The organism is Arthrobacter arabinosi, assembly GCF_054511115.1.
Genome location: NZ_JBTNDF010000002.1, coordinates 700422 through 756859, shown reverse-complemented (window position 1 = coordinate 756859; position 56438 = coordinate 700422). Strand labels below are relative to the sequence as shown.

General features: G+C 71.0%; 53 protein-coding genes, 1 tRNA gene and 1 riboswitch (2 of these 55 cut by a window edge). Of the genes, 30 read left to right on the top strand and 24 right to left on the bottom strand.

Translation table 11 applies throughout. The features are described 5' to 3' along the window. A protein-coding gene (gene groL / locus ACX80P_RS07650) for a chaperonin GroEL (protein WP_459277461.1) crosses the window boundary here: on the top strand, positions 1-68 show its 3' end. It extends 1567 nt beyond the left edge of the window; only the last 68 of its 1635 coding nucleotides appear in the window; its start codon lies off the left edge, out of view; the stop codon is at positions 66-68. 207 nt (positions 69-275) lie between these two features. Here the strand turns inward: groL and ACX80P_RS07645 are convergent, their stop codons facing one another. The 6 genes from ACX80P_RS07645 to ACX80P_RS07620 form a co-directional block, all read right to left on the bottom strand. Next, positions 276-566, bottom strand: a complete 291-nt coding sequence (locus ACX80P_RS07645) for a WXG100 family type VII secretion target (protein ID WP_459277460.1) — start codon at positions 564-566, stop codon at positions 276-278. Between the two features lie 61 nt (positions 567-627). Next, the gene (locus ACX80P_RS07640) at positions 628-2208 is read right to left on the bottom strand and encodes a sensor histidine kinase (protein ID WP_459277459.1); all 1581 of its coding nucleotides are present in this window, start codon (positions 2206-2208) and stop codon (positions 628-630) included. A gap of 10 nt (positions 2209-2218) precedes the next feature. Further along, entirely contained in the window at positions 2219-2929 is a 711-nt protein-coding gene (locus ACX80P_RS07635; protein ID WP_459277458.1) for a response regulator transcription factor, read from the bottom strand. Positions 2930-2988: 59 nt separating this feature from the next. Next, a complete protein-coding gene (locus tag ACX80P_RS07630) occupies positions 2989-4644 on the bottom strand; it encodes a DNA repair helicase XPB (RefSeq protein WP_459277457.1) in 1656 nt (551 codons plus the stop codon). Then, positions 4637-7102: a helicase-associated domain-containing protein gene (locus ACX80P_RS07625; protein ID WP_459277456.1), complete on the bottom strand. Its 2466-nt coding sequence runs from the start codon at positions 7100-7102 to the stop codon at positions 4637-4639. The genes ACX80P_RS07630 and ACX80P_RS07625 overlap by 8 nt, the downstream gene beginning before the upstream one ends. A gap of 88 nt (positions 7103-7190) precedes the next feature. Next, a complete protein-coding gene (locus tag ACX80P_RS07620) occupies positions 7191-7481 on the bottom strand; it encodes a hypothetical protein (RefSeq protein ID WP_459277455.1) in 291 nt (96 codons plus the stop codon). A gap of 170 nt (positions 7482-7651) precedes the next feature. Here ACX80P_RS07620 and ACX80P_RS07615 point away from each other — a divergent pair, with 170 nt between their 5' ends. The 3 genes from ACX80P_RS07615 to ACX80P_RS07605 are packed head-to-tail and all read left to right on the top strand — an operon-like array spanning position 7652 to position 10001. Next, entirely contained in the window at positions 7652-8035 is a 384-nt protein-coding gene (locus ACX80P_RS07615) for a cold-shock protein (protein ID WP_459277454.1), read from the top strand. 9 nt (positions 8036-8044) lie between these two features. Further along, on the top strand, positions 8045-8689 hold the full coding sequence (locus tag ACX80P_RS07610) for a DUF3027 domain-containing protein (protein ID WP_459277453.1): 645 nt from the start codon (positions 8045-8047) through the stop codon (positions 8687-8689). A gap of 34 nt (positions 8690-8723) precedes the next feature. Next, a complete protein-coding gene (locus ACX80P_RS07605) occupies positions 8724-10001 on the top strand; it encodes an MFS transporter (protein ID WP_459277452.1) in 1278 nt (425 codons plus the stop codon). Positions 10002-10030: 29 nt separating this feature from the next. Here the strand turns inward: ACX80P_RS07605 and serC are convergent, their stop codons facing one another. Then, entirely contained in the window at positions 10031-11155 is a 1125-nt protein-coding gene (gene serC, locus ACX80P_RS07600) for a phosphoserine transaminase (protein ID WP_459277451.1), read from the bottom strand. Between the two features lie 247 nt (positions 11156-11402). Here serC and ACX80P_RS07595 point away from each other — a divergent pair, with 247 nt between their 5' ends. The 8 genes from ACX80P_RS07595 (at position 11403) to fdhD (ending at position 18187) form a co-directional block, all read left to right on the top strand. Continuing rightward, the gene (locus tag ACX80P_RS07595; protein ID WP_459277450.1) at positions 11403-12101 is read left to right on the top strand and encodes an iron-dependent transcriptional repressor DtxR; all 699 of its coding nucleotides are present in this window, start codon (positions 11403-11405) and stop codon (positions 12099-12101) included. A 131-nt stretch (positions 12102-12232) separates the two neighbouring features. Next, a riboswitch (cyclic di-AMP (ydaO/yuaA leader) is annotated at positions 12233-12400 on the top strand. 5 nt (positions 12401-12405) lie between these two features. Beyond that, a complete protein-coding gene (locus ACX80P_RS07590; RefSeq protein WP_459277449.1) occupies positions 12406-13392 on the top strand; it encodes a hypothetical protein in 987 nt (328 codons plus the stop codon). Positions 13393-13428: 36 nt separating this feature from the next. Continuing rightward, positions 13429-14367 carry an NlpC/P60 family protein gene (locus tag ACX80P_RS07585; protein ID WP_459277448.1) on the top strand — a complete coding sequence of 313 codons (939 nt, stop codon included), beginning with the start codon at positions 13429-13431 and terminating at the stop codon, positions 14365-14367. Positions 14368-14585: 218 nt separating this feature from the next. Continuing rightward, positions 14586-15083 (top strand): HNH endonuclease, encoded by a 498-nt coding sequence (locus ACX80P_RS07580; protein ID WP_459277447.1) that lies wholly within the window; start codon positions 14586-14588, stop codon positions 15081-15083. Then, positions 15080-15688, top strand: coding sequence for a molybdenum cofactor guanylyltransferase (gene mobA / locus ACX80P_RS07575; RefSeq protein WP_459277446.1), 609 nt, complete (start codon positions 15080-15082; stop codon positions 15686-15688). Before ACX80P_RS07580 ends, mobA begins: the two co-directional genes overlap by 4 nt. Positions 15689-15705: 17 nt before the next feature. Beyond that, a complete protein-coding gene (locus tag ACX80P_RS07570) occupies positions 15706-15990 on the top strand; it encodes a DUF6457 domain-containing protein (RefSeq protein ID WP_459277445.1) in 285 nt (94 codons plus the stop codon). Beyond that, positions 15987-17246, top strand: coding sequence for a molybdopterin molybdotransferase MoeA (locus tag ACX80P_RS07565; protein ID WP_459277444.1), 1260 nt, complete (start codon positions 15987-15989; stop codon positions 17244-17246). The genes ACX80P_RS07570 and ACX80P_RS07565 overlap by 4 nt, the downstream gene beginning before the upstream one ends. Before the next feature lie 113 nt (positions 17247-17359). Continuing rightward, positions 17360-18187, top strand: coding sequence for a formate dehydrogenase accessory sulfurtransferase FdhD (gene fdhD / locus ACX80P_RS07560; RefSeq protein WP_459277443.1), 828 nt, complete (start codon positions 17360-17362; stop codon positions 18185-18187). Between the two features lie 87 nt (positions 18188-18274). Here fdhD and ACX80P_RS07555 read toward each other — a convergent pair whose 3' ends face one another. From ACX80P_RS07555 to ACX80P_RS07545, 3 genes are all read right to left on the bottom strand, one after another. Beyond that, complete coding sequence (locus ACX80P_RS07555; RefSeq protein ID WP_459277442.1) at positions 18275-19066, bottom strand: amino acid ABC transporter ATP-binding protein; 792 nt, start codon at positions 19064-19066, stop codon at positions 18275-18277. Then, positions 19053-19712: an amino acid ABC transporter permease gene (locus ACX80P_RS07550; protein ID WP_459277441.1), complete on the bottom strand. Its 660-nt coding sequence runs from the start codon at positions 19710-19712 to the stop codon at positions 19053-19055. The genes ACX80P_RS07555 and ACX80P_RS07550 overlap by 14 nt, the downstream gene beginning before the upstream one ends. A 67-nt stretch (positions 19713-19779) precedes the next feature. Then, positions 19780-20598 (bottom strand): amino acid ABC transporter substrate-binding protein, encoded by an 819-nt coding sequence (locus ACX80P_RS07545; RefSeq protein WP_459277440.1) that lies wholly within the window; start codon positions 20596-20598, stop codon positions 19780-19782. 224 nt (positions 20599-20822) lie between these two features. Here ACX80P_RS07545 and ACX80P_RS07540 point away from each other — a divergent pair, with 224 nt between their 5' ends. After that, positions 20823-22730 (top strand): ABC transporter ATP-binding protein, encoded by a 1908-nt coding sequence (locus ACX80P_RS07540; RefSeq protein ID WP_459277439.1) that lies wholly within the window; start codon positions 20823-20825, stop codon positions 22728-22730. Between the two features lie 87 nt (positions 22731-22817). On the opposite strand, the gene ACX80P_RS07535 is transcribed toward ACX80P_RS07540, so the two are convergent. From ACX80P_RS07535 to ACX80P_RS07525, 3 genes are all read right to left on the bottom strand, one after another. After that, on the bottom strand, positions 22818-23306 hold the full coding sequence (locus tag ACX80P_RS07535) for an NUDIX hydrolase (RefSeq protein ID WP_459277438.1): 489 nt from the start codon (positions 23304-23306) through the stop codon (positions 22818-22820). 72 nt (positions 23307-23378) lie between these two features. Next, positions 23379-23455 (bottom strand) — tRNA-Arg (locus ACX80P_RS07530). Between the two features lie 37 nt (positions 23456-23492). Further along, positions 23493-24119, bottom strand: a complete 627-nt coding sequence (locus tag ACX80P_RS07525) for a hypothetical protein (RefSeq protein WP_459277437.1) — start codon at positions 24117-24119, stop codon at positions 23493-23495. Positions 24120-24276: 157 nt separating this feature from the next. Here ACX80P_RS07525 and ACX80P_RS07520 point away from each other — a divergent pair, with 157 nt between their 5' ends. The 6 genes from ACX80P_RS07520 (at position 24277) to ACX80P_RS07495 (ending at position 32700) form a co-directional block, all read left to right on the top strand. After that, complete coding sequence (locus ACX80P_RS07520) at positions 24277-25818, top strand: alanine/glycine:cation symporter family protein (protein ID WP_459277436.1); 1542 nt, start codon at positions 24277-24279, stop codon at positions 25816-25818. A gap of 138 nt (positions 25819-25956) precedes the next feature. Continuing rightward, positions 25957-28422 carry a DNA helicase PcrA gene (pcrA, locus tag ACX80P_RS07515; RefSeq protein ID WP_459277435.1) on the top strand — a complete coding sequence of 822 codons (2466 nt, stop codon included), beginning with the start codon at positions 25957-25959 and terminating at the stop codon, positions 28420-28422. Positions 28423-28599: 177 nt separating this feature from the next. Beyond that, entirely contained in the window at positions 28600-29766 is a 1167-nt protein-coding gene (gene sucC / locus ACX80P_RS07510) for an ADP-forming succinate--CoA ligase subunit beta (RefSeq protein ID WP_459277434.1), read from the top strand. Positions 29767-29778: 12 nt separating this feature from the next. Further along, a complete protein-coding gene (gene sucD, locus ACX80P_RS07505; RefSeq protein WP_459277433.1) occupies positions 29779-30681 on the top strand; it encodes a succinate--CoA ligase subunit alpha in 903 nt (300 codons plus the stop codon). A gap of 391 nt (positions 30682-31072) precedes the next feature. Beyond that, complete coding sequence (locus ACX80P_RS07500) at positions 31073-32128, top strand: zinc-dependent alcohol dehydrogenase family protein (RefSeq protein ID WP_459277432.1); 1056 nt, start codon at positions 31073-31075, stop codon at positions 32126-32128. A 101-nt stretch (positions 32129-32229) separates the two neighbouring features. Then, the gene (locus ACX80P_RS07495; protein ID WP_459277431.1) at positions 32230-32700 is read left to right on the top strand and encodes an SRPBCC family protein; all 471 of its coding nucleotides are present in this window, start codon (positions 32230-32232) and stop codon (positions 32698-32700) included. A 33-nt stretch (positions 32701-32733) separates the two neighbouring features. On the opposite strand, the gene ACX80P_RS07490 is transcribed toward ACX80P_RS07495, so the two are convergent. After that, on the bottom strand, positions 32734-33657 hold the full coding sequence (locus ACX80P_RS07490) for a S1C family serine protease (protein WP_459277430.1): 924 nt from the start codon (positions 33655-33657) through the stop codon (positions 32734-32736). Positions 33658-33756: 99 nt separating this feature from the next. Further along, positions 33757-34878, bottom strand: coding sequence for a VIT1/CCC1 transporter family protein (locus ACX80P_RS07485; RefSeq protein ID WP_459277429.1), 1122 nt, complete (start codon positions 34876-34878; stop codon positions 33757-33759). Positions 34879-35189: 311 nt separating this feature from the next. Between ACX80P_RS07485 and ACX80P_RS07480 the strand changes: the two genes are divergently transcribed. Both ACX80P_RS07480 and ACX80P_RS07475 read left to right on the top strand, forming a co-directional pair. Then, positions 35190-36920: a long-chain-fatty-acid--CoA ligase gene (locus ACX80P_RS07480; protein WP_459277428.1), complete on the top strand. Its 1731-nt coding sequence runs from the start codon at positions 35190-35192 to the stop codon at positions 36918-36920. Next, positions 36917-38287, top strand: coding sequence for an AI-2E family transporter (locus ACX80P_RS07475; RefSeq protein WP_459277427.1), 1371 nt, complete (start codon positions 36917-36919; stop codon positions 38285-38287). The genes ACX80P_RS07480 and ACX80P_RS07475 overlap by 4 nt, the downstream gene beginning before the upstream one ends. Before the next feature lie 80 nt (positions 38288-38367). Here ACX80P_RS07475 and ACX80P_RS07470 read toward each other — a convergent pair whose 3' ends face one another. Beyond that, the gene (locus ACX80P_RS07470; RefSeq protein ID WP_459277426.1) at positions 38368-39882 is read right to left on the bottom strand and encodes a sodium:solute symporter family protein; all 1515 of its coding nucleotides are present in this window, start codon (positions 39880-39882) and stop codon (positions 38368-38370) included. Positions 39883-40038: 156 nt separating this feature from the next. Between ACX80P_RS07470 and ACX80P_RS07465 the strand changes: the two genes are divergently transcribed. After that, positions 40039-40617 (top strand): helix-turn-helix domain-containing protein, encoded by a 579-nt coding sequence (locus ACX80P_RS07465; RefSeq protein WP_459277425.1) that lies wholly within the window; start codon positions 40039-40041, stop codon positions 40615-40617. A 12-nt stretch (positions 40618-40629) separates the two neighbouring features. Here the strand turns inward: ACX80P_RS07465 and ACX80P_RS07460 are convergent, their stop codons facing one another. Further along, entirely contained in the window at positions 40630-42438 is a 1809-nt protein-coding gene (locus ACX80P_RS07460; RefSeq protein WP_459277520.1) for an amino acid permease, read from the bottom strand. A gap of 324 nt (positions 42439-42762) precedes the next feature. Here ACX80P_RS07460 and speB point away from each other — a divergent pair, with 324 nt between their 5' ends. The 4 genes from speB (at position 42763) to ACX80P_RS07440 (ending at position 46887) form a co-directional block, all read left to right on the top strand. Next, positions 42763-43749: an agmatinase gene (gene speB / locus ACX80P_RS07455; RefSeq protein WP_459277519.1), complete on the top strand. Its 987-nt coding sequence runs from the start codon at positions 42763-42765 to the stop codon at positions 43747-43749. Continuing rightward, positions 43750-45441 carry a thiamine pyrophosphate-binding protein gene (locus tag ACX80P_RS07450; protein WP_459277424.1) on the top strand — a complete coding sequence of 564 codons (1692 nt, stop codon included), beginning with the start codon at positions 43750-43752 and terminating at the stop codon, positions 45439-45441. A gap of 143 nt (positions 45442-45584) precedes the next feature. After that, positions 45585-46565, top strand: coding sequence for a TIGR03885 family FMN-dependent LLM class oxidoreductase (locus ACX80P_RS07445; protein ID WP_459277423.1), 981 nt, complete (start codon positions 45585-45587; stop codon positions 46563-46565). Positions 46566-46683: 118 nt separating this feature from the next. Continuing rightward, positions 46684-46887: a hypervirulence associated TUDOR domain-containing protein gene (locus ACX80P_RS07440; RefSeq protein WP_459277422.1), complete on the top strand. Its 204-nt coding sequence runs from the start codon at positions 46684-46686 to the stop codon at positions 46885-46887. On the opposite strand, the gene ACX80P_RS07435 is transcribed toward ACX80P_RS07440, so the two are convergent. Continuing rightward, positions 46888-47232: a DUF3140 domain-containing protein gene (locus tag ACX80P_RS07435; protein WP_459277421.1), complete on the bottom strand. Its 345-nt coding sequence runs from the start codon at positions 47230-47232 to the stop codon at positions 46888-46890. 133 nt (positions 47233-47365) lie between these two features. On the opposite strand from ACX80P_RS07435, the gene ACX80P_RS07430 reads away from it, so the two are divergent. Next, positions 47366-47905 (top strand): hypothetical protein, encoded by a 540-nt coding sequence (locus ACX80P_RS07430; protein ID WP_459277420.1) that lies wholly within the window; start codon positions 47366-47368, stop codon positions 47903-47905. 95 nt (positions 47906-48000) lie between these two features. On the opposite strand, the gene ACX80P_RS07425 is transcribed toward ACX80P_RS07430, so the two are convergent. Genes ACX80P_RS07425 through ACX80P_RS07415 form a run of 3 tightly spaced genes read right to left on the bottom strand, consistent with a single transcriptional unit; the run spans position 48001 to position 51183 of the window. Further along, entirely contained in the window at positions 48001-49137 is a 1137-nt protein-coding gene (locus ACX80P_RS07425; protein WP_459277419.1) for an FAD-dependent oxidoreductase, read from the bottom strand. Then, entirely contained in the window at positions 49130-49855 is a 726-nt protein-coding gene (locus ACX80P_RS07420) for a class I SAM-dependent methyltransferase (RefSeq protein WP_459277418.1), read from the bottom strand. The genes ACX80P_RS07425 and ACX80P_RS07420 overlap by 8 nt, the downstream gene beginning before the upstream one ends. Then, positions 49852-51183: a type III polyketide synthase gene (locus ACX80P_RS07415; protein ID WP_459277518.1), complete on the bottom strand. Its 1332-nt coding sequence runs from the start codon at positions 51181-51183 to the stop codon at positions 49852-49854. The genes ACX80P_RS07420 and ACX80P_RS07415 overlap by 4 nt, the downstream gene beginning before the upstream one ends. Position 51184: 1 nt before the next feature. Between ACX80P_RS07415 and ACX80P_RS07410 the strand changes: the two genes are divergently transcribed. Then, positions 51185-52084: an SDR family oxidoreductase gene (locus tag ACX80P_RS07410; protein WP_459277417.1), complete on the top strand. Its 900-nt coding sequence runs from the start codon at positions 51185-51187 to the stop codon at positions 52082-52084. Between the two features lie 65 nt (positions 52085-52149). Continuing rightward, on the top strand, positions 52150-52893 hold the full coding sequence (locus tag ACX80P_RS07405; protein ID WP_459277416.1) for a hypothetical protein: 744 nt from the start codon (positions 52150-52152) through the stop codon (positions 52891-52893). A 117-nt stretch (positions 52894-53010) separates the two neighbouring features. Here the strand turns inward: ACX80P_RS07405 and ACX80P_RS07400 are convergent, their stop codons facing one another. Both ACX80P_RS07400 and fdhA read right to left on the bottom strand, forming a co-directional pair. Beyond that, complete coding sequence (locus ACX80P_RS07400; protein WP_459277415.1) at positions 53011-53724, bottom strand: transglycosylase family protein; 714 nt, start codon at positions 53722-53724, stop codon at positions 53011-53013. Positions 53725-54117: 393 nt separating this feature from the next. Then, a complete protein-coding gene (gene fdhA, locus ACX80P_RS07395; RefSeq protein WP_459277414.1) occupies positions 54118-55335 on the bottom strand; it encodes a formaldehyde dehydrogenase, glutathione-independent in 1218 nt (405 codons plus the stop codon). 200 nt (positions 55336-55535) lie between these two features. Here fdhA and ACX80P_RS07390 point away from each other — a divergent pair, with 200 nt between their 5' ends. Next, entirely contained in the window at positions 55536-56297 is a 762-nt protein-coding gene (locus ACX80P_RS07390) for an SDR family NAD(P)-dependent oxidoreductase (protein ID WP_459277413.1), read from the top strand. A 6-nt stretch (positions 56298-56303) separates the two neighbouring features. Here ACX80P_RS07390 and ACX80P_RS07385 read toward each other — a convergent pair whose 3' ends face one another. Further along, positions 56304-56438: the 3' portion of a hypothetical protein gene (locus ACX80P_RS07385; protein WP_459277412.1), read on the bottom strand. Its footprint extends 174 nt past the window's final position; 135 of the gene's 309 nt are visible here — the last part of the coding sequence; the start codon falls outside the window, past its right edge; it ends in the stop codon at positions 56304-56306.

The following is a 56438-nucleotide window of genomic DNA, read 5'->3' as shown; positions in this document are numbered from 1 at the left end:
CGGAGAAGGCAGCACCGGCCGGCGGCGGCGACGACATGGGCGGCATGGGCGGCATGGGCGGCTTCTAGCCCCCACCGCGTGCGCGCCACCCGCGCACGGCACGCCTGAAGGGCGGCACTCCCGGACAGGGGGTGCCGCCCTTCTCGCGCGCAGGCCCGGGCGGAGGCCCGCCGGCGCCCCGGGTGCCGAGCGCAGCAGCCCAGCCGCAGTCGTCTGCTCCGCGCTGCAGGGGACCTGCCTGCTGCACTGCCCGCTGCGCGGCTTGGCCCGGTACGTCAGCTCATGAACATGCGGGCGTTGCTCTGTTCGGCGTCGGCGTACTGCTGGGTGGCGACGTTCAGGGCCTGGTTGATGCCGGTCAGCGATTCCTCGACCTGCTGCTGCGTGGCCCGCCACTGCAGGATGAGCTGCTGGAAATTGGTGGCGGCCTGCCCCGTCCAGAGGCCCTCGAGCTCCCGCAGCCCGGCCTGCATGGAGTTGACCTCCGCCTGCAGCCTTCCGATGGTGCCCTGGACCTGGCCGCTCTTGGCCGCCAGGCCGTCGGTGTCTACGTTGAAGAATGCCATGCTGTGCTCCCGTGCTCGCGCTTCCTTGACGCCCCCGACGCTAGGGCACGGACGGGAGGGGTCAGCTGTCGTCGCCGCGTTTGTGGACAACCGGCTTCGTCGGAGGTGCCTGTGGAGGAGTGATGGCGTGGGAGAAGGCGGGGTGGTGCGCGTCCGTCGTGGCCTCGTCGGGTGAGTCGTCCTGCTCCTGCGCCTCCTCATCGGATGCATCCTCCTCCAGGGGGACGTGCGGCAGCCGGATCGACAGGGTCGCGCCACCGCCCGGCGTCTCCTCGAGCCGGACCGTGCCGTCGTGCTGGGACACCAGGGCGGCGACGATCGCGAGGCCGAGACCCGTACCGCCCGTCTCCCGGTGGCGCGAGGTGTCGGCCCGGTAGAAGCGCTCGAAGACCTTCGCGGCGTCGTCCTCGGAGATGCCGGGACCGTGGTCGCGCACCTCCAGGACGGCATCGCTGTGACCGTGCAGCACCGGGGCGACGCCGACCGCGATCTCGATGGGCGACCCGGCGGGCGTGTACCGGAGCGCGTTGGTCATCAGGTTCGCGACGACCTGGCGGAGCCGGGCCTCGTCGCCCCGGGTGGGCGCGGAGCGGGGGCTGCCGCCGTCGAGCCCGATGACGGAGATGGTGCGGTCCGGGGCGGTGGCCCTGGCGTCGAAGGCGGCGTCGTGGCCGAGTACCGTGAGGTCCACGGACTTCACCTCGGGCCGGCGCTGCTCGTCGATCCGCGCGAGGGTCAGCAGGTCCTCGACCAGCTGGCCCATGCGGATCGCCTCGCTCTCGATCCGGCCCATGGCCGCCGCGACGTCCTCGTCCTTCTGCAGGGCGCCGTGCCGGTACAGCTCGGAGTAGCCGCGGATGGTGACGAGCGGTGTCCTCAACTCGTGGGACGCGTCGGCGACGAACCTCCGCATCTTGGTCTCCGACGCCGTGCGGGCGGCGAAGGCCCGCTCGATGTGCGCAAGCATGGCGTTGAGGGACCGGGAGAGCCGCCCGATCTCGGAGGCGGGGCGTTCGACGGCGACGCGGCGGGAGAGGTCGCCGGCCGCGATCGCCGCTGCCGTCCGCTCCACGCGGGCGAGCGGCGCGAACTGCCGCGTCACCGTCACGAACGCGATGAGCGAGGCGAGGGCGGTCGTGACGAGGCCGGAGGTGAGGATGATCTCCTTGGCCTCCTGCAGCGACTCGTTCACCGTGTTCAGGCGCGAGGCGATGGCGAGGTACCCGTCGGTGTTGGCGAACCGGAAGATCCGCACGCGCCACCCCTGGCTGCCGGCATCGGTGCTGGGCACGTCGAAGCCGGCGCCGTCGAGGTCGATGATGCGTTCCTGCGTGATGCCGCCGAGGTCGGGCACGTCGACGGCATCGGCGGACTGGTTGGCCGCCACCACGCCGCCGTCACTGTCGAGCAGGGCGGCGTAGTACCTCAGCACGGCGCCGTCGGACTGGGGCTCGGTGGAGTAGATGTCGTTCGCGACGGTCCTGGCGTTGTTCCACAGGTCCTGGTCGATGCGGTCCACCAGCCCGTTACGCAGCAGGGAGATGGTGGCGAGGCTCGTGATGCCGACCGTGACGATCATCAGGAGCATGATGATCGCCACGAGCTGCGAGCGGAGCGACGCCGCGTTCCAACGCTTGACCAAGTCGCCGGTGCTACCGCTTGTCAGCGGTGCGCAGGAGATAACCCACGCCCCGCTTGGTCTGGATCAGGGCGACGGCGTCGGGGTTCCTGTCGATCTTTCGCCGCAGGTACGAGATGTAGGACTCGACGATCGAGGCGTCGCCGTTGAAGTCGTACTCCCACACGTGGTCGAGGATCTGCGCCTTCGACAGGACGCGGTTGGGGTTCATCATGAGGTATCGCAGGAGCTTGAACTCGGTGGGGGAGAGGTCGATGATCTCCCCGTTGCGCCGGACCTCGTGGGCGTCGTCGTCGAGTTCCAGGTCGGCGACGCGGATCACGGCGTCGTCGTCCTCGAGCGGGTGCGTGCGGCGCAGGACCGCGCGGATGCGCGCGACGACCTCGTCGAGGCTGAACGGCTTCGTGACGTAGTCGTCGCCGCCCACCGTGAGGCCCGTGACCTTGTCGTCGGTGTCGTCCCGGGCCGTCAGGAACACGACGGGGAAATGCCGGCCAGCGGCGCGGAGGCGCCGCGTGACGGTGAACCCGTCCATGTCGGGGAGCATGACGTCCAGCACGGCGAGGTCGGGGTTGTGGGTCTCGGCGGCAGCGAGGGCGTCCCGGCCGTTCGCGGCGGCGACCACGTCGAAACCGGCGAAGCGCAGGGACGTCGACAGGAGTTCGCGGATGTTCGGTTCGTCGTCGACGACCAGGAGTTTCGCTTCAGGGCCTGTTTTCTTCACTCTCCCAGTATCCGCAGGTTGTCTGTGAATTGGCTGGACCATCACTGGGAGAAGTCTCGTCAGTCGCTGGGCCCGCTGTCGGCAATGGCCTTGGCGTCGAGGATACGGTACGCGTAGCCCTGCTCCGCCAGGAAGCGCTGGCGCTTCGCGGCGAAATCCTGGTCGAGCGTGTCGCGGGCCACGACGGTGTAGAAGCGGGCCGCCCGCCCGTCGGCCTTCGGCCGGAGCAGCCTGCCGAGGCGCTGGGCCTCCTCCTGGCGGGACCCGAAGGAGCCCGAGACCTGGATCGCGACGGACGCCTCCGGGAGGTCGATCGAGAAGTTCGCCACCTTCGACACCACGAGCACCGTGATCTCCCCGGACCGGAAGGCGTCGAAGAGCCGCTGCCGTTCCTTCACCGACGTCTCGCCCTTGATGACGGGAGCGTCGAGCCGCGCCGCGAGGTCGTCGAGCTGGTCGATGTACTGGCCGATAACCAGCAGCTGCTCGCCCCGATGCGCGGCGACCAGCTTCTCCACGACGTCGGACTTGGTGTCCGACGTCGCGCACAGGCGGTACTTGTCGCCGTCGTCGGCCATCGCGTAAGCCACCCGCTCGTCCCGCGGCAGGTCGACCCGCACCTCCACGCAGTCCGCGGGGGCGATGTACCCCTGGGCCTCGATGTCCTTCCAGGGGGCGTCGTAGCGCTTGGGACCGATGAGCGAGAAGACCTCGCCCTCGCGGCCGTCCTCGCGGACCAGGGTCGCCGTGAGGCCGAGCCGACGGCGGGCCTGGAGGTCCGCGGTCATCTTGAAGATGGGCGCCGGGAGGAGATGCACCTCGTCGTACACGATCAGTCCCCAGTCGTTGGCGTCGAGCAGCTCGAGGTGCGGGTACAGGCCGCCTCGGCGAGTCGTCAGGACCTGGTAGGTCGCGATGGTGACGGGCCGCACCTGCTTCACCGCTCCGGAGTACTCCCCGATCTCCTCCTCGGTCAGGGACGTGCGCTTGAGGAGCTCGTCCTTCCACTGCCGCGCGGACACGGTGTTGGTGACGAGGATCAGCGTGGTGGTCTGGCTCGTGGCCATCGCAGCGGCACCGACGAGGGTCTTCCCCGCGCCGCAGGGCAGGACGACGACGCCCGAACCGCCCGACCAGAAGTTCTCCACGGCCAGCTGCTGGTACGGGCGCAGCGTCCAGCCGTCCTCGTCGAGCATGATCGGGTGAGGCGTCCCGTCCACATAACCGGCGAAGTCCTCGGCCGGCCACCCCAGCTTGAGCAGCAGCTGCTTGAGCTGCCCGCGCTGGGAGGAGTGCACGACGACCGTCTCGCCGTCGATCCGGGGCCCGAGGAGGGGCTGGATCTTCTTCGCGTGCAGGACCTCCTCCAGCACGGGGTAGTCCGTCGTCCGCAGCACGAGGCCGTGCTGGGGGTCCTTCTCGAGCCGGAGCCGTCCGTAGCGGGACATCGTGTCCTCGATGTCGATCAGGAGGGCGTGGGGCACGGGGAACCGGGAGTACTTCAGCAGGGTGTCGAGGACGTGCTCGGCGTCGAGCCCGGCGGCCCGCGCGTTCCAGAGCCCGAGCGGCGTGAGCCGGTAGCTGTGGACGTGCTCGGGTGCGCGCTCGAGTTCGGCGAACGCGGCGATCGCGTGGCGCGCCTCCGTGGACTGCTCGTGGTCCACCTCCAGCAGGATGGTCTTGTCGCTCTGGACGATCAGCGGTCCGTCAACCATCGGCGGCGCTCCCTTCGAGGATCTCCACGTCCATGACGCGGTGTACGGACACGACTTTCTCCACCTGGTTCTCGGGATCGAACACCCGCAGGCGGCCTCCCGACACCGAGAGTGGGACAAGGACCTGGCGCACGTGATTGCCTTCGCTGTCCGCGGTGCCCAGGCGGATCCGGCTGCGGGACCGGATGGCGGCACGCAGCATCTCCAGCCCCAGGAGCGTCTCGCTGTCGGCGGCGCCCGCCGGATCGGCGGTACCCGACCGTGGCGTGCGGAGGGCGGCCAGCTGCGCCGTGATCTCCTCCTCCACGACCGACCAAGGGTTGAGTCGCGACCTCAGCTGATCCGGGACCCCGCCGGGCGCTGACGGCCGGGATGCCCCGGCGGGCGATGGTGTCCCGGCGGGCGATGGTGCGAAGGCGACCACGGCATCCGACGCCGGCGCGAATCCGAGATCGCGCAGGAGGCCGGTGAGTTCCTGCACGGAGGCGGGTGACACCAGCACGGTCGGTGCGATCTGCACGACCCCGAGGACCGCGGCGCGCGGGTCGGCCAGGACCGTGGCGGCGACGGCGTCGTCCTCCGTGCGCAGGTAACTGCCCGCCCGGCCCACGCGGAGGCCGCCGTACCGGGACGCCGTGTCCTCGACGAGGTACGTCAGGGCCTGCGGGATCTCCGTGGCGGAGTGGGCGCCGAGGAACCCGAGGATCGACGGGGCGTCCTCCCCGGCGTCGAGCGCCGCACGGATCGACTCCGCGGAGAAACGGTAGGTCGTGGCGGGCCCCTGGCCTTCGGGCGTGGACATGCGCAGGAGTCCGCGCGCGACCTCGGGCTGCAGGTAGCCCGGCGCGACGGCGGTGAGGTCCGCCTGCAGGACCACCTGGGAGACCGGGGCGGGCAGGGCGTCCCGCACGCTGCGGGCGGCGTCGTCGAGGCGTCCCTCGGCGACCAGGCGCCCTGCCTCGGCGAGTGCTCCGCTGCCGGTCAGCCCGAGCGCCGCTGCCTCCGTCATCATCCCGGGGATCAGCCGGGCGAAGCGGCGGTGCAGGCGCGGCTGGTGCCAGGTCGCGAGGCCGACGACGTCCTCCTCGGTTAGGACGCGGACCGCCCCGGACCCCCCGGCTGCTCCGTCGGTCTTCCCTCCGGTGGCGTCCCCTCCTGCGGTGACCGCCGTGACCGTGGCGTCGGACAGTTCGAGGGCGACGGACAGGAGCCGCCGGCGCACCATGGGGGCGTCGGGTCGGGACGCCTCGGCGGCGAGGGCGTTGACGGACGTGCCGTCCGGCAGCTTCGACCCGGCGAGCGCCGGCGCGCGGTCGACGGCGAGCCACCCCTCGACGAGCAGTTGCCACTGGGTGTCACGGTCAAGGACCTCCCAGGTGTCCAGCCGGGCGGCCTTCCAGCGTGAATCGTCCGGGTCGAGGGCGAGCAGGCCGACGGCGGCCGCGAGCTCCAGCAGCCAGGCGGCCTCACCGTCGCCGCACTGCAAGGCCTCGCGGACGCGCCGCAGTTCGCGCACGCCCACCCCGCCGGACCGGAGGGTGGAGACGGGGGAACCGCCGACGACGGCCAGCAGGGACCCCATGAGCCGCAGGGTCTCGGCGATCGCGCCGAACGCCGCGTTGTCACGGAGCGTCGCAGGGGTGGTCCGCAGGGCAGGGCGAGGCGGCTCCAGGTCGAGGGACGCGAAGACGGCGTGGCCGCGGACGGCCATGCCCACGCCGCGCGGAAGTTCGACGTGGAGGGCGTCCAGCGGCGCCAGGAGGCAGCGGTCCAGGAGCCACTGCACCGCCGGCGGGGCCCCGCCGTCGCCCCCGGTCGCCGTGGCGCCGACCGGGGTGTCGCGGAGTCGTGCGAGGAGGGCTGCCGAACCCTCGGGGGCGCCGGCCAGCAGGCGGTCCCAGGCGTCCGGGTCCGCCGTCGCCCGGTCCAGGACCCGCGCCGCGGCCGCCGACGTCAGCGCCTCGTCGGCGGAGTCCGGGGCGACGACGTGGGCGGCTCGGACGAGCGCGGGACCGAACCGCGGGATCGACCGGGCGAGGGTTCGGAAGGATCGGCCCAGGCCCGCCGGGTACGGCGCCACGGCGTCGGCCATCGCTCCGACGGGGAGGAAGCCCTCCGACGCGGATCCGACGACGAGCGCGCGCGCGGCGAGGTCGGCGAGGATCGCCTCGACCGCGTCGGTGTCCTGCTGCGAGAGGGCTTCGGCGAGGCGGGCCGGCGGCACCGCGCCGCCGTCGTCCTCGGTGAGGACCGCGAGGGCCTCGAGGACCTGGAGCTGGGGCCGCGTGATGTTGTCCAGGGCCCGCTGCAGGCTCACGCGCGAGGACGCCCGGGCCGCGAGCGCGGCGAAGTCCGGGACCGGGGGGAGGATGAGGTCGGGCCGGACGGTGAGGAGGCGGCGTACGTCGTCATCGCTCCGGAGGGCCAGCTGATCGGCCAGTGCTCGGATTGCGGACATCCCCTCAAGATTACCCGGCACCGCCGACACGGGGGGCGCGGGTCCGGGTCGCTGCAGCGCGCCGCAGCTCCCCCGGCGGGGGGGGGGGTCAGGTGTTCCGGCGGGAGACGACGGACCAGATGAGCAGCGAGACCATCAGGAGGAAGGCGATCGGCAGGCAGAAGTAGCTGGCCAGCACGAAACCGGGCCACACGGTGCCCTGCAGGAAGGCCGTGACCAGGATGGCCGCCAGTGACAGCAGCCCGATGCCCGCGAAGGTCACCGCGAGGACCATGGTCAAGGACCGGCCGCGCGACGGCATCCCGGTCCGGCCGTCCGGCACCGCCGGGTCGCCGGGGTGGTCGGAGGCGGGGCGCATGGCCGATTCGTCAGGGATCATAGCCGTCCCAGACTACAAGAACCGGGCGGGGGACCCGCCCGAACGCTATATCCTAGGAGACACAGACTTCCCTGGCGGTGGCAGCGCGCCCGGGTGCCCGGCGGCCCGCGTCGACGGGGACCGGGAGTGCCGGCGACACCGCCCGGTCCAGCGAAGAAGAGGTAGACGACGTGCCCATCGGCAAAGTGAAGTGGTTCGACGTGGACAAGGGATTCGGATTCCTCGCCACGGACGACGGCAAGGAAGTGTTCCTGCACGCCTCGGCGCTGCCCGCGGGCGTGACGGAGGTCAAGGTCGGCACGAAGCTGGAGTTCGGCGTGGCCGACGGACGGCGCGGTCCCCAGGCGCTCTCGGCGCGTATCCTCGAGCAGGCTCCATCGGTGGCCAGGGCCACCCGGAAGAGCGCCGATGACATGGCCGTGATCACCGAGGATCTCATCAAACTGCTCGACGGCGTCTCCAACGGCCTCCGCAGGGGGCGTTACCCGGAGAAGTCCCACGCGACGAAGGTCGCGGCCGTCCTGCGGGCGGTTGCCGACGACCTCGACGCGTAGGCTTCGGTCATGATCCCGAGCAACCTGCACGCCGTCGACGGTGGTCCCTCGACCGACCTGGATGTGACGCCCACGGGCGCCGCTCCGGGCGCCCCTGCCGACGTCGAGCCTGCGCGCAAGCCCCGGGTGTCCCGCCGCATCCCCAAGACGGACTCCGTACTCGAAGCGGCGGTGGAGCGGGCCCGCCAGGGCGTGCTGGAGGTCGCCCCCGAGGCCCAGGTGGGCCGCCATGTGTCCGCCACGATCGACGGGGAGCGCCTCGTCACGCACCGGTTCGAGGCGTTCCTGCCCGGATACGGCGGATGGCAGTGGTACGCGAGTGTCGCCCGGGTGGCCCGGAGCAAGGAGGTGACGGTCTGCGAGGTGGGACTGCTGCCCTCTCCGGCCTCCCTGCTGGCGCCCGAGTGGCTGCCGTGGTCGGAGCGCGTGCGCCCCGAGGACTCGCCCCAGGACGAGGGATCGCCGTCGGAGGGCGCCGGGGACACTGATGCGACCGGCACGCCCGACGAGCCCGGTACGGTCGGCGCGGCCGGCACGCCGGTCGAACCGGTCGATCCCGGTACGGCAGCCGCGCGCGGCACTGCCGACACCGACGGGACTCCGGTGGCGGGCGAGGGCGACCCGGCCGCCGCGGGACGGCCCGACGCCGAGTGACCACCACGTGGTGCCGGAGCGGACGGGGAGGGGCGTGAACACCTTCCGGTCCCTCGGTATCCACAACTACAGGCTCTGGTTCATCGGTGCGCTGATCTCCAACATCGGCACGTGGATGCAGCGGACCGCGCAGGACTGGCTGGTCTACGACATCCTGACCGAGCAGAACGCGTCGGCGCTCGGGATCGTCATGGCCCTGCAGCTCGGGCCCCAGCTCGTGATCGCGCCGTGGGCCGGCCTCATCGCGGACACGGTCGACCGGCGGAAGCTCCTCGCCACCACGCAGGTGGCGATGGCTCTCCTGGGTGTCGGCCTCGGCCTGATGGTCATCCTGGACATCGCCGTCCTCTGGCACGTCTATGCCTTCGCCCTGGCGCTCGGTGTCGTGTCGGCGTTCGACGCCCCGGCACGGCAGGCGTTCGTGTCCGACCTCGTCCGCGACGAGTACCTGCCCAACGCCGTCGCGCTCAACAGCGCCTCCTTCAACGGGGCCCGCCTCGTCGGCCCTGCGGCGGCGGGACTGCTCACCGCGGGCGTCGGCCCCGGATGGGTGTTCATGATCAACGCCCTGACGTTCGGCGCGATGGTCTACGTGCTGGTCGCGATGCGCACCTCCGAGCTGAATCCCCAGCCGAGACAGGACCCGGGCAAGGGGCGCATCAGGGCGGGCTTCCGGTATGTCCGGCGCCGGCCGGACCTCATGATGGTGATGCTCGCGATCTTCATCGTCGGCACCTTCGGGCTCAACTTCGCCGTGTTCATCGCCGCGATGGCGCGGACCGAGTTCGGCCAGGACGCCGGGGTGTTCGGGGTGCTGTCCTCGGTGATGGCCGTGGGCTCCGTGGCCGGCGCGCTGCTCTCCGCACGGCGTGACAGGCCACGGCTGCGCTTCATCTTCGGCGCCTCGGCGGCGTTCGGGGTCGCGTGCGCGCTCGCCGCACTGGCACCCACGCTGTGGCTGTTCGGGCTGGCGCTGGTACCCGTGGGCCTGTTCGCCCTCACGCTGATGACGAGCGCCAACGCCTATGTGCAGACGACGACCGAGCCCGCCATGCGCGGGCGCGTCATGGCCCTCTACTTCGCCATCTTCCTCGGAGGCACGCCGCTCGGGGCGCCGGTCGTGGGCTGGGTGTCGGACATGTTCGGCCCGCGGTGGAGCCTGGGGGTCGCCGCGGCGTCCGGGATCGTCGCAGCCGCCGCGGGGATCTTCTGGGCGTGGCGCTACCACGACGTGCGGCTGCGCTACGACCGCTCCGCGCCCCGGCGCCTGCGCCTCGACCACGAGACCGGCGCACCCGACCCCACTCCCTAGGAACGGCCGGAACTCCCCACCCCGGGTCCCTACAGGAGGTTCTCGATCACGTGGTCGATGCAGCCGATGAGCGCCGAGACGTCGTCGGGCTCGATCGCCACGAAGGTGGCGACGCGCAGCTGGTTGCGCCCCAGCTTCCGGTACGGCTCGACGTCGACGACCCCGTTCGCGCGCAGGATGGAGGCGATGCGGGAGGCGTCGACGGCGTCGTCGAAGTCCACCGTGACGATCACGGTGGAGCGGTCCTCGGTCCGCGCCACGTACGGGCTCGCCACGGGGGAGGCTTCCGCCCAGCGGTACAGCCGCCCCGCCGAATCCGCGGTCCGGGCCGCGGCGAAGGGCAGCCCGCCCTGTGCGTTGAGCCACTGCACCTGCGCGTCCAGCGCCACGAGGGTCGACAGTGACGGCGTGTTGTAGGTCTGGTTGAGACGCGAGTTGTCGACGGCGGTCTGCAGGTTGAGGAAGTCCGGCACCCAGCGGCTGCCGGCGGCGATGCGTGCGGCGCGCTCCAGGGCTGCGGGGGAGAAGAGGCCGAGCCAGAGGCCGCCGTCGGAGGCGAAGTTCTTCTGCGGCGCGAAGTAGTAGACGTCGGCCTGGGAGACGTCGACGTCGAGCCCGCCTGCTGCGGACGTGGCATCGACGACGACGAGCGCTCCGTCGTCCGAGCCCTCCACCCTCCGCACGGGTGCTGCCACGCCGGTGGACGTCTCGTTCTGCGGCCACGCATAGACGTCCACGCCCGCCTCCGCCCTCGGGTCGGGGCGGGTGCCCGGCTCGCTCGTGATGATGCTGGAGGCATCGAGGAACGGTGCCTTGTCGGTTGCGGAGGCGAACTTGGAGCCGAACTCCCCGAAGGAGAGGTGCTGGGCCTTCCGATCGACGAGCCCGAAGGTGGCGACGTCCCAGAACGCCGTCGACCCGCCCACGCCGAGGACGACCTCGTACCCGTCGGGGGCGGCGAAGAAGGTGCTGAGGCCTTCGCGGACGCGCCCCACGAGGTCGCGGACCGGGGCCTGGCGGTGGGAGGTCCCGAGGAGGGACGTGCCGGCAGCGACCAGGGCGTCGATCTGGGCGCCCCGGACCTTCGAGGGGCCCGCGCCGAAGCGGCCGTCCGAGGGGAGGAGGTGTGCGGGGATGCGGGACGAATCGCTCATGGGGGCTCCAGCTCTCGGACGGGCGGGGTACGACCTCATTCTGCCCCAGCGCCCGCCAGCCCTCCATTTGTGAACGTCCCCGGGACGCCCTGCCGGCCGGGGGCCGCCGGTCCGGAGGATTGCCGGGCCCCTGAGGCCATGCGTTAACCTTGGGGGGCGTGGGGCGGAACCGGGCAGCCGGCCGTACCCCTCACCGGCGTGAGGCATTCCGGCCGCGCACCCGCACCGCACCAAGGAGCTGAACCGCATGACGGACCTCATCGACACCACCGAGATGTACCTGCGGACCATCCTTGAGCTCGAGGAGGAGAACATCGTCGCGCTCCGTGCGCGCATCGCCGAGCGGCTGCGCCACTCCGGGCCCACGGTGTCCCAGACCATCGGCCGGATGGAACGCGACGGCCTCGTCGTCGTCTCGGGGGACCGGCACCTGGAACTCACCGACGTCGGCCGCCGCCGCGCCACCGGCGTCATGCGGAAGCACCGTCTCGCCGAGCGCCTCCTGAGCGACGTCATCGGACTCGACTGGGCGTACGTGCACGACGAGGCCTGCCGCTGGGAGCACGTCATGAGCGAGCGGGTGGAACGCCGGTTGTACGAACTCCTCGGCAAGCCCTCGGACTCGCCCTACGGCAACCCGATCCCGGGGCTGGAAGCGATCGGCGGCGTCGAGTCGGAACTGTTCACCGACGGCGTGGTCACGCTGCTGTCCGCGATGGCCGGCTACGACCCCGGCAGCGTGGTCACGCTGGCCCGCCTCGCCGAGCCCATCCAGGTGGACCCCGAGCTCCTCACGCAGCTCGACGAAGGCGGACTCCGCCCGGGAGCGCGGCTCACCCTCGAGTCCGTGGGGGGATATGTCTCGGTGCGCGTCCCCGGTGTGGAGGGTGCCCTGGAGCTGCCGCCCGAAGTCGCCTCGCACGTGTTCGTCTCGGTCGAGAACTGACCGTCGTCCATCGGGCCGTCACCAAGAACACACCGTTCCGTGACCGGAATGTGACATATCTCGCGTGGTGCTATAGCCTTCAACTCGTGCCGGGCTCGCTCTAGACCCTGCACACTCCTGCAAATCGCCTAGCTCTGCCATTGCCGGAGGTCCGTCCGCACCATCGCATGGCAGAGGCGGGGGAACCAATTCTGGGTTTCGTGACCGAGATCCTTGGGGTGAAGTCGCTGTCCACGCAGCGGCCGGGTGACTCCCATCCGAATCCGACAGCTCACCTCGCAGGCGTTGGGAGAGGTAATCCAACGTGTCCAACAGCTCTTCGCCGGGCCGCCACCGAGCGCCCCGAAACATCAGCCCGCTGACCGATCTGTCCGCCGCCGTCGCATCCAACGCCGGATCCGTCAGCCGCCAGGCCGCCGTCATCGTCGCGGCGTCGGGTCTCGTCCTCACCGCCGGGCTGCCGGCCCAGGGGGCCGCAGGCGCCGAGCGCGAGGTGCAGTCCTCCGCCGTCCTGACCGTCGACCGCGTCGTGGCGTCCGAGGTCACGGTCCCGACCACCGCGGACGTGTCCTTCGATCGCATCGCCGTCGAGGTCGAGCCCGCGCCCGTGAAGCCAGCGCCGGTCAAGCGTGCGCCGGCCAGGCCTGCGCCCGTCGAGGCACCTCCCGTCATGGAGGCGCCCGCCGTCGCGGTGACCCCGGTCGAGGAGGCCCGTGTCGAGGTTCCTCCCGTTGCCGCCCAGACCGAGCCCGTCCCCGCGGTGCCCCCGGCGCCGATCGCCCCTGCCGTCGCCGCCCCGGTCGTCGTGGCTCCCGTCGCCGCACCTGCCGTCGCCGCACCTGCTGCCCGCGTCGCCGCCCCTGCTGCCCGCGTCGCCGCCCCTGCTGCCCGCGTCGCCGCACCTGCTGCCCGCGTCGCCACGCCGGCTGCGCCGGCCCCCGCGCCTGTCGCCCCGCAGACTGCACCGGCCCCCGGCCGGTCCTCCGGCGTCGCCGCCGGCCTGGTCGGTTCGGCGTACTCGCAGATCGGCATCGCCCAGGACTGCACCGCCATGGTCGAGACGGCACTGCGCTCCGTCGGCAAGACCGTGGGCGATCTCGCTCCCGGCCAGTTCTTCCAGTTCGGCGACGTCGTCGGATCGCCTGCGCCCGGCGACCTCGTGATCACCGGCGGCCACGTCGCGATCTACGTCGGCAACGGCCAGGTCATCAGCGGTGGCCTCAACGGCATGAACACCGGCCTGCACAACCTCTCAGACCTTCCCGGCGCCGGCTTCGTCCGCGTCCGCTAGAAACCCTCACCCGGAGAACCCCTCATGCCTTCACTCATGTCTTCCCGCCCCGCCACCGCCCGCCACCGCGACGACGCGCGCACTGCTGCCGCGCTCTCCGTCCTCGCACGGACCGCCGCCGGCGCCGGCGGCATGGGTCGCCAGACCGCCGTCTTCGCCGCCGCCTCCGGGCTCGTCCTCACCGGTGGGGTCGCCGCCAACGCCGCCGACCTCCAGCCCCAGCGTGATGTCGCGGCGTCCAAGGTCACCCTGACCTCCAGCCGCGCGGCCGTCGTCGCCTCGGACAGGGCCGTGGCCTCCTTCAACATGACCCCGGTCAAGGTGAAGGCCAAGCCGGTCGTCGCCAAGAAGGCACCGGTCGTCGCCAAGAAGGCGCCGGCCGTCGCGGCCCCCGTCGTGGCGGCGCCCGTCGTCGAAGCACCTGTCGTCGCGACGCCGGCCGTCGCGATGCCCGTCGTCGCGGCACCTGCCGTCGCGATGCCCGCCGTCGCGGCACCTGCCGTGACCCCCGCCGTCGCTGCGACGCCAGTCGTGACCGCCCCGGTCGACGCGCCGCCCGCGCGCGTCGCGGCAGCACCCGTTGCGGCTCCGGCACCCGTGGTGGCCGCCGCGCCGAAGCCGGCTCCCGCCCCCGCTCCCTCCTCCGGCGTCGCCGCGACGATCGCCGCCGCCGCCCGGGGCCAGCTCGGCGTCACGCAGGACTGCACGCGCCTCGCGAGCAACTCACTCGCGGCCGCCGGGATCAACTTCCACGGCTGGCCGGCGGGGTACCTCTCCCTCGGCCGCACCGTCGGCGCGGGTGAGGCCATCCCCGGCGACCTGATCTACTACGCCGACGGCGGCATGGGTATGGCCCACATCGCGGTCTACATCGGCGGCGGCCAGGCCGTCCACGGCGGATTCAACGGCAACTCGACCGTCATCGCGCCGGCCGAACTCGGCTCCGGCGGCGTGTACATCCGCGTCGGCGGCTGACCCGCGCTTTCCCTTTCGACGGCAGGAGGACCGGCACACCGTGCCGGTCCTCCTGCCGTCGGCGGTAGCAGACGCGGCAGCCCCGGAACACCTCCTCCCCACCGGTACGCCCGGGACGGGGGAGCGGTTTACCCTTGCAGTGTCAATCCGAAGCTTTTCTCCCGATCCCCGGGATGGCAACCGGTTGCGGGGAACAGGTCAGCAATGAGGCAAGCCGAATGCGCACTCTTGTTCTGAATGCAGGATACGAACCGCTGGCGGTCATCACCTTCCGCCGGGCGCTGGTGCTCGTGCTCACGGGGAAGGCGAGCGTCGTGGCCGAGGACGACGACCCCGTGGTCGGTCCCGCCGACGTGTTCGGAAGACCCTCGGTGATCCTGCTCAACAGGTACGTGAAGGTCCCCTACCGTTATGACATCACCGCGACGCGACGAGGGGTGCTGCGCCGTGACAACCACCTGTGCGCCTACTGCAGGAGGGCGGCGACCACCATCGACCACGTGATGCCGAGGTCGCGCGGCGGCGGCGACACCTGGGAGAACCTCGTGGCCTGCTGCCTGGCGTGCAACAACGCCAAGGGCGACAGGACGCTCGCCAGCCTCGGCTGGTCCCTGCGGGTCGTCCCGCGCCCGCCCCGCGGTCCGCAGTGGCAGATCCGCGAACTCGAGAGGCCGGCGCCGCAGTGGAGCGAGTTCCTCACCGAGACCGCCGCGTGAGCGAGGTCCGCCCGCCCTTCGACGCCGTGGTCCTCGCCGGAGGGCGGTCCTCCCGGCTCGGTGGCGTCCCGAAAGCCGGCCTGGTCCTGGGGGGCGTGACCCTGCTCGAGCGGACGTGCGCCGCCCTCGCCGGCGCGGAGCAGTTGGTGGTCGTGGGCCCTGAGCCCGACGCCGGCGCGTGGAGGACCGCGGTCCCGGCGTCGTTCGTGCGCGAGGAGCCGGCCTTCGCCGGACCGGCGGCCGCGCTCGTGGCCGGGCTCCGGGCCGGGACGGGCCGCCGGGCGCCCTGGTGCGCCGTCGTCGCCTGCGACATGCCCCGCATCGCCGACCTCGTCGGGGTGCTGCTCGCCGAGGCCGCCGTGGACGGCGACGCATCGCTCGTGGCCGTGGACGGCGGTCGGACCCAACCACTCGCCGCGCTCTACCGGAGCGATGACCTGGCGGCCGCCGTGGAAGCGGTGCTCGCCGCCGGGTCCGCCGACAACCTGTCGATGCGCAGCCTCCTTGCTAGTGTGAGGACCAGACCCGTCCCGGTTGCGCCGGGAACAACGCACGACGTCGACACCTGGGCTGATGCGAGGGTTCTGGGAGTCGACGTCCCCTAGTACCCCTCGGAGGGCTCATGGACGATCGCCAGAAGCTGCTGCACGAATGGACCGAACGGCTGCTCGCGGCCTTCGAGATCGACGGGACGGACGTGGACATCGACGCCGTTCTCGCGCTGGCGGGCAAGGCGGCCCACAGCGTCGTACGCCCGGCCGCGCCCCTGACGACGTTCGTGGCGGGGTACGCCGCCGGCCTCGCCGTCGGCAGCGGGCAGGCCGACGAGGACGTCGCCATGCGCTCGGCCCTGGCGGTGGCCGACGCCCTCAGCGCGGAGGCCTCGACGGAAGGCGGTACCGCATGAGCGAGACCGCCGCAGCCACCAATGTCGACTGGGCGACGGCCCGCAGCCTGGCCTACCGAGCCGGCCGCGCCCTGCCGTTCCAGACCGTGCCCCTCGCCGACGCGCTCGGGCAGACCCTCGCGGAGCCCGTGCACGCCCTGCAGGCCATCCCCCACTACGCGTCGTCCGCGATGGACGGCTGGGCGGTCAACGGTGAACCGCCCTGGACGCTCGTCAGCCGCCCCGAGCCCGAGGACCACCCGCGCGGCAGGCCCTCCCCGCACAGCGACTCCGGGGAGGTGTCCCTCGCCCCCGGCGAAGCGACCTTCATCCTGACGGGCGGCGTGGTCCCGCAGAACACCCTGGGCATCCTCCGGACCGAGCACGGCTCCGTCCGCGGGGACAGGCTGGACCGCAACGAGGCAGCGCGGCCCGACGAGCCGTCCCCCCACGAACACGTCCGGCCCGCAGGCGAGGAGGCTGAGGAGGGCTCCCTGGCCATCCCCGCCGGCGTGGTCCTCAATCCCGCCCAGATAGCCCTCGCCGCGGTGTGCGGGCACGACACCCTCGCCGTCCTCCGGGCGCCGCGCGTGTCCCTGCTGATGACCGGGGACGAGGTCATCGATCACGGGCTGCCGCATCCGGGCCAGGTCCGGGACACCTTCGGACCCCAGCTGCCCGGCTTCGTCGCGCTGCTGGGCGGCCACGTCGACGTCGCCGGCCGCGCGAGGGACGACCTCGACGACGTCGTCGAGGCCATCAGCGGCGAGCCCACCGACGAGTTCTCCCTCACCCGGGCGTCCGGCGACGTACTCATCACCACGGGCGGTACCGGCAGTTCCTCCGCGGACCACATCCGCAGGGCGCTCCTGGAGATCGGCGCCGAACTGATCATCGACGGCATCGCCATGCGGCCCGGGCACCCGACCCTGCTCGCGCGCCTTCCCGACGGGCGCTTCCTCGTCGGGCTCCCGGGCAACCCCCTGGCGGCGATGATGGCGATGCTCACGGTCGCCGGCCCCCTCCTCGCGGGCCTGCGCGGCTCCCGCCTGGACGAGCCCGCACCCGTGGTGGTCGCCGACGCCCTCGACCCCCTGCCGGGGAGGAGCCGCCTGGTGCCCTACCGGATCGAAGCCGGGCAGGCCGTGCCCAGCGCGCACCAGCGCTCCGGGATGCTCCGCGGGCTCGCGGCGGCCGACGGCGTGATGGTGGTCCCCGCGGAGGGGTGCCGGGCCGGCGACGCCGTGCCTGCCCTGCCGCTGCCGTGGGTGGGATAGACCCCCGTCGCGTCGGGTACCCCACCGGGGGACCTGCCTGTGTCCGAACCGACACGCCCGATGGTGCCCGGGGTCAACTAACCTCGACATAGGACCGAGGCAAGGAGTATCGAATGAACCGGGTCACGCAGCGCCGCCGCATCACCAAGTTCCGCGTCGGCGCGCAGACAGGGCGCCGCGAGGACGTGCTCGCGGGGGAGGAGCCCCTGGAGATCCGCCTCGACGGAAGGGCGTTCACCGTCACCATGCGCACCCCGGGGGACGATTTCGACCTCGTGGCGGGCTTCCTCGTCTCGGAGGGCGTGGTCTGGGAGCCCGGCCAGCTGCCCAGTCTCCGCTACTGCGCGGGCGTGGACGACAACGGGCAGCAGACCTTCAACGTCGTCGAGGCGCAGCTCCGGCCCGGCGTCGAGCTGCCGGACACCGCCATGGAGCGCCACGTCTACACCTCGAGCTCGTGCGGCATCTGCGGGACCGCGTCCATCGACGCGGTCCGGAAGTCCTCGCGGTTCGACCTGCACGAGGACGCGTCGCCGGTCGACCTCGGGATCCTCGCCTCCCTGCCGGACCGCCTGCGCGGGAGCCAGAAGCTCTTCGACCGCACCGGTGGCGTGCACGCCGCGGGTCTCTTCTCCGCGGAGGGGGAGCTTCTCTGCCTGCGGGAGGACGTGGGACGGCACAACGCCGTCGACAAGGTGGTGGGGTGGGCGCTGCGCGAGGGCATGCTGCCGCTGCGCGGGACGATCCTGCAGGTCTCCGGACGGGCGTCCTTCGAACTCGTCCAGAAGGCGCAGCTGGCGGGCATCCCCGTGCTCGCGGCCGTGAGCGCGCCGTCGTCGCTCGCCGCGGACCTCGCGGACGACGCCGGGCTGACGCTCGTCGGTTTCAGCCGCGGCACCACGCTGAACTGCTACTCGCACCCGGACCGCATCGCGGCCTGAGCGGCCTGAGCGGCCCACACGGGCAGCCGCTGCGCCGTCGATCCTCGCGGTTCGCCGTGAACACCGTGCAGGACGCCGCGCCCCGGGTCAGAAGGGGTTGAGCAGGCGCTGCACGAAGCGGCGCGTACGCTCCTCGCGGGGATGGCGCAGCACCTGGTCGGGGTGGCCGTGCTCGACGACGACGCCGCCGTCCATGAAGACCACCTCGTCGGCGACCTCGCGGGCGAAGGCCAGCTCATGGGTCACGATCACCATGGTCCACTTCTCCTCCGCGAGTTCCTTGATGACGGTGAGGACCTCGCCCACCAGCTCGGGGTCCAGGGCCGACGTCGGTTCGTCGAACAGGAGCAGGTCCGGCTGCAGCGCCAGGGCCCGGACGATCCCGACGCGCTGCTGCTGCCCGCCGGACAGGTTGAAGGGGTAGTCGTCCCGCTTTTCCGCGAGGCCCACGCGCGCGAGGAGCCGTTCCGCCTCCGCGACCGCTTCCTTCCGCGGGCGTTTCTGCACCTGGACCGGGCCCTCGATGATGTTCTCCAGCACGGTCATGTGCGGGAACAGGTTGTAGTTCTGGAAGACCATGGCGCTGCGGTCGCGCAGGGACAGGGCCTCCTTCTTCGGGACCTTCGCGCCGAAGTCCACCGACGGTCCGCCGCGGAACGCGACCGTCCCGGCGTCGGGTGTCTCCAGCCCGTTGAGGCAACGCAGCACGGTGGTCTTGCCCGACCCGGAGGGCCCCACGAGGGCGACGACCTGCCCGCTGTCGACGTGCAGGTCGATCGAGGAGAGCACCGTCGTGGTGCCGAAGGATTTCTGCAGGTCCGTCACCCGCAGCAGGGGGCCTCCCGCGGCGGGCGGATGCAGGGGATCAGTGGGCGACATAGCGGTCCAATCTCTTCTCGAGGGCGGACTGGCCGCTGGACAGGACGAGGCAGAAGACCCAGTAGATCGCTGCGGCCTCCAGATAGAGCAGCATGAACTGCTGGGAGAAGGCGGCGATCTGCTGCGCCTCGCGGAACAGCTCCGTCACGAGGATCAGCGACGCCAGGGACGTGTCCTTGACGAGGCTGATGAACGTGTTGGACAGCGGCGGCACGGAGACGCGCGCCGCCTGCGGGAGGATCACCCGGCGCAGGGTCAATGTGCGGGACATCCCGATGGTGTGGCCGGCCTCCCACTGGCCCTTGGGCACGGACAGGATCGCGGCACGGAGGATCTCCGCGGCATACCCGGCGACGTTGAGCGAGAACGCGATGATCGCGCTCGGCCACGGGTCGATCGTGAGGCCGATCGAGGGCAGCCCGTAGAAGATCACGAAGAGCTGCACGAGCAGCGGGGTGCCCCGGATGACGGACACGTAGAAGCGGGCGATCCCGGACAGGACGGGCTGTCCGCTGATGCGCATGAGCGCGACCACGAGGGCGAGGGCGAGCCCGATCGTGAAGGACGCGAGGGACAGCGGGATGGTCCCCGTCAGGCCGCCCGAGAGCATGGGCCAGAAGGAGGTGCGCAGCAGTTCCCAGTCCATCAGTCAGCCCCGGGAGCCGCCGCGCCCGGCGGGCAGGGGCACGACGGCGTCCGGCGCGGCGTGGGCATCACTCGCTGACGTCGGTGCCGAAGTACTTGTCCGAGATCTCGGCCAGCGTGCCGTCGGCGCGCAGCTCGCCCAGCGCCGCGTCGATGGCGTCCACCAACTCGGTGCTGCCCTTGGCGACCGCCACGGCGCTCTCCGACGTCTCGTCGGTGGTCGCCGCGATCTTGATGGCGTCGTTCCCGTCCGTCTTCTGGTAGTCGAGGTAGGTCAGCTCGTCGTTGATCGTCGCGTCGACGCGGCCCTGCTCGAGGAGGGTCACGGACTGGGCCCAGCCCTCGACGGGCTCCACGTTCGCGCCGCTGTCCTTGGCGAGCTTGTACCAGTTGCTGGTCAGGGACTGCGCCGTCGTCTTGCCCTCGAGGTCCTCGAAGGAAGAGATGTCGTCGTTGTCGGCGCTCGTGACGATCACCCCGGAGCTGACCGTGTACGGCTCGGAGAAGTCGTAGCTCTCCTTGCGGTCGTCCGTGATGGACACCTGGTTGGCGATCACGTCGAAGCGGCCGGCCTCGAGTCCGGCGAAGATCGCGTCCCACTGGGTCTCCTCGAACTCCGCCTCGACGCCCATCTTCTCGGCGACGGCGGTGATGACCTCGACGTCGTACCCGGTGAGCTCGCCGCTGCCGTCCTCGTGGTAGCTGAAGGGCTTGTACGTGCCCTCGGTGCCCACGGTCAGGACCCCCGCGTCCTGGATCTCCTGCAGGGAGGTGGGCTCTGCCGATTCGGAGGAGCCGCCGTCACCGGCAGGGGCCGACGACGAGCACCCGGCGAGCGCCAATGTGAGGGCTGCGGCGGTACCGAGGATGGACAGGCGGTGATTCATGGGATGCTTCCTTGAGGTGTGGGGGACAGGCGCGGCGGGCGCCGGAAATAGAAGGGCTCCTGAACGGCTTGAACCCAACGTGCTTCGGCGTCGCCCGATCATGGCCGACGCCGACACACTACTGAGGTCAACACCGGGACAGCCACTTATTGTTCCGAAGCATTACGGCGGGGTACGGCACCCGCGGACCCGAGCCGGAGACGGCATCCACGGAAGGAACGGCCATGAGCATGGAAGGCGCGGCGTGGAGCTCGCTGTACAGGATCTCGACGGCGAGGGACAACAAGCACGGGTTCTCCCGGGAGTCGGTGCGCCGGATCCTGACCTTCGCTGTGCCCTACCGCCGGAAGCTGGCGCTCTTCATCCTGCTGTCCGTGGCCGGGGCGTTCCTGGCCGTCGCGACACCGGTCCTTGCCGGGCAGGTGGTCGACGTCATCGTCGCCCGCGGCGAGGTCCGGACGATCGTGTGGCTCGCGTCCGTCATCGCGATCGTCGCGATCGTCGACGCCGGGGTGTCCCTGCTCACCCGCTGGTACTCGTCGCGCATCGGTGAGGGCGTCATCCTGGACCTGCGGACCGCCGTGTTCAACCACGTGCAGAAGATGCCCATCGCCTTCTTCACCCGCACCCGGACCGGGGCCCTGGTCAGCCGCCTCAACAACGACGTGATCGGCGCCCAGCAGGCGTTCAGCGGCACCCTGTCGGGCGTGGTCACCAACGTCGTGGCGCTGGTCCTCACCCTCGCCGTCATGCTCAGCACCTCCTGGCTCGTGACCGTGCTCGCCGTCGTCATGCTGCCCGTCTTCCTGGTCCCCGCCCGCCGCATGGGCAGCCGCCTGGCCGCCCTCCGCCGCGAGGCCGCCGACCACAACTCGGCCATGAGCACCCAGATGACGGAACGCTTCTCGGCGCCCGGCGCCACGCTCGTCAAGCTCTTCGGCCGGCCCGACGAGGAAGCCGAGGAGTTCCGGGTCCGCGCCGCACGCGTGCGGGACATCGGGGTGCGCACCGCCATGCTGCAGTTCGTCTTCTTCACGGCACTCATGCTCGTCTCCGCGCTGGCGCTCGCCCTGGTGTACGGGCTCGGCGGAACCCTTGCGCTCGCGGGCCAGCTCGACACCGGGGAGGTCGTCACCCTGGCCCTCCTCCTCACGCGCCTCTACGCGCCCCTGACCAGCCTCGCCAACGCGCGCGTCGAGATCATGAGCGCGATCGTCAGCTTCGAGCGTGTCTTCGAGGTGCTTGACCTCGAGCCGCTGATCAAGGAGAAGCCCGACGCCGTCGCCGTCCCCGCCGGCCCCGTGTCCGTCGAGTTCGACGACGTCCGGTTCGCCTACCCGTCGGCGGACAAGGTCTCCCTCGCCTCGCTCGAGGAGGTCTCGACGCTGGACACCCGCGGCGGCGAGGAGGTCCTGCACGGTGTGTCCTTCCGGATCGAACCCGGCCAGACCGTGGCGCTCGTCGGTACGTCGGGTGCCGGCAAGTCGACCGTCGCGCAGCTCCTCGCGCGGCTGTACGACGTCGACAGCGGCGCGGTGCGCCTCGCGGGCACCGACGTCCGGGACGTCACCTTCGCCTCGATGCGGCACACCCTCGGCATGGTGACCCAGGACGGCCACCTGTTCCACGAGACCATCCTGTCCAACCTCCGCCTCGCGCGGCCGGAGGCCACGGAGGACGAGGTGTGGGACGCCGTCCGCCGGGCCCGGCTGGAGCCGCTGGTCCGGTCCCTGCCCGACCAGCTGGACACCATGGTGGGCGAGCGGGGCTATCGGCTCTCCGGCGGGGAGCGCCAGCGCATGACCATCGCACGCCTGCTGCTCGCACAGCCCCGCGTGGTGATCCTGGACGAGGCGACGGCGGCGCTCGACTCGACGTCGGAGGCGGCCGTGCAGGCAGCCCTCAGTGAGGCGCTCGAGGGGCGGACCGCCATGGTCATCGCCCACCGGCTCTCGACCATCCGCAGTGCGGACCTGATCCTCGTCGTCGAGGACGGCGCGATCGTGGAGCGCGGGACGCACGACGAGCTGCTCGCGGTCGGCGGACGGTACGAGGAACTGCACCGCACGCAGTTCGCCGTGCAGAAGAACGTTGCCGTGGACGAGCAGCCGGGGTCGCTGACCGAGGTCTAGGGTGATCCCCAGCATCGGCGGATCAGCCCGTCCAGGGGCTGCAGCGACCGGGTGCGGCTGGGTGCCGCCTCCGGTCGGGCGGGCGTGTCACTGCGGCCGGGCGGTCCTGAGCATGAGCAGCCGGGGGACCACGTAGTCGGTCAGCAGGGGAGCGAGGTCGTCCCGGTCAGGGGCCGCTGCGAGGTCGAGCCAGTCCAGCTCCTCGATCTCGGCGGCCGGCCAGGGGTCGGCCGGCAGCGGGCAGAGGAAGACCGTCGCGACGAGGAGCGCCGCTTCATTGGCTGCAGGTCCCCGCCATACGCCGAGGAGCGTCAGGTCCTCCGGCAGGACGCGCAGGCCCAGCTCCTCGAACAGTTCGCGGACACCCGTCTCCGCAGGCGTCTCGCCCGGATCCGGCTTGCCGCCCGGCTGCATGAACAGCGTCGTTCCGCGCTTCCGGACCAGCAGCAGCTGCCCTCGGCGGTCCAGCAGGCACAGGGCCGTGACGGTGATGGCCGGCCGGCCGGCCACCGCGCGCGCTACCGGCGGGCCGGCGCCGTCGGGCCCGTGCTGCGCCCTGCCGGCCTGCTGTCGCATGCGGTGGACCCTTCCCTCGAACAGTGAGGGCGGGGACGGGTGGCTGCCCGTCCCCGCCCTCGCGTGGAGCTGTGGTGCCCCTGGCCGGAATCGAACCGACGACCTTCCCTTTAGGAGAGGGACGCTCTATCCTACTGAGCTACAGAGGCGCGGATCCGCTGGTGTTCCCGATCCGGCGGTCCCAGCTTACCTGCTCTTCGGCCCGGTCCCGGCGTCCGCCTCCGCTTCCCGGAGCCGCCGCGGCAGGAACACGGAAGCGGCGCCGGTCGCCACGCTCAGCGCGAGCAGCACCCACCGCAGGACGGTCAGCGTCGAGGCCAGCAGCACCGCTCCGGCGTCGGGGGTCGCCGTCGCAAGCACCGCGTCGATCGCGACGTTCTCCCACAGGTCGACGACGACGAACAGGATCACGGGACACCACAGCACCAGGCGGAGCCATCGGCGTCCGGTGCCGAGCTGGATCAGCAGGAGCCAGGCGAACGCGAAGATCAGCGGGAACAGCGTGCCGGCCGTCCGGTGGAGATAGCTCAGCTGGCCGCGGGCGTCGTCGTCCATCGCCGCGTGGAGCCGTTCGAGATGACCGGCGTCGTAGCCGCCGATCATCATGTCCGGCATCGGGAGGCCCCCGGACAACTGCGTCATCTGCCCGAGGGTGAGCAGGTGGAAGTACCAGAAGAGGAAGAGGGAGGCGACGGCGGCGGCGATGACGACCAGGCTGCCGTTGGAGCGCTGCCGGTCCGACCGGGGCGGCTCGGCCGCGGGGGAGGCGCCGGTGGGGTGCTTGCGTGCGATCTGGGCCCTGGTTCTTGCCATGAGTGAAGTATGGGCGACGATCGGCGTCCGCGGAGCATCCGCGGACCCCCAGGAGGCCGCTGCCACCCCGACTTATTCCGCCCCGCCACAGCTTGTGATTGCGCTCACGCGCGAAGGGCGCTTTTCTAGAAGGATGCCAATCACGACAGAGCTACCCATGACCACTGTGACCGAGGAGGTGGGCTGGCTCGCGAGCATCGACGCCGCCATCAACGCGGTGTTCGAACCCGTCACCGAGGTTTTCTCGACGATCGTGTTCTTCCCCATCACCATCGGTGACGTGAGCTTCCCGTTCGTCGTGCTGTGGCTCATCGCGGCGGGCGTGATCTTCACGATCTACTTCGGCTTCGTCCAGTTCCGTGGACTGAAGGTCGCCTACGAAGTGGTCCGGGGCCGATTCTCGTCGAAGGACGACCCCGGGGAGGTGCCGCACTTCCAGGCGCTCACCTCGGCGCTGTCGGGGACGGTCGGGCTGGGAAACATCGCCGGCGTCGGTGCGGCCATGGCCCTGGGTGGCCCCGGCGCGACCTTCTGGATGGTTCTTGCCGGGCTCCTGGGCATGGCGACGAAGTTCGCCGAATGCACGCTCGGCGTCAAGTACCGCGAGGTGCATGAGGACGGGTCCGTCAGCGGCGGGCCCTTCAAATACCTCCCCATCGCCTTCGGCAAGTTCGGGAAGGTCCCCGCGAAGATCCTGACCGGCGTCTTCGCCGTCGCGATCCTCATCTTCGGTGTCGCCGGCGGCAACATGTTCCAGGCGAACCAGACCTTCGCCCAGATGCAGAACGTCACGGGCGGCGCCGACGGACTCCTCGGCAGTGCCGGAGCCGCGCTCATCTTCGGCCTCGTGCTCGCAGGCCTCGTCGCCGTGGTGATCCTCGGCGGCATCAAGTCCATCGGAGCCACCACCAGCAAGCTCGTGCCGGCAATGGGCGTCATCTACGTGGTGTCCTGCCTCCTGGTCATCCTCGTCAACCTCGGCCAGGTTCCCGCTGCCATCGCGTCGATCTTCGCAGGCGCGTTCAATCCCCAGGGCATCGCCGGCGGAATCCTCGGCGTCATGATCGTCGGGTTCACCCGTGCAGCGTTCTCCAACGAGGCGGGCCTCGGCTCCGCCGCGATCGCGCACTCGGCAGTGAAGACCCGCCGCCCGGTCAGCGAGGGCTTCGTCGCACTCTTCGAACCGCTCGTCGACACGGTGCTCATCTGCACGATGACGGCGCTGGCGATCATCATCGCGGGCGCACCGAGCCTCCAGGCCGGGATCGACCAGGTCCAGGCAGGGGAGGGCACGCCCGACGGCGTCATCCTCACCTCCGACGCGTTCGCCACCGTGTTCCCCTGGTTCCCCGTGGTGCTCGCGATCGCCGTGGCACTGTTCGCCTACTCCACGCTCATCACGTGGTCCTACTACGGGCTCAAGTCCTGGGAATTCCTGTTCGGCCGCGGCAGGACCTCGGAACTCATCTTCAAGGTCATCTTCCTGTTCTTCACCGTCGCCGGTTGCGTGCTGACCTTCAGCCAGGTCATCAGCTTCGCCGACGCCGCCCTGTTCGTCTGCGGCTTCGTGAACCTGCTGGGCGTCTACCTGCTCCTGCCCGTCATCAAGCGGGAGATGAAGGAGTACCTCGCCGACCGCAAGAGCGGCAAGCTCCTCCTCCTCGGGGTGGAGAAGGACGAGCTGCAGGCCGAGAAGTAACGCGCGGTCACTCCAGGACTGCCCCTCCCGGATCTCCGGTGGGGGCAGTCCCGTGTCCGGGGAGGGACGGCGGCAGGGTGTTCCCGCCCCTCCCTTCACGCGGTGAGTGTCCGGGGCGCGGCCTAGACTTGGAGCATCATGGACATGCTCTTCGATCCCTACGTCTCCCAGCCCACGCCCGCCGAGAAGAAGCGTGCCCGGGACGCGGCGATGGCGACGGCGTCCGGAGCGGTCGATCCCGCCACGGAGCACGTGCCCTCCCGCGCCGGCGCGGACGAGCACCGGGCCAGGGAGCTCCTGCTGGGGCTGAACCCCCAGCAGGAGGAAGCGGTGAAGCACGGCGGATCGCCGCTGCTCATCGTCGCCGGCGCCGGGTCGGGCAAGACCCGCGTGTTGAGCCACCGCATCGCGTACCTGCTGGCCACCGGCCGATCCCACCCAGGGCAGATCCTCGCCATCACCTTCACGAACAAGGCCGCCGCCGAGATGCGGGAGCGCATCGAGGGCCTGATCGGGGACGTCGCGAAGCGGATGTGGATCTCCACGTTCCACTCCTCCTGCGTGCGCATCCTCCGCCGTGAGGCGGCCTCCGTGGGCCTCAACTCCAACTTCTCCATCTACGACTCCGCCGACACGCTGCGCCTCATCACGCTCGTGGCGAAGGGGCTGGACCTCGACCCCAAGAAGTTCGCGCCCAAGGCCATCCAGCACAAGATCAGCGCCCTCAAGAACGAACTCATCGACGAGGAGACGTTCGCCTCGGACGCCAGCCCGTCCGACCCGTTCGAGCAGGCCGTCGCCGAGGTCTACTCGGGCTACGCCCAGCGCATGCGCCAGGCCAACGCCATGGACTTCGACGACCTGATCGCCCAGACCGTCTACATGTTCCGGGCCTTCCCCGGCGTGGCCGACTACTACCGGCGGCGCTTCCGCCACGTCCTCGTCGACGAGTACCAGGACACCAACCACGCACAGTACGCCCTGGTCCGGGAGATCGTCGGCGTGCCCGGTGAATCCTCCGAGGACCCCGCGGAGCTGACCGTCGTCGGCGACTCCGACCAGTCCATCTACGCGTTCCGCGGTGCCGACGTCCGGAACATCGTCGAGTTCGAGAACGACTACCCGAGCGCCCGCACCATCCTGCTGGAGCAGAACTACCGCTCCACCCAGAACATCCTCACCGCCGCGAACGCGGTCATCTCCCGGAACCCGGACCGGCCGGAGAAGAGGCTGTGGACGGCCGAGGGCAGCGGCGAGAAGATCGTCGGCTACGTGGGTGAGAACGAGCACGAGGAGGCCCGGTTCATCGCCGAGGAGATCGACCGCCTCCAGGACGAGGACGACATCCGTCCAGGGGACGTCGCGATCTTCTACCGCACCAACGCCCAGTCGCGCTCCGTCGAGGAGATCCTGCTGCGCGTCGGTCTGCCCTACAAGGTGGTCGGCGGGACGCGCTTCTACGAGCGCAAGGAGATCAAGGACGCGCTGGCGTACCTGCGCGTCCTCGTGAATCAGGACGACGTCGTCAATCTCCGCCGCATCCTCAACGAACCCAAGCGCGGCATCGGCGACCGCGCCGAGTACGCCGTCGCGTCCCTGGGCGAACGCGAGCGGATCAGCTTCATGGAGGCCCTGCGGCGGGCCGACCAGGCGCCCGGCATGGCCACGCGCTCCGTCAACGCGGTGGCCGGCTTCGTGAAGCTCATCGACGACCTCGCCGAGGTCGCGAGCGGCTCGGGCGCCTCGGCGGCCCTCGAGGCCGTCCTGGAGCAGACCGGGTACCTGGAACAGCTGCGCACCAGCAACGACCCCCAGGACGAGTCGCGCGTGGAGAACCTCGCCGAGCTCGTCGCCGTCGTCCGCGAGTTCGAGCGGGACAACCCCGAGGGGACGCTCGGCGATTTCCTGGAGCAGGTGGCCCTCGTGGCCGACGCCGACCAGATCCCGGACGCCCCCGACGGCTCCGCCGCCGACGTGCAGCGCGCCGTCGAGGAGGCCCGGCGCCAGGGTGTCGTGACGCTCATGACGCTGCACACCGCCAAGGGCCTCGAATTCCCCGTCGTGTTCCTCACCGGCATGGAGCAGGGCATCTTCCCGCACCAGCGTTCCGCCACCGACCCGAAGGAACTCGCCGAGGAGCGGCGCCTGGCCTACGTGGGCCTGACCCGCGCGCGGCAGCGGCTGTACATCACGCGCTCCGAGGTCCGGAGCATGTGGGGGCAGAGCCAGTACAACCCGGCGAGCCAGTTCGTCAGCGAGATCCCCGAGGAGCTCATCCACTGGAAGCGCGAGGGCGCGGCGAAACCCGCCTGGACGTCCGGTGGGAGCATCAGCGGCCCGCGGTTCAGCGGATCCTACTGGGGTGCGAGCGGCGGCGGTTTCACCGGGGGCACCCCCGCGCCGTCGAAGACCGTGGGTCGCGTGCAGCCCCAGAAGGAAGTCGTGTCGGTCGCCGTCGGCGACCACGTGAACCACGCGAGCTTCGGCAACGGCACTGTCCTGTCCGTCGAGGGGGCGGGGGACAAGACCGTCGCCAAGGTCCGGTTCGACGTCGGGGAGAAGCGGCTGCTGCTGCGTTACGCGCCGCTCACCAAGGTGGCCTGACCCGCTCCGGCCCCTGGCGGAGGCGCCCTCCGGATGCCTGCCGGGCGGGCCCGCAGTTCTACAAAACATAGAACTGTGGCCTTACTCACGAAACCGATAGTCTGGGGAGGGCCTCGGGCCCGAGGGGCTACAGTTCCCTCTTGTAAACCTACTTCGACGTAGAAGGACTTTGGCTAAGTGGACCTGTTCGAATATCAGGCGCGCGATCTCTTCGAGGCACACGGGGTTCCCGTGCTGGCCGGTATCGTGGCGCACACCCCGGAAGAAGCTAGGGCAGCAGCCGAGAAGATCGGCGGCGTCGTCGTGGTCAAGGCTCAGGTCAAGGTCGGCGGCCGCGGGAAGGCCGGCGGCGTCAAGGTCGCCAAGACCCCCGACGAGGCGTACTCCTATGCGTCGGACATCCTCGGGATGGACATCAAGGGGCACACGGTCCACACGGTGATGATCGCGCAGGGCGCCGACATCGCCGAGGAGTACTACTTCTCCGTGCTGCTCGACCGCTCCAACCGCAACTACCTGGCCATGTGCTCGGTGGAGGGCGGTATGGACATCGAGCAGCTCGCCGTCGAACGCCCCGACGCCCTGGCGCGCATCGCCGTGGACCCGGGCACCGGCATCGACCAGGCCAAGGCCGAGGAGATCGTCGAGGCCGCGGGCTTCGCGCCCGAACTCCGGGAGGGCGTCGTCGGCACCATCCTCAAGCTGTGGGACGTCTTCGTGAAGGAGGATGCCACGCTCGTCGAGGTCAACCCGCTCGTGAAGACCGGCAGCGGCGACATCCTCGCCCTGGACGGCAAGGTCACCATCGACGAGAACGCCGGGTTCCGGCACGCCGACCACGCCGCGCTCGAGGACAAGGACGCAGCGGACCCCCTCGAGGCCAAGGCGAAGGAGCACGACCTCAACTACGTCAAGCTCGACGGCCAGGTCGGCATCATCGGCAACGGTGCGGGGCTGGTCATGTCCACCCTCGACGTCGTCGCCTACGCCGGTGAGGCGCACGGCGGCGTGCTGCCCGCCAACTTCCTCGACATCGGAGGCGGAGCGTCCGCCGAGATCATGGCTGCGGGCCTCGACGTCATCCTCAACGACAGCCAGGTCAAGAGTGTCTTCGTGAACGTCTTCGGCGGCATCACCGCGTGCGACGCCGTGGCCAACGGCATCGTGAAGGCCCTCGAGATCCTCGGCGACGAGGCCAACAAGCCCCTCGTGGTGCGCCTGGACGGCAACAACGTCGAGGAGGGCCGCCGCATCCTCGCCGACGCCAACCACCCGCTGGTCACGCTCGCCGACACCATGGACGAAGGCGCCGACAAGGCCGCCGCGCTGGCCAACGGAAAGTAAGGGAACACCCGCATGTCTATCTACCTCAACAAGGACTCCAAGGTCATCGTCCAGGGCATCACGGGCGGCGAGGGCACCAAGCACACCGCCCTCATGCTGAAGGCCGGCACGCAGGTCGTCGGCGGCGTCAACGCCCGCAAGGCCGGCACCACGGTCACCCACGGCGACGTCACCCTCCCCGTGTACGGCACGGTCGAGGAAGCCATGAAGGAGACCGGCGCCGACGTGTCGATCGTCTTCGTCCCGCCGGCCTTCACCAAGGACGCCGTGGTCGAGGCCATCGAGGCCGGGATCGGCCTCGTCGTCGTCATCACCGAGGGTGTCCCCGTGCAGGATTCGGCCGCGTTCTGGGCCCTCGCCCAGTCGAAGGTCGACGCCGACGGCAAGCAGGTCACCCGCATCATCGGCCCCAATTGCCCTGGCATCATCACGCCCGGCGAGTCCCTCGTGGGCATCACCCCGGCGAACATCACGGGCAAGGGCGGTGTGGGCCTCGTCTCGAAATCCGGCACGCTGACCTACCAGATGATGTTCGAACTGCGCGACCTCGGCTTCTCCACGGCCATCGGCATCGGCGGCGACCCCGTCATCGGGACCACGCACATCGACGCCCTCGCGGCCTTCGAGGCGGACCCCGAGACGAAGGCCATCGTGATGATCGGTGAGATCGGCGGAGACGCGGAAGAGCGTGCGGCCGAGTTCATCAAGGCCAACGTCACCAAGCCCGTCGTCGGCTACGTCGCGGGCTTCACGGCCCCCGAAGGCAAGACCATGGGCCACGCCGGGGCGATCGTCTCCGGCTCGGCCGGCACCGCCCAGGCCAAGAAGGAGGCCCTCGAGGCTGCCGGCGTGAAGGTCGGCAAGACGCCGTCCGAGACCGCCAAGCTCCTCCGCGAGGTCTACGCGACGCTCTGATCCTCCGCGATCCGACAAGCCTCCCCCGCCTCTCGTGCGGGGGAGGCTTTCGCGTCTGCGGACGGCGCCATGCGGGCGCCGCCGGTGGCCGACGGTGGCGGCGACCGCGCACGCTCCAGCACCCCTCGGCACCCTCCGGCGGCCTCCGGCACCCCCCCGGCACCCTCCGGCGGCCTCCGCGGGGACGTGGCGTGGCACGGAGGGAATCCGGAGCTCCCGCAGCGATCCTCTTCGCCCGCCGGAACATGCCCGAGACCCGCGGGAGGACCTGGCGGAACCGGAGCACGAGGTCGAGGCGGCCGCCGACGGGAGTAGGGCCTCCCGGCACGCGGCTTGTAAGGTGACGGAAGGGGACAATCGATTGCGTCAAGCAAGCTTCTAGGAGACCATCATGCGCGCGACCATCATCCACGGGCCCGGCGACATCCGTGTCGAGGACCGGGACTACCCGAGCATCATCAGGCCGACCGACGCCGTCGTGAGGGTCACGGCGTCCTGCGTCTGCGGCTCCGACCTCTGGCCGTACCGCGGTGTCCGGCCCACCAAGGAACCCAAGGCGATCGGCCACGAGTTCGTCGGCGTCGTGGAGTCCGTGGGCGACGACGTCCGTGACGTCGCGGTGGGCGACTTCGTGATCGCACCGTTCGTGGACAGCTGCGGCACCTGCCCGCAGTGCCTCAACGGCGTGACCGTGGCGTGCGACCACCTGACCGGCTGGGGCAGCACCGACGAGCACGGCGACTTCGTGCAGGGCGGGCAGGGCGAAGCCGTGCGCGTCCCGCAGGCCGACGGCACCCTGCGGAAGGTCGACGGCGTGACCGAGCCCGACGCCGCCCTGACGGCCAGCCTGCTGACCCTCTCCGACGTCATGTCGACGGGCCACCACGCCGCTGTGTCGGCGAACGTCGGTCCGGGCAGCACCGTCGTCGTCGTCGGTGACGGCGCCGTCGGCCTGTGCGGGGTCCTCGCGGCCAAGCGGCTGGGTGCCGAGCGCATCATCGCGATGTCCCGCCACGCCGACCGCCAGGCGCTGGCCCGCGAGTTCGGCGCCACGGACATCGTCGCCGAGCGCGGCGACGAGGGCGTGGAGAAAGTGCGCGAACTGCTCGGGGGAGTCCTCGCCGACTCCGTCCTCGAATGCGTGGGCACGAAGGAATCGATGGACCAGGCGCTGCGCAGCACGCGCCCCGGCGGGCACCTGGGCTTCGTGGGCGTCCCGGCGGGCGGACCCGAGTTGCCCATCGGCATGCTCTTCGCGAAGAACATCACCGTGGGCGGCGGCATGGCACCGGCACACACCTACATCCCGGAACTGCTGAAGGACGTCCTCGACGGCACGATCAACCCGGGCCGCGTCTTCGACGTCGAGATGCCCCTCGAGGACGCCGCCGAGGCATACAGGGCCATGGACGAGCGGCGCGCCATCAAGGTGCTCCTGAAGCCCTGACCGCACGAACGTCCGACCCGAAGGGCCCCTCCTCGTGGGGGCCCTCCGTCGTCGGGCCCGTCCGGCGGGCGGACAGGGTGCGGAGCGGGCAGAATGAGGGTATGACGACGACGCCCGGCACGGATTCCGCCTACCTCATCTCCAGGGAACGCCTGATCGCGGCGCCCGCCGACCGCATCTTCGAGGTCCTCGCGACACCCGCCCTGCACAGCGTCATCGACGGGTCCGGGACGGTCCGCGGCGAGCAGCCCAACGGACCGGCCCGGCTGTCGCTGGGTGCGAAGTTCGGGATGGACATGAAGATGGGGCCGTCCTACAGGATCCTCAACCGCGTGGTCGAATTCGAGGAGGGCCGCCGGATCGCCTGGCGGCACTTCTCCGCCCATGTCTGGCGCTACACGCTCGAACCCCGGGACGGCGGGACGCTCGTCCGCGAGGAGTGGGACGGGCGCGCCGTGCGGTGGCGGTTCGTGTTCAGGCTCACCGGCTTCACGCGCCGGCACCCGGCGAGCATCGAGGCGACGCTCGGGAAGCTCGAGGACTACGTCCTGCAGCAGCGCGACCCCGCCTAGGCCGCTCCGACCGAGGCGGGCGCCGCTCCCCGGTCACGGGGTGCGGAGCTCCTCGGGGTGGACGACGATGTCCACCAGGGCACCGTTGCGCCACACCGTCATCTCCATGCGGCGGCCGATCGCCGTCTCGACCATGAGCCGTTGGATGCCCGTCGCGCTGCGGACAGGGGAGTGGTCGAGGGACACGACGACGTCTCCGGCCCGTGCCCCTGCACCCGCGGCCGGGCTGCCGGCGACGACGGAGGCCACCTGCATCCCGGTGCGCGATCCGACCCGGGCGGCGAGTTCGGGGGTGAGGGTGATCTGGGCTCCGACCACCCCCAGCCACGCGCGCCGCACGCGGCCCCTGGTGATGAGCGCGTCGATGATCTCCCGCGTGATCGGGTTGATGGGCACCGCCAGTCCCAGGCCGATCCCGGCGACGGCGGTGTTGACGCCGACCATGCGCCCTGCGCTGTCGGCGAGCACGCCGCCGCTGTTGCCGGGGTTCAGGATCGCGTCGGTCTGGATCACCTCGTCCACGACGCGCCCGGACAGTGTGGGCAGTGACCTGCCGAGCGCGGACACGATCCCCGCGGTGACGCTGCCGGCCAGGCCGAGCGGGTTGCCGAGGGCGACCACGAGCTGCCCGACACGGAGCCCGGTGGCATCCCCCCACGGCACGGGCGGGGGCGTGCCGCCCTCCGCCGCGAGGACGGCGAGGTCCGAGAGCGGGTCGCTGCCGACGATGCGCGCGGGGAGGACCGACCCGTCACCGAACGCGACCTCGGTGTGCCGGGCGCCGGCGACCACATGCGCGCTCGTCAGCAGGTGCCCCGCCGTGGAGATGACCGAGGCGCTGCCCGCACCGCCGCCGCGGGCGGTGCGCACGGACACCGCCGCCACCGACGGCAGCGTGGACTCGGCGATCCGCACGACCGCCGCAGAGTACGCGTCGAGAGCCTCGTGCTCGTCCATACGGACCATTGGAGCACCGCCGAGGTCGGCGGGGAACGGCGTTCGCGGAGGGCGCACGCACGCGCCGTCCTGCCGCGGCACCGGGCGGGAGCCCGGGGATCAGGCCACGGACGTGCCGAACAGCAGGCCGAGCCCGTAGGTGACGGCGGCAGCGCCGAGACCGATGCCGAGCTGGCGGAGGGCCAGCCGCAGCGGTGACGCACCGGACAGGAGGGCGACGACGGCCCCGGTCGCCATCAGCGCCAGCCCCACGAGGACGCAGGAGACGACGACGGCGAGGACGCCGCTGAGCCCGACCAGGTACGGCAGGACCGGGATGATCGCTCCGGAAGCGAAGAAGCAGAAGCTCGAGGCGGCGGCCCCGAGACCGGTGCCCACCGTCTCGTGCTCGTCCACGGCGTCGTCCGCGGCGGGCTGCAGTGAGAAGCTCGGATCGCAGTCGCACCCGAACAGGCCGAGGCGCTCCGCCGCGCGGTGCTCCGCGGCCGCGGGCGTCATGCCCCTGGCCCGGTACACCAGCACCAGCTCGTTGGCCGCGATGTCGAGTTCCTTCGCCGCCGTCAGGGTGATCTGCGTGGGGCGCGTCGCGGACAGGAGTTCCCGCTGGGACCGGACGGACACGTACTCGCCCGCACCCATCGACAGGGCGCCCGCCAGCAGGCCGGCCATCCCGCTGAACAGGATGAAGGACGTCGAGACGCCGGTCGCCCCGATGCCCATGACCAGGGCGAGGTTGCTGACCAGGCCGTCGTTCGCGCCGAACACGGCGGCGCGGAAGTTGCCGGAGAGCCGGTTGCGGCCGCGGGTCGCGAGTCCGCGCACGACTTCCTCGTGGATCTGCTCGTCGGCGGCCATCGCGCTCGTGGCCGAGGGGTCCGCCGCGTAGGGGGAGCGGCCCTCGGCCCGCTGTGCGAGGGCCAGGACGAAGACGGAACCGAAGCGCCGTGCGAGCACGCCCAGGAAGCGGTTGCGGAGGGACGGCCGCAGGGGCCGTCCGGCGTCGTCGCCGAGGAGCGCCAGCCAGTGGGCCTCGTGGCGGCCCTCGGCGTCGGCGAGGCCGAGGAGGATCTCGCGTTCCTCTCCGGTCCTGCGCCGGGCGAGGTCACGGTAGGTGGCGGCCTCGGCGCGTTCGTCGGCCAGGTACTGGCGCCACCGCTTGATGTCGTCGCGGGACGGGGGCCGTCCGGCGTCGTCCGGGACGTCGTTCTCGGGGTTGTTCACGGTTTGCTCCGGGTGCTCGGGGCATGTGCGCACTCCGATCCGAAGCGGGGCGCTCCGGCCGGGGACACAGATGCGTCGTATCGGCCGAAGGTCTCGCTCGCCGGTTCCACCGGTGGACTGCCGGGCGCCGATGGCGCCAGTATGTCGACAGGCCGCGCACCTCGAGGTGCGGAGCTACTCCCCTTCGACCGACAATGTTACCGGATGTGCGGCATGCGTAGCCGTCGGGTCCCTCCGCGCCACCGGCAGGGTCCTGTACCGGAATGCCCCGGGTGCGCGATACAGTCGGACGGATAACAGAAAGCAGGCTTATGGATTTGGCAGCCCGCCCCTGGGTCGCGAGCTATGCTCCCGGCGTGCCCGGCACGTTCAGCGTGCCCGAGGGCACGCTGTCCGATCTCCTCGATGCGTCGGTGCTGGCCCACGGCGCGGGCGCTGCCCTCGAGTTCTTCGGCGCGACGACGACGTACCGGGAGCTGGGCGACGCGGTGGCCCGGGCCGCGGCGGGCCTGCGGTCCCTCGGGGTCGGGCCGGGGGACCGGGTGGCCCTCGTCCTGCCGAACTGCCCCCAGCACATCGTGGCCTTCTACGCCGTCCTCCGCCTCGGTGCGATCGTGGTCGAGCACAACCCGCTCTACACGGACCGCGAGCTGCGACACCAGTTCGAGGACCACGGCGCCACGGTGGCCATCGCCTGGGACCGGGTGGTGCCGCGCGTGCAGCGGCTGCCCGCCGACATCCCCGTCACCACCGTGGTGTCCGTGGACCTCATCGGGGCGATGCCGGCGTCGCGCCGCCTCGCGCTGCGGCTCCCCGTGCGTCGCGCCCGCGAGGCGAGGGCGGCGCTCACGACCGGCGAGAAGCCGACCGGTCCCCGGAAGGTCGTCGCCTGGCGGGACCTGCTCCACCACCGCCCGCTGCCCGACCGGCACCCGCGGCCGTCGGCCCAGGACACCGCGGTGCTCCAGTACACCAGCGGCACCACGGGCGTCCCCAAGGGCGCCGTCCTCACGCACCGGAACCTGCTGGCGAACGCGGCGCAGGGGCGCGCCTGGGTGCCGGGCCTCGACGTCGGCCGCGAGACGGTCTACGCCGTCCTGCCCATGTTCCACGCGTACGGGCTCACGCTGTGCGTGACCTTCGCGGTGAGCATCGGTGCGAAGCTCGTCCTCTTCCCGCGCTTCGACGTCGGGCTCGTGCTCGACGCGGTCAGGAAGAGCCCGCCCACGTTCCTGCCGGCGGTGCCCCCGATCTACGACCGGCTCGCGGCCGGCGCGGCCGAGCGCGGCGTGGACCTCGGCAGCATCCGGTTCGCGATCTCCGGAGCCATGAACCTCCCGCAGGCCACCGTGGAGACCTGGGAGGCCGCCACGGGCGGCTACCTCATCGAGGGTTACGGGCTCACGGAGACGTCCCCCGTCTCGGCGGGCAACCCGATCGGGCCCACGCGGCGCCCCGGCACCATCGGCGTCCCGTTCCCCGGCACGGACGTCCGGATCGTCGACCCGGAGGACCCGGACCGCGACCGCGCCCCGGGCGAGGCCGGTGAGCTGCTCCTGAAGGGGCCGCAGGTGTTCCAGGGCTACTGGCGGCGGCCGGACGAGACCGAGGACGCCCTGCTCGACGGCGGCTGGTTCAGGACGGGCGACATCGTGACGATGGACGGCGACGGCTTCCTGACGATCGTGGACCGCATCAAGGAACTCATCATCACCGGCGGGTTCAACGTCTCCCCGAGCGAGGTGGAGGGCGTGCTGCGCGCGCACCCGGGCGTCGCCGACGTCGCCGTGGTGGGACTCCCGCGGGACGGCGGCGGCGAGGACGTCGCAGCGGCCGTCATCCTCGCGCCGGGGGCCGTCCTCGACGTCGAGGGCCTCCGGTCCTCCTGTCGCGGCGCGCTCGCCGCCTACAAGGTTCCACGCATCATCGTGCAGGTGGAGGACCTGCCCCGATCGCTGATCGGCAAGGTCCTCCGCCGCGAGGTGCGCTCCCAACTGATCAACGATGGCCATCGGGCCGAAGGAAAAGGTGACGGTCGATGACCCAGTCAGAAGATAAGCGGGCAGCGATGCCCACACCGGGGGGCCCCTGGCGGGACAGCCTCGGCAACGCCAGCATCAGGGCGGCACAGGTCCTCCTGGTCCTGGTGCTGGCCGTCGTGGCGGTGTACGCGCTGATCCAGGTGCGGCTCGTGGTGATCCCGATGCTGCTGGCGCTCATCCTGGCCGCCGCGATCGGGCCGTTCGTGCTCTTCCTGCGACGGAAGGGCTGGGGTGCGTCCACGGCCACCACGGTGTCCTTCCTGCTGCTCCTGCTCGTCTTCGGCGGGCTCATCACGGGCATCGTGTTCGCCGTCGTAGGACAGGCCGGAGAGCTCGCCACCAGCGCGACGAAGGGCTTCGACCAGCTCTACGCCTTCGCGAAGAACGGTCCCATCCCCATCGACGACGCGCAGATCCAGCAGGCACGGGACGCGGCGGTCGACTTCGCGACCAGCAGTACCGCCGGTGCCGGTGCCATCTCGGGCCTCAGCGCGGCCGGCAACTTCATCGCCGGGGCCCTGCTCATGGTCGTCATCCTCTTCTTCTTCCTCAAGGACGGCGAGAAGATCTGGGCCTTCATGCTGCGCGCGTTCAAGGGCAAGCGCCTCGTGAAGGCCCGCCGGGTCGGCTACAGCAGCATGGCCGTCCTCGGTGGCTACGTGCGCGGTACGGCCATCGTGGCCCTCGTCGACTCCGTGTTCATCGGCATCGCCCTCGTGGTCCTCGGGGTGCCGCTGGCGCTGCCGCTGGCCGCGATCGTCTTCGTCGGCGCATTCATCCCGCTGGTCGGTGCGACGCTGGCCGGTGTTCTCGCGGCCCTGATCGCGCTCGTCGCCAACGGGCCGTTCGTGGCGCTGATGGTCATCATCGTGGTGATCGTGGTCAACCAGCTCGAGGGCAACTTCCTGCAGCCCGTGGTCATGGGACGCACACTCCAGGTGCACGCGCTCGTGATCCTGCTGGCCCTGACCGCCGGGACCATCCTGGCCGGGATCATCGGCGCCATCCTCTCCGTCCCCGTCGCAGCCGTCGGGTGGGCCGCCATCAAGGCGTGGAACCAGGAGAAGGACGACGAGATCACCGAGGCCGAGGTCGACGAGGCCGAGAAACTGACGGCCCTGGACGAGACCGGGCACGGGCTCAGCTCGACGCCCAAGGAGGAGCAGGCCGCCAAGGTGGCACAGGCGGGCATAGCAGTCGACGACGCCGACGAGCGCCCCGGCACGCAGGAGCGCAGGGTCGAGGGGCACGACGACGACGATCGCGACGACAGCGTCGGCAGCACCCTCGACGGCGCGCGCGCCCTCGACGGCTCCCGCTCGACGGGGACCACGGGCCGGCACGGCTCGTCACCCGCAGGGCACTGACGGTTCCACCGACCGGTTCTCCCCCCTGGACGCGCGAAGGGCTCCCGGCATCTGCCGGGAGCCCTTCGCGCGTTCGACCGTCAGCGCACCGCGACGTCGTCGGGCACCTGGCCGGCGACCCGCCTGTCCCAGGCGGCCATGACGGCGGGGTCGGTCGCCCTGGTGGCCAGCGACACCGCCACGTACACGATCGCGGACACCGCCAGGCCGAAGTAGATCGGCTCGTTGGCGTAGATGCCGTCGTACTGGTTCTCCGCGGTGATCTCGAGGTAGGCCATGACGCCCAGGGTGACGAGCGTTCCCGCCGCCATGGAGGCCCCGGCGCCGATCCCGTTCCCTCGGCGCCAGACGAGGCCGCCGAGGATCGAGACGAGGAGCCCACCGACGAGGATGTCGTATGCGATGGTCAGGGCGGCCACGACGTCCTGCACGACCACGGCGAGGGCGATCGTCACGAGGCCGAGGCCGAGGACCCACCAGCGGCTGGAGGCGACGTCGTGCTCCGACGTCGCAGGCCCGGTACCGCCCGTGCCGTCCGTGCGCGCTTCGCGGCCCGTGCCGAGCCGGCCCGCCACGAACGGCACGACGTCGGTGCGCGCCACGGTGGCGGCGGCGATCAGCGCGCCGGACGCCGTCGACATCATCGCGGCGACGGCTGCGGCGAGGACGAGCCCGCCGACGCCGATCGGCAGGACGTTCAGGGCGACGTCCGCGTACACGTCGTCCCGCGATTCGACGCCGGGCAGGATGACGCTCGCGCTCATGCCGATCACGGCGCCCGCGACGCCGTAGAGGATGCAGTAGACGCCGGCGGCCGAGCCGCCCCACCGGGCGATCCCGGGCGTCCGCGACGTGAAGACGCGCTGCCAGATGTCCTGCCCGATCAGCAGGCCGAGCGTGTAGACCACGAAGTAGGTGATGATGCTCTGCGCGCCGATGCCCGTGATGCTGAAGAACTCGTCTCCGGCGCGCTCGGCGATGCCGTCGAAGCCACCGGCCGCGGCCAGGGAGAAGGGCAGCATGAGGGCGAAGACGCCGATGGTCTTGATGACGAACTGGGCCATGTCGGCCAGGGTGATGGACCACATGCCGCCCACCGTCGAGTAGACGAGGACGATGGCCCCGCCGACGGCGATCGACAGTGCGCGGTCCCAGCCGAAGAGCACCACGAAGATCGTGGCGTAGGCGCCCGTCGACGTGGCGCAGAGCATGAGCGTGTAGGCGAGCATGACGATCCCGGACACCCTCGTGGCGCGGTGCCCGTACCGCAGCGTGAGCATCTGCGAGACGGTGTAGATCTTCAGCTTCTGGATGGTGGGGGCGAAGAGGAGGCTGAGCAGCAGGACGCCGGTGCCGATGGCCACCACGAGCCACATGCCCGAGATGCCGTACGTGTAGCCCAGGCCCACCCCGCCCACCGTGGAGGCGCCACCCAGGACGACGGCCGCCATGGTGCCGGTGTAGAGGAGGGGGCCGAGGCGCCGACCGGCCACGAGGTAGTCGCTGGCGTTGCGGGTGCGGGACTTCCCCCACCAGCCGAAACCGAGCATGGCGGCGAGATAGGCCACCACGATGGCGATGTTGAGTGCTTGCATGGATGAGTCCTTCGGAGCGCACGAGCGGGTGCCCTGAGGGCAACTATTGTTGCCCTGTAAGCTACTCGTGACGCGGCTCACGCGCCAATCGGATACGTCGGCAGGCCCCGTCCCGCAGGGGGAGAATACCCGGGACTGCCGGAGGAGAGGACACGCATGAAGGCCCTGCCCGTCGAGCCCACCAACGCGCCGGTGGCCATCGGATCCCGCATCCGCGCCGCACGGCAGGCCCAGCGGATGACCATCGAGCAGGTCGCCGATTCCACCGGCCTGACGAAGGGCTTCCTGAGCCGGGTGGAACGCGACCTGACGTCGCCGTCCGTCGCCTCGCTGGTGACACTGTGCCAGGTCCTGTCGATCTCCATCGGGGACCTGTTCCTGGTGCCGGAGACCCACCTCACGCGGCTCGCGGAGGCACCCCGGGTGAGCCTCGGCGGGCAGGGCATCAACGAACGGCTCCTGACGGCGCGCTCGGAGCGCCGGCTGCAGGTGATCCGCGCCGTCGTCGAACCCCATGGCAGGGGTGAGGACGAGCTCTACTCGGTGGACTGCGAGGTGGAGACGCTGCACGTGGTCGAGGGACGCTTCGTGCTGATCTTCCCGAACGACCGCTACGACCTCGGTGCCGGCGACACCGTCACCTTCCCGGGCCGGGAGCCCCACACGTGGCTGAACCCGGACGGCAGGCAGGCCGTGGTGCTGTGGACGCTCGTCCCGGCGGCTTCCGGGAAGTGACGCCCGCGGGCCTCAGCCCACGTGCACCCAGGGGCGTTTCGTCACGTCCGGTTCCGCGGCACGCAGCACCTCACGTGTGACCGGGGCGATCTCGCCCTCGCCGGTGAACAGGAACCTGAACAGGTTGGCCACCGGGTCGCCCTCCGTCCAGCGGAAGTAGACGTGCGGCATGAGCCCGGTGATGTCGCGGATGTGCAGCATCACGGCCGCGATGGTGTTGGGGACGTTGGAGCTGTGGACCTCGAGGATGCGGTACCCGTGCCGGACCACACCGCGCACGCGCAGCTCCGTCTCGAAGTCGGACGAGTCGTCCACGGTCACCTCGATGAACAGGGGCCGGGAGGTGGTGGGGATGTGCGAGACCGCGCAGGCATGCTGGAGCTTGTGGCGGTAGGCGGCGCTGCTCAGCCGCTTCGGCTCGTGGGCGATGAGCAGGATGTCGCCGTCGTCCTGCGCGCCGACGAAGGAGAGCGCGGCCTCGTCCATCCGGATGCTCGTGGCGCGGAGCTCGAAGGCCCGCCGCGAACGGGAGATGAACGAGATCACGATGATGCCGAGGATGAAGCAGGCGGCGATCTTCAGCCCCTCGGGGCGCTCGATGATGTTGACCGCCGTCGTCAGCACGAAGACAACCGCGGCGATGCCGAAGCCGATGGTCCGCCGGCGCTGTTGCCTGCGCCGCGCCGACAGCGTCACTGCGACGGAGGCGGACGTGATGAGGGCGAGGACACCGGTGGCGTACGCGCCGCCCTGCGCCTCGACGTCGGCCTCGAAGAAGAAGGTGACGAGGATGGCGATCACGGTGATGACCAGGACGAGCGGGCGCACGGCCTTCGCCCACTCGGGCGCCATGCCGTAGCGCGGCAGGTAGCGGGGCACGAGGTTGAGCAGGCCGGTCATGGCGGACGCCCCGGCGAACCAGAGGATGCCGATGGTCGAGATGTCGTAGGCCGTGCCGAAACCGTCGCCGAGGTACTGGTGGGCGAGGTAGGCGAGCGCCCGACCGTTGGCGGGACCGTCCTCCTCGAAGGCGGCGGCGGGTATGAGCAGGGTGGTCACGAAGCTGGAGGTGACCAGGAAGCCGCTCATGATGAGCGCGGCCGAGGTGAGGAGCTTGTGCGCGCCGGCGATCCGGCCCACCGGATTCTCCTCGGTGTCGTCGGGTCCGCCCTGGATCTGCGGCATCACGACGACGCCGGTCTCGAAGCCGGACAGCCCCAACGCGAGGCGGGGGAAGATCAGCACGGCCAGCCCGACCATCACCAGGGGGTTGCCGTGCTGGGTGTTCAGCGCCGACCACCAGGAGCCCACGAGCCCGCCCTGCTCCACGACCTGGGCCAGCCCGACGACGATCACGCACAGGTTGAGCAGCAGGAAGACGGCGACGAGGCCGACGGCGATGCCGATCGCCTCGGTGAAGCCGCGCAGGAAGACGCCGGACAGCGCACCGAGGAACAGCACGGTGATGAGGATCTGCTGACCCTCGAGCCAGGAGGGGGCGAAGGGGTTCTCGATGAGATGGGCGCTCGCATCGGCGGCCGACAGCGTCATGGTGATGAGGAAGCTCGTCGCGGCGAACCCGAGCAGGACCAGCACGAAGACCTTCCCCCGCCACTTCGGCAGGAGCTTCTCGAGCATCGCGATGGACCCCTCGCCCCGGGGGCTCTCCGACGCCACCCGCTTGTACACCGGGAGCGCGGCGAAGAGCGTCACGACCACCAGCACGAGGGTGGCCAGGGGGGACAGCACGCCGGCGGCGGCCGCGGCGATCGCCGGCTGGTAGCCCAGGGTGGAGAAGTAGTCGACGCCGGTCAGGCACATCACCTTCCACCACGACTGGGCGCGCTCCTCCTCGGGCTGGTGGGAGGCGGGCTGGCTGGATGCGTTCAGCAGCCAGCGCTCGATGCGCTGTCGTGCCTGGGCCGCTGCCGGGGGCTGCGGACGGGCGCGTACGGAAGTGTTCACGGAATCACCGTAGGACCCCGGAACCGGCCGTCCGCCCGTCTTTACGCATCCTTAACGGGAGGCGTCCATGTGAGACGAGACCCCGCATCCTTGACCGGGCTGCACCGCCCCAATAGCCTGATACAAAACCTTTGATGCATATTGGGCAACTTCCCGAGGGGCCCGGATCGGATGGACATCGTGGAAGAACTGCGCGTCACGGGAGGGGGCCACCTCGGCCCCATCGACTCCTCCCGCATTCCCCGCTACGCAGGGGCCGCCACCTTCGCCCGCCTGCCGCGCCTGGACCAGGTGGACCGCACGGACATCGCCGTCGTCGGCGTCCCCTTCGACTCCGGGGTGTCCTACCGGCCCGGGGCCCGCTTCGGTGGCAACCACATCCGAGAGGCCTCGCGCCTGCTGCGGCCGTACAACCCCGCGCTCGACGTCTCGCCGTTCGAGCGCGTGCAGGTGGCCGACGCCGGGGACATGGCCGTCAACCCGTTCAACATCAACGAGGCCATCGAGACGGTGCAGCAGAACGCGCTGGACCTCACCGCGGACGGCGCGCGCCTGGTCACGCTCGGCGGCGACCACACCATCGCCCTGCCCCTCCTGCGTGCGGCGGCGGAGCGGGCGGGCTCGCCCGTGGCCATGCTGCACTTCGACGCCCACCTCGACACCTGGGACACCTACTTCGGCGCCGAGTACACGCACGGCACCCCGTTCCGGCGCGCGGTCGAGGAGGGCATCCTCGACACCGAGGCGATCTCCCACGTCGGCACGCGCGGACCGCTCTACGGCGTCCGGGACCTGGAGGACGACCGCCGCTTCGGCTTCGGGATCGTGACCTCCTCCGACGTCTACCGGCAGGGCGTCGATGAGATCGTCGACAAGCTGCGGCAGCGCATCGGCAACCGGCCGCTCTACGTCTCGGTGGACATCGACGTCCTCGATCCGGCGCACGCGCCCGGCACGGGGACGCCCGAGGCCGGCGGCATCACCAGTCGCGAACTGCTCGAGATCCTCCGCGGCCTGCGCGGGCTCGACCTGGTCGGCGCGGACGTCGTCGAGGTGGCCCCCGCCTACGACCACGCCGAGCTCACGGGTGTCGCGGCGTCCCACGTCGCCTACGACCTCGTGACCCTCATGGCCGACACCCTCACCCCGACCCCCGAGGAGCAGTAGATGGACATCACCGCCGGCGCCGCCTGGGCACCCCCCGCCCCCGTCACCAGCCAGCGCAACGGCGGCGACCTGGTGGTCGAGACGCTCTCGGCCCTGGGCGCGACGACCGTGTTCGGGATCCCCGGCCAGCACGCGCTCGGCCTCTTCGACGCGCTGTCCCGCTCCGACCTCCGCTTCGTCTCCTCCCGCGTGGAGAACAACTCGGCCTTCGCCGCCGACGGATTCTCGCGGGCGACCGGCGACGTCGGCGTCCTGTTCCTGTCCACCGGCCCCGGAGCACTGACGTCCCTCGCCGGCCTGCAGGAGGCGTACGCCACCGGCGTGCCCATGGTGGTCGTGGCCAGCCAGATCCCGCTCGAGGGGCTCGGTGCGCGGCGCAAGGGCATGCTGCACCAGCTGGACGACCAGAAGGCCTCGGCGGCGAACGTCACGAAGAGCCAGCGGCTGATCCAGCACGCCTCCGGCATCCCCTCCGCCATCCAGGACGCCTGGACCGAGGCCGTGTCCTCTCCCCAGGGGCCCGTCTGGATCGAGGTGCCCCAGAACGTGCTGCTGGATCCCGTGATGGTCCCGCAGGTGGAGGACGCCCTCGCGGAGCCCTTCGACAACCCGCCGCGGATCGAACTGGTCCGCGAGGCCGTCGCCTGGCTGAGGGACTCGAAGCGGCCGGCGATCGTGGCAGGCGGCGGTGCGCGCCGTGGCCGGGCCGAGCAGTGGCTGCTCTCCCTCGCCGAGAAGCTCGGCGCACCGGTGGTCTGCTCGCCGGGCGGTAACGGCGCCTTCCCCTGGAACCACGAGCTCTCCCTCCAGTCCTGGGTCGAGGACCGCTACGTGACGGAAGTCCTCGAGGACGCCGACGTCCTGCTGGTCATCGGTTCGTCCCTCGGCGAGGTGACGTCCAACTACTTCACGATGGAGCCGCGCGGGCGCATCATCCAGATCGACGCCGAACCGCGCGTGCTCGAATCCAACCGGCCGGCTCTCGGCATCCGCGCCGACGCCGGGCAGGCACTCGCCGCCCTCGATGCCGCGCTCGAGCCGCTCGGCCGCGACCGGCTGCCCGGTTACGACGCCGCCGCGCTCGTCGCGGAGACCCTCGGACGGGTGAGTGCGCGCCTCGACGCACAGGACCTCGGCAAGGAACGCGCGTTCATGCAGGACATCCGGGACGCCGTCCCGGCCGGCATGCAGACCTTCTGGGACATGACGATCTCGGCGTACTGGGCGTGGAGCTGCTGGGACGCCCGCGAGGGCCAGTTCCACTCGGCCCAGGGCGCCGGCGGCCTCGGCTTCGGCTTCCCCGGTGCGATCGGCGGATCCGTCGGGCTGGAATCGCACGGCCTGCCCGCCCGCGTCCTCGCCGTATCCGGGGACGGCTCCGCGATGTACTCCATCGCCGAGCTCGCCACCGCCCGTCAGCATGACATCCCGGTCACCTGGCTGATCGTCGACGACGGCGGCTACGGCATCCTCCGCGAGTACATGGAGGGCGCGTTCGGCCAGGCCACGGCGACGGAACTCGCCCGGCCCGACTTCGTGGCGCTCGCCGAGTCCTTCGGGGTGCCCGCACGGCGGGTGGCGCCCGAGGACATCGGCGACGCGCTGCGCGAGAGCCTCGCGGCGGAGGGGCCCAACGTCGTCGTCGTGGAGACCCTCGTGCGCCTGTTCGCCCCCACCCACCTCGATCAGTAGGGTCGCGGCGGGCCTATACCCGATCCCGCGCGTGGTGTCGGACCGGTGGCCGTCGTCGCCCTTCTTGCTTTCGAGGGACCCGTCCGTCGAAGCTTGGAGGGTACGACCAGCAGGGCCCCGATCCTACAGATGAGGTGCGCACCGTGACCGTCGTCGGTTTCCACTGTTCCCACGAACAACTGGGTCCCCGGGCACTCCTCGATCTGGTCAGGGAGGCGGAGTCGGCCGGTTTCGGGGCCGCGATGTGCTCGGACCACCTGACACCCTGGAGCGAGCGGCAGGGCGAATCGGGGTACGCGTGGTCGTGGCTGGGATCGGCGCTCGAAGCCACGGCGCTGCCCTTCGGCGTCGTGACGGCACCCGGGCAGCGCTACCACCCGGTGATCACGGCCCAGGCCATCGCGACCCTCGAACTCCTGTACCCGGGCAGGTTCTGGGCCGCACTGGGGAGCGGGCAGGCCCTGAACGAGCACATCACGGGGGACAGGTGGCCGACGAAGCCGGAGCGCAAAGCCCGGTTGAGGGAAGCCATCGACGTCATCAGGGCGCTGCTGGCGGGGGAGGAGGTCACCCATCAGGGCCTGATCACCGTGGACCGCGCGAGAGTGTGGTCCGTGCCGGACACCCCGCCGCCCCTGATCGGTGCCGCGGTCACGCGGGAGACCGCGGCGTGGACGGCCTCCTGGGCCGACGGGCTCATCACCATCCTGCAGCCCCTCGAGGAGCTCTCTGCGGTGATCGGCGCGTACCGGGACGCGGGCGGCGTCGGTGACGTCATCATCCAGTCGCAGGTCAGTGTCGCTCCCACCCGCGACGAGGCCCTGCGTGTGGCGCACGACCAGTGGCGCACGAACGTCTTCCCGTCCCCGCTGTCCTGGGACCTCCCGACCGTGCAGCACTTCGACCAGGCGGCCGAGCACGTCTCCCCGGAAGCCGTCGCGGAATCCGTGTTCGTCACGGACGACCACGCCGCACTCGGCGGGCTCCTCGCCGACATCGCAGCCCGCGGAGCGGACCGCATCTTTCTGCACAACGTCGGGAAGGACCAGGGCCATTTCCTGTCCGTCATGGCCGAGCACGTGCTCCCCCAGTTGGCGGCCGACGACGGTCGGCGACGCCCGTGACCTGCTGACCGTCGCCTTCACCGCGAGCGCGTCGCGTCCGATGCCGCCTTCCCTTTTCCTCCATCGGGTGAGAGTGTCGGAAGGATCGCTCGACCACGTACATCGAGGAAGGAACCCCATGGCATTCAGCAAGGGCGACAAGGTCACCTGGAACACGCCGCAGGGCACGACCGAGGGAAAGGTCGTGGAGAAGCACGAGAAGGAATTCAGCTTCGCCGACCAGAAGTTCAAGGCGTCGAAGGACGAGCCCTACTACACCGTGGAGAGCGCGAAGTCGGGCAAGCAGGCCGCGCACAAGGAGAGCGCGCTGTCCAAGAAGTAGCTACGACAGCGGGTCATGGCCCCAGTTCATCAGGGAGTACCGCCACTTCGAGGTCCCGATGTCCTCCTTGGAGGGCTTCTGCGCGAGATGGCGGTGGACGTAGCCCACGACCTTCCGCATGTGCTCCACGTCCTCGCCCGTGAGGTCGTCCCGCCGGGTGCGCAGGATGCCGATGATCCGCCTGCCGGACCGGTGGCCCACGGACTCACCGCCGTCCGGCTCCTTCTGGCCCACCGACCGGGATTCCTCGGTGTCGAGCCACGCCTCCAGCCGGGAGGGGCTCATGTTCACCGCGTCCTTCCACTGGGTCCATACCTCGTCGAGGTCGTGCTGGTTCTCCGCCATGGCTGGCCCTTCCTAGCAGTTCCGGTGGGAAAATGCACACCCCGGTCGGATCCCGGGGGGCGCTATGGCTTAATCCTAAGCATGCTGATAGATGTAGTGATACGTCGATCCACCCTCGAAGGAGCTTTACATCATGGCAGGAAATCTTTTGGCACGATCCGCTCACGATCTCGGCGCGGCAGCCTGGTTCGGTGGCACCCTGATGGGCGCCGTCGGGCTCAACGGAGCCACCGGCAAGGCGAAGGACCCCAAGGAGCGCACGCGCCTCTCCGCGCTCGGCTGGGCGAAGTGGACCCCGGTCCAGATCGCGGCCTTCGCCGCGCACGCCGCCGGGGGCGTCGGCCTGATCCTCGGCAACAAGGGTCGCGTCGCGGCTCAGGATTCCGTCGGGTCCAACACCGTCTGGAAGTCCGTGGTGACGGTGGTCGGCATGGCCCTCTCGCTGTACTCGGGCATGCTCGGCAAGAAGGTCGGCGAACTCGCCGAGCAGGGCAGCGCCGGCGCGACCGAGCCCCGTCCCGGAGCCAGCGACGAACTGGCCAAGGCACAGTCCCAGCTCAAGATCACCCAGTGGCTCCTGCCGCTCGTCAGCGGCATCGTCGTGGTCATGGGTGCGAAGCAGGGCGAGATGCAGCGCCCCGAGAACGTCAAGAAGGGCCTGCTCCGCAAGTAGTCCCGCAGCGACAGGACCCCGCAGCGACCCCCGACGCCCCTGGCGTCCGGCGGTACGCTCGCGGGGTCCTGTCGTTCGACCCACAGCCCGACGGGCTACTGCATCGTGAACGCGCGGGCCACGGTGTCATGCACGGCGCGGTTGCTGATCAGCGCCCGGAGGACCGCATTACGGGGGCGCAGGATCGGACCGGGCAGGGGGCGCCCCAACGCCATGTTGATGGACGCCTTGCGCCGGGCCAGTGCGGCCTGCGCCCGGCGGTCCCGCTCGTAGCGCGCGAGCCGCACCGCGACGTCCTGGCCGTCCCGCAGCGACGCCGCGATGATGGGAACCAGCTCGACGGCGTCGAGCCAGCCCAGGTTCATGCCCTGCCCGCCGATGGGGGACACCTCGTGGGCGGCATCCCCGATCAGCACGGTCCGCCCCGCGACCAGGCGCCCGGCCAGGCGGGACCGCACCTCGAAGGCGCTCAGCATCGAGTTGGTCCCGGGGTCCACGCCGATCCCCGTCCGCTCCCGGACGAGGTGCGTGAGGCCCGCCGCCGTAGGACGCTCCACCGGGCAGCCGACCCGTACCACCCAGCGTCGGATGCCGCCGGGCAGCGGGAAGGACTCGACGATGCCGCCGGTCTCCAGGTACAGGACGGCGTCGTCGCCGTCGCCCGTGCTGTCGAGGAAGTCGCCCATGACATAGCAGTCCGGATACCGGCGGGAGGGCGCGCGGATCCCGGCCTCGTCACGGATGGAGCTGCGGGCCCCGTCCGCCGCGACGACCAGCCTCGCCCGGAGGACGGCGTCCTCGCCCTGCGCCCGCGTGACGGCGAGGACGTGGTCCCCGGCGTCGCGCGTGGTGACGACGGCGACGCCCCGGCGCAGCGTACCCGGGAACGCGCCCTCGAGGCGGCGTTCCAGGATCTCCTCGGTGACGGCCTGCGGTACCGCGAGCACGTACTTCTCGGCGCCCGGGAGTGCGGAGAAGGAGATGGTGCCCACGTCCCTGCCCGCGCTCCGGGCGATGCCGTCGCGGATCCGCACCCCGGACGCGCGCAGCTCGTCGGCGACCCCGGCGGCTTCGAGCGCTCGCAGGGCCGGCGGGTGGATGCCGATGGCCCTGGAGTGGCTGCTGCGTTCGGTGCGGCGTTCGAGGACGACGGCGTCGAGCCCCGCCTGCCGGAGCAGCAGGGCCGTGTAGAGGCCCACGGGCCCGCCGCCCACCACGATCACGTCATGCATCGCAGCCTCCCCCCGCGGCCCGGTCGAGGACGAGCAGGTTGATGAACGGCACGGCCGTGCGGACCGTCCACGGCCCGCGTCCGGCCACCGTCGCCCGCAGCTCCGCCGGCGTGTAGCTGCGCCTGATGGAGGTCAGGCCGTCCTGGCGGATGTAGGAACCGGGTAGCGGGAGGGTGCCCACCGAGAACAGGGCGTACCCGAGCGGGTGCCGCGCGATATCGCTGTGCACCGCGACCGAGCGCGTGAGGCGTTCGGAGTCGTCGAGCAGGCCGTCGAACGCGCCCTGGTCGAGGTGGTGCAGCACGTGGTTGGAGACCACGGCGTCGAACACCGCCCCCTCGGCCACGAGTTCCGAGCTCAGGGCCCGGCGGAAGGAGAGGCCGGGCAGCGGGGGCCGCGAGGTGGCGAAGGCGTGGGCGCGCTCGTCGGGGTCGATGGCGGTCACCTCGAGGGGGAAGCCGTCACGGCGAGCCCACCGGGCCAGCGCGCGGGGCACATCGCCGCCACCCGCGCCGATGTCCAGCAGCGTGTTGGTGCGGTCCCGGGAGAACGCCGGGCGGAGCAGCGAGGTGTAGGTGCGGCGCCACCCGGAGACGGCGGCGTTGACCACCCCGAACTGGGCGTACGTGCGGTCGAGCTTCGCCGGGTCGCAATCGGGCCGGTCCATCTCCTCGATGGCGTGCGCATCGCGGAGGGCGAGGAATCCCCGACCGCTCATGCGCCCGCTTCGGTGAGGATGGGCACCAGGTCGGCCGGCACGCCGTCGTCCGGGCCGCTCACGGGAACGGCGTCCGCCGCCCTCGCCGCCGGTGTCGCCGGTGTCGCCGCTGTCGGTCCGGCGCCGATCCTGGTCAGCAGCGCCGTCTCCACCGTGAGTCCCGGGCCGAACGCCATGGAGCAGATCCGGTTGTTCCCGTCCGAGGCCGGCTGCTCGAGGATGTGCTTCAGGACGAACATGACCGTCGCGCTGCTCATGTTCCCGTAGTCGCGGAGCGTCTCGCGCGCGGGGGCGAGCTGGTCGCGGGTCAGGCCGAGCTTGGCCTCGACCTTGTCCAGGATGCTGCGTCCGCCAGGGTGGATCGCCCAGTGCTCGATCTCCGCGTAGTCGAGTCCCTGCAGCGACGCGTCACGGGCGAGCAGGGGTTCGAGGGCCCCGATGATGTGCTCGTCGATGATGTGGGGGACGTACGTCCCGAGGACCATCTCGAAGCCCTCGTCGCCGATGTTCCACGCCATGGCCTCCTCGCCGACCGGGGTCAGTACCGTCTCGAAGTGGTCGAGGGTCAGGGCGGGACCGGTGAGGGGGAGCTCCCTCGCGGAGACGATCGCCGCCGCGGCACCGTCCGCGAACAGCGACGAGCCGACGATGGTGTCCGGGTTGTTGGAGGACCGGACGTGGAGCGAGCACAGTTCGGCGGCGATCACGAGGACGACGGCGTCGGGATCGGCATCGCAGAAGGCCTTGGCCGCCCGGAGTGCCGGGAAGGCCGCGTAGCAGCCCATGAAGCCCAGATGATAGCGCTGCACGGATGGTTCGAGGTCGAGGGCCCGCACCACCTTGTAGTCGGGGCCCGGGGCGTAGAAGCCCGTGCAGGAAGCCGTGACGACGTGCGTGACGTCCGCCGCCTCGATGCCCTGCGCAGCCTCCAGGGCCCTGCGGCCCGCCTCGACGAAGAGTTTCGTGCCCTCCTCGGCGTAGACCTCATTGCGGGTCTTGGTACTCGGCGTCAGGATCCGCAGCTCCCTCTGGTCGAAGAACACGGGGTCCTCGGACGCGGACTCCAGCGTGAGCTCGCTGATGGCCGTGTAGCGCGTCTCGATGCCCGAGGAGTCGAACGCCGCTCCGACGAGGCGCCGGCCGAGGCGCGTGAGTCCCGGTTGCGCGGCGAAGACGTCGCGGACCTGGGGTTGCACCATGATCGTGTCGGGTACGGCGGTTTCGAGGGACCTCAGGATCACAGTCATATGTCCATTACTAGAGGACTGACGCCGCAAATACAATGACAGTAGGCTTAGTATCCACCCTCCCGCCGGCACAAGGAGCATCATGTCCAACGAACCGTCAGGCACCCTCGACCAGGACGACCCACGGGGCCCCGCCGTCGACGCCTCGACCGAACTGCAGGAGTACCCGGGGTTCACGGAGCGGATGGATCCCCGCCCGGACCACGGCGAGGACAGCTACACCGGGCACGGGCGCCTCAGTGGCCGGCGCGCCTTCATCACCGGCGGCGACTCCGGCATCGGCCGGGCCGTGGCGCTGGCCTTCGCGCGGGAAGGGGCCGACGTCGCCATCGGGTACCTCCCCGAGGAGGAGGAGGACGGCGCCAGCTGCCTCGAGCTCATCCGGGCCGAGGGGCGGACGGCGCTCGCCGTACCGGGCGATCTCCGGGACGAGGCCTATTCCGCCGACGCCATCCGCCGGGTGGTGGACGGCCTCGGAGGCCTGGACATCCTCGTCAACAACGCGGGCTTCCACATCGCGCAGCCGAACGGCCTGCCCGACGTCGACGCCGACCAGCTCCGGCGCACCTTCGAGACCAATGTCTACGGCACGATCTGGCTCACGCAGGCCGCCCTGCCGCACCTCACCGCCGGGGCCTCGATCATCAACACCACGTCCGTGCAGGGGTACCACCCCTCGACGAGCCTCATGGACTACGCCGCGACCAAGGCGGCGCTCAACAACCTGACGTTCAGCCTGGCCGAACTGCTGGGGGAGCGCGGCATCCGTGTCAACGCCGTCGCGCCCGGCCCTGTCTGGACGCCCCTGCAGCCCGCGACGACCACCAGCGAGAAGCTGGAGTCCTTCGGCGAGGGCACGCCGCTCGGACGCATGGGGCAGCCGGCGGAACTGGCCGGCGCGTACGTCTTCCTCGCGTCGAACGACGCGCGCTACGTCTCCGGGGAGGTCCTCGGCGTCACCGGCGGCACGCCCCTCGCCTGAGTCCTGAACCGGCGACGGCGTGCCCAACGGCGATTGCGGCGGCCCCTGGACCAAGCCGGCGCCGGGTGGTGAACGAAGAACAGGCATCAGCGCCGGACGCCGCCCGGCACCCGGACGACACCGATGGGCTCACCGTGAAACTCCTGACCGCACTCCCGCGCCGTTCCGGCTCCGCGCTGTTCGCCGTCGTGCTCACCTCGTCCCTGGCGCTGGCCGGGTGCGGGGCGGCCGAGGAGAACCCGCTGGGGGTCAACACCGCGGACGGCGGGGGGCCGGCGACCGCAGCGGTCGCAGGACCGGACAGCAGGACGGCGGATCCGGTGGGCAGCGACCTCGGCGAGGATCCCCTGAACGTGGGGGCCGACGGGGCGGAACTGTGCGGCGTCCAGCCCAGGGACAGCCGCCTGCAGTACACCGTCATGCTGCACAACCCCACCCTCGAGACCTTCACCTTCGGGGACATGGCGCTCGGCAACCCGCAGGGCCTCGACATCCTCTCCGCCAAGGTGCAGACGGCGAACCGCGAGGGGCACCACCACGAGGGAGCCGCGACGACGAGCGCCCACGGGGGACACACCGCCACGCCCACGCCGACGACGCCGGCCGAGCCCATCGGTCCGCCCGTGCCGGCGGAGGGGTACCGCTTCCAGCCGGACGCGCACATCAACATCATCGTCACGGTGGAGCTCGCCGAGGGCGTCACCCACGGCAGTGCCGACAACATCCTCGTGTCGTTCTCGTCCCCGGACCGTGGCTACTCCGTGGCCCACAACCTGAAGATCGACGTCGACGCCACGTCCTGCAGCTGATCCGCAGGAGCAGGTCGACGCACAGGAGCCCCCGTCGGAATGACGGGGGCTCCTGTGGTCTCGTGCAGTCCGGGCGGCAGGCGCGCTACGCGCTACCGGGTCCGGGAGGCTCCTGGACTAGGCCGGGAGCTGCAGGACGTGACCGGTGAAGATCAGGTCGGCGTGGACGACGGTGTCGGCGTTCGCCGCGTACAGTGCCTGCCAGCCGCCGACGACGCCGAGCTTGCCGGCGATGGAGCTGAGGGTGTCACCGGACTGGATGGTGTAGGTCTCGCCGCTCAGTGCCACGGGGGCGGCGGCGGGAGCCTCGGCGACGACCGGGGCCTGGACGACGGGCGCCTGGACCGGGGCCTGGACGACGGGGGCCTGGACCTGGACCGGGGCCTGGGCGACGGGCGCCTGGACCGGGGCCTGGACGACGGGGGCCTGGACCTGGACCGGAGCCGCGGCTTCCTGGAACTGAACAGCGCCACCTGGGGTCGCGGCGCTGTTCAGGCCGAGCTTCTGGGAGCAGGCAGGCCATGCGCCCCAGCCCTGACCGGCGAGGACCTTCTCTGCGATAGCAATCTGCTGCGCGCGGCTTGCATCCACTGGGTTGCCCTCGCCCCCATAAGCCTCCCACGTGCTCGGGAGGAACTGGAATGCTCCGAAGTACGTACCAGTGGGATCGACAGCTCGGTTGTTGTTGGTGCTCTCGCACTGTGCCAGTGCATCCCAGTCGCTGGCGGGGGCGGCGTTCGCCGCACCCGCTGCTGCGCCGAGGCCGAGGCCGGTGAGTGCTACTGCTGCAAGTCCGCGACGCGCGCCGGTGCTGAATTTGTTAGTGTTCATGGGGTTACGATGCTCCGAAAGGCCACCCGCACTAGGTCCGTCCCCGGACTTCTTCGCGCCGCTGCTCACCCTGACGATATAGAGGTCATGGTTCGGCAGCCGCCGGTTGAGCAACGAGCGGTGGAGGGCGGCGCCGGGCATTCATGACTGCTCGCTGAGCGGCAGCCTTCTCGCTTCCCCTGACGGGGAACTACCCCTACCGTAGAGTATTTTCGTTTCGTTGCCAAATCGGTACTGAACTGTGATTGACTTCGCACAGAATCGGGAATTTCCGCTGGACCTGTCGCGATTTCTCTGGCAGACTCGCCCGCTGCGGGTGAGGCACGCACGCGAAAGAGGCCCGGAACGGGGTCCGGGCCTCTTCCTGTGCCGCTCGGGCGGGTGACACCGTGATCAGGCGGCGACCATCCCGTGCGGATCGAGGACGTACTTCGTCGCGGCTCCGGCATCGAACTCCTCGTAACCGCGGGGGGCGTCCTCCAGCCCGATCGGCTTCGCGTTGACGGCCTTGGCGATCTGCACCCGATCGTGCAGGATCGCCATCATCAGGCCGCGGTTGTACTTCATCACCGGACACTGACCGGTGGTGAAGGACAGCGACTTCGCCCAGCCGGTGCCGAGGCTGATCGACAGGGACCCGACCTTCGCGGCCTCGTCGATGCCCCCCGGGTCACCGGTGACGTACAGGCCCGGGATGCCCAGGGCGCCGCCGGCGGCCGTCACCTGCATCAGCGAGTTGAGCACCGTGGCCGGCGCCTCGGTCGCTGCGCCGCTTCCGTGGCCACGGGCCTCGAAGCCCACGGCGTCGACGCCGCAGTCGACCTCCGGTACGCCCAGCAACTGCTCGATCTGGTCGCGCGGGTCACCCTTGGAGACGTCCACGGTCTCGCAGCCGAAGCTCCGCGCCTGCGCCAGGCGGTCCGCGTTGAGGTCACCCACGATGACGACGGCGGCACCCAGCAGCTGCGCGGAGGCGGCGGCGGCGAGGCCCACGGGGCCGGCGCCGGCGATGTAGACCGTCGACCCCACGCCCACGCCCGCCGTGACGGCACCGTGGTAGCCGGTGGGGAAGATGTCCGACAGCATGGTCAGATCCAGGATCTTCGCCAGGGCCTGGTCCCGGTCCGGGAACTTCAGCAGGTTCCAGTCCGCATACGGCACCAGGACGTACTCGGCCTGGCCACCCACCCAGCCGCCCATGTCCACGTAGCCGTAGGCGGCTCCGGGCCGGGCGGGATTGACGTTCAGGCAGATGCCCGTCTTGCGTTCCTTGCAGTTCCTGCAGCGCCCGCAGGCGATGTTGAAGGGGACCGAGCAGATGTCCCCCTTCTTGATGAACTCGACGTCGCGCCCCACCTCCACGACCTCCCCGGTGATCTCGTGCCCGAGCACGAGGTCCGCCGGCGCCGTCGTGCGTCCGCGGACCATGTGCTGGTCCGAGCCGCAGATGTTGGTGGTGACGGTCTTGAGGATCACGCCGTGGTGGAGGGCCCGGCCCACGTTGGCCGGGTTCACCCCCGGCCCGTCCTTCAGCTCGAAGGTGGGGTAGTCGGTGTCGATGACCTCGACCTTCCCTGGTCCCTTGTACGCAACAGCTCTGTTACCGCTCATGGAACTTCCTCTCATGACACATTGGTCGCGCCGGTTCTCGTCAGCGCTGGACCCGGCGGACACGAGGCGCGGGTGGGCGCCGCCTGCTCACCGGTAGCGCCGAACGTACACCGCCGGAGGTCGCATCGACGTTGCATGGTGGGCGGCGGGATCAGGGGCCGGGCCTTGTGCCGCCGGTCGGGGTGGGGGAGGGTGGGGGGATGACCGGGACCGCCCTGATCACCGGAGCGACGTCGGGCATCGGCGCGGAGTTCGCGCGCCAGCTCGCCTCCCGCGGATGCGCGCTGGTGCTGGTGGCACGAGCCCCGGGTCCGCTGGAGGAGGCCGCGGCAGCGCTCCGCGCCCAGGGTGTCGGGGTCGAGACGATCGCCGCCGACCTGCTCGACGACGACGGCCTCGCGCGCGTGCTGGACCGCCTGCGGGTCGTCGACGGCCGGGCGCCGGTCACGGTGCTCGTCAACAACGCCGGCCACGGGCTGGTCCGGCCGTTCGCCGACAACGCCCTCGACGACGAGATCGGGCACCTCCGGATCCACGTCGAGGTGCCCCTCGCCCTCGCCCACGCGGCCCTGCAGTCGATGCGGCCACGTCGCAGCGGGACGATCATCACCGTGGCGAGTGTCGCCGGTTTCACCCCGAGGGGCACCTACGGTGCCGCGAAGGCGGCCATGATCAGCTTCAGCCGCTGGGCGAACCTGGCCTACGGTCGTGAGGGGATCCGGGTGACGGCCGTCTGCCCGGGCTTCGTCCGCACCGACTTCCACCGGCGCATGGGAGTGGACACGTCCACCGTCCCCGCCGCCCTGTGGCTCGATACCGGTCTCGTGGTGCGGGACGCCCTGCGCGACACCGCGGCCGGCAAGGCCGTCTCCATCCCCAGCCTCCGTTACAAGGCCCTGGTGGCGCTGGCGCGGGTCGCGCCGTCGTCCCTCGTGGCCCGCCTGGCGGCACGCGGCCGCTGAGCCGCGTCAGTGCCCTGCGGCGTCGCCGTCCCAGGTGTCGTGCCCCGTGGCCGCATCCTCGGGACGGCGTCCGCCTGCGCCGTCGTCGCCGCCCCCGCGGGCGTCGCCCTCGAACGCGGGAGGCACGGCGCCGGCGGCATG

Bases quoted from the DNA above. Each gene is read 5' to 3' on its own strand.
- ACX80P_RS07645 (WP_459277460.1), bottom strand. From the start codon at position 566: ATGGCATTCTTCAACGTAGACACCGACGGCCTGGCGGCCAAGAGCGGC.
- ACX80P_RS07630 (WP_459277457.1), bottom strand. From the start codon at position 4,644: ATGGTTGACGGACCGCTGATCGTCCAGAGCGACAAGACCATCCTGCTG.
- ACX80P_RS07625 (WP_459277456.1), bottom strand. From the start codon at position 7,102: ATGTCCGCAATCCGAGCACTGGCCGATCAGCTGGCCCTCCGGAGCGAT.
- ACX80P_RS07620 (WP_459277455.1), bottom strand. From the start codon at position 7,481: ATGATCCCTGACGAATCGGCCATGCGCCCCGCCTCCGACCACCCCGGC.
- ACX80P_RS07610 (WP_459277453.1), top strand. From the start codon at position 8,045: ATGATCCCGAGCAACCTGCACGCCGTCGACGGTGGTCCCTCGACCGAC.
- serC (WP_459277451.1), bottom strand. From the start codon at position 11,155: ATGAGCGATTCGTCCCGCATCCCCGCACACCTCCTCCCCTCGGACGGC.
- ACX80P_RS07595 (WP_459277450.1), top strand. From the start codon at position 11,403: ATGACGGACCTCATCGACACCACCGAGATGTACCTGCGGACCATCCTT.
- ACX80P_RS07585 (WP_459277448.1), top strand. From the start codon at position 13,429: ATGTCTTCCCGCCCCGCCACCGCCCGCCACCGCGACGACGCGCGCACT.
- ACX80P_RS07580 (WP_459277447.1), top strand. From the start codon at position 14,586: ATGCGCACTCTTGTTCTGAATGCAGGATACGAACCGCTGGCGGTCATC.
- ACX80P_RS07570 (WP_459277445.1), top strand. From the start codon at position 15,706: ATGGACGATCGCCAGAAGCTGCTGCACGAATGGACCGAACGGCTGCTC.
- ACX80P_RS07565 (WP_459277444.1), top strand. From the start codon at position 15,987: ATGAGCGAGACCGCCGCAGCCACCAATGTCGACTGGGCGACGGCCCGC.
- fdhD (WP_459277443.1), top strand. From the start codon at position 17,360: ATGAACCGGGTCACGCAGCGCCGCCGCATCACCAAGTTCCGCGTCGGC.
- ACX80P_RS07555 (WP_459277442.1), bottom strand. From the start codon at position 19,066: ATGTCGCCCACTGATCCCCTGCATCCGCCCGCCGCGGGAGGCCCCCTG.
- ACX80P_RS07550 (WP_459277441.1), bottom strand. From the start codon at position 19,712: ATGGACTGGGAACTGCTGCGCACCTCCTTCTGGCCCATGCTCTCGGGC.
- ACX80P_RS07545 (WP_459277440.1), bottom strand. From the start codon at position 20,598: ATGAATCACCGCCTGTCCATCCTCGGTACCGCCGCAGCCCTCACATTG.
- ACX80P_RS07540 (WP_459277439.1), top strand. From the start codon at position 20,823: ATGAGCATGGAAGGCGCGGCGTGGAGCTCGCTGTACAGGATCTCGACG.
- ACX80P_RS07535 (WP_459277438.1), bottom strand. From the start codon at position 23,306: ATGCGACAGCAGGCCGGCAGGGCGCAGCACGGGCCCGACGGCGCCGGC.
- ACX80P_RS07525 (WP_459277437.1), bottom strand. From the start codon at position 24,119: ATGGCAAGAACCAGGGCCCAGATCGCACGCAAGCACCCCACCGGCGCC.
- ACX80P_RS07520 (WP_459277436.1), top strand. From the start codon at position 24,277: ATGACCACTGTGACCGAGGAGGTGGGCTGGCTCGCGAGCATCGACGCC.
- pcrA (WP_459277435.1), top strand. From the start codon at position 25,957: ATGGACATGCTCTTCGATCCCTACGTCTCCCAGCCCACGCCCGCCGAG.
- sucD (WP_459277433.1), top strand. From the start codon at position 29,779: ATGTCTATCTACCTCAACAAGGACTCCAAGGTCATCGTCCAGGGCATC.
- ACX80P_RS07500 (WP_459277432.1), top strand. From the start codon at position 31,073: ATGCGCGCGACCATCATCCACGGGCCCGGCGACATCCGTGTCGAGGAC.
- ACX80P_RS07495 (WP_459277431.1), top strand. From the start codon at position 32,230: ATGACGACGACGCCCGGCACGGATTCCGCCTACCTCATCTCCAGGGAA.
- ACX80P_RS07490 (WP_459277430.1), bottom strand. From the start codon at position 33,657: ATGGACGAGCACGAGGCTCTCGACGCGTACTCTGCGGCGGTCGTGCGG.
- ACX80P_RS07480 (WP_459277428.1), top strand. From the start codon at position 35,190: ATGGATTTGGCAGCCCGCCCCTGGGTCGCGAGCTATGCTCCCGGCGTG.
- ACX80P_RS07475 (WP_459277427.1), top strand. From the start codon at position 36,917: ATGACCCAGTCAGAAGATAAGCGGGCAGCGATGCCCACACCGGGGGGC.
- ACX80P_RS07470 (WP_459277426.1), bottom strand. From the start codon at position 39,882: ATGCAAGCACTCAACATCGCCATCGTGGTGGCCTATCTCGCCGCCATG.
- ACX80P_RS07465 (WP_459277425.1), top strand. From the start codon at position 40,039: ATGAAGGCCCTGCCCGTCGAGCCCACCAACGCGCCGGTGGCCATCGGA.
- ACX80P_RS07460 (WP_459277520.1), bottom strand. From the start codon at position 42,438: ATGTGCCTGACCGGCGTCGACTACTTCTCCACCCTGGGCTACCAGCCG.
- ACX80P_RS07450 (WP_459277424.1), top strand. From the start codon at position 43,750: ATGGACATCACCGCCGGCGCCGCCTGGGCACCCCCCGCCCCCGTCACC.
- ACX80P_RS07440 (WP_459277422.1), top strand. From the start codon at position 46,684: ATGGCATTCAGCAAGGGCGACAAGGTCACCTGGAACACGCCGCAGGGC.
- ACX80P_RS07435 (WP_459277421.1), bottom strand. From the start codon at position 47,232: ATGGCGGAGAACCAGCACGACCTCGACGAGGTATGGACCCAGTGGAAG.
- ACX80P_RS07430 (WP_459277420.1), top strand. From the start codon at position 47,366: ATGGCAGGAAATCTTTTGGCACGATCCGCTCACGATCTCGGCGCGGCA.
- ACX80P_RS07425 (WP_459277419.1), bottom strand. From the start codon at position 49,137: ATGCATGACGTGATCGTGGTGGGCGGCGGGCCCGTGGGCCTCTACACG.
- ACX80P_RS07420 (WP_459277418.1), bottom strand. From the start codon at position 49,855: ATGAGCGGTCGGGGATTCCTCGCCCTCCGCGATGCGCACGCCATCGAG.
- ACX80P_RS07415 (WP_459277518.1), bottom strand. From the start codon at position 51,183: ATGCTCCTTGTGCCGGCGGGAGGGTGGATACTAAGCCTACTGTCATTG.
- ACX80P_RS07410 (WP_459277417.1), top strand. From the start codon at position 51,185: ATGTCCAACGAACCGTCAGGCACCCTCGACCAGGACGACCCACGGGGC.
- ACX80P_RS07400 (WP_459277415.1), bottom strand. From the start codon at position 53,724: ATGAACACTAACAAATTCAGCACCGGCGCGCGTCGCGGACTTGCAGCA.
- fdhA (WP_459277414.1), bottom strand. From the start codon at position 55,335: ATGAGCGGTAACAGAGCTGTTGCGTACAAGGGACCAGGGAAGGTCGAG.
- ACX80P_RS07390 (WP_459277413.1), top strand. From the start codon at position 55,536: ATGACCGGGACCGCCCTGATCACCGGAGCGACGTCGGGCATCGGCGCG.